This window comes from Sinobacterium norvegicum, from assembly GCF_923077115.1.
In the GTDB taxonomy this organism is placed as follows: domain Bacteria; phylum Pseudomonadota; class Gammaproteobacteria; order Pseudomonadales; family Sinobacteriaceae; genus Sinobacterium; species Sinobacterium norvegicum.
The window spans coordinates 1-57,671 of record NZ_CAKLPX010000005.1 but is presented as its reverse complement, the minus strand read 5'-3'; the positions used below and the strand labels follow the sequence as shown (position 1 = coordinate 57,671).

Annotated in this window: 51 protein-coding genes, 1 rRNA gene and 1 other RNA gene (1 of these 53 running past the window's edge); 15 read left to right on the top strand and 38 right to left on the bottom strand. The window is 49.7% G+C overall.

Translation table 11 applies throughout. The features are described 5' to 3' along the window. The 7 genes from ileS to L9P87_RS16565 form a co-directional block, all read right to left on the bottom strand. A protein-coding gene (ileS, locus tag L9P87_RS16595) for an isoleucine--tRNA ligase (RefSeq protein ID WP_237445878.1) crosses the window boundary here: on the bottom strand, positions 1-1,448 show its 5' portion. It extends 1,351 nt beyond the left edge of the window; only the first 1,448 of its 2,799 coding nucleotides appear in the window; its start codon is at positions 1,446-1,448; the stop codon falls past the left edge of the window. 76 nt (positions 1,449-1,524) lie between these two features. Further along, the gene (gene ribF, locus L9P87_RS16590) at positions 1,525-2,463 is read right to left on the bottom strand and encodes a bifunctional riboflavin kinase/FAD synthetase (RefSeq protein WP_354001907.1); all 939 of its coding nucleotides are present in this window, start codon (positions 2,461-2,463) and stop codon (positions 1,525-1,527) included. Positions 2,464-2,561: 98 nt separating this feature from the next. Continuing rightward, positions 2,562-4,073 (bottom strand): murein biosynthesis integral membrane protein MurJ, encoded by a 1,512-nt coding sequence (murJ, locus tag L9P87_RS16585; RefSeq protein ID WP_237445899.1) that lies wholly within the window; start codon positions 4,071-4,073, stop codon positions 2,562-2,564. Between the two features lie 102 nt (positions 4,074-4,175). Continuing rightward, positions 4,176-4,718 carry an RNA 2',3'-cyclic phosphodiesterase gene (gene thpR / locus L9P87_RS16580; RefSeq protein ID WP_237445877.1) on the bottom strand — a complete coding sequence of 181 codons (543 nt, stop codon included), beginning with the start codon at positions 4,716-4,718 and terminating at the stop codon, positions 4,176-4,178. Continuing rightward, positions 4,718-5,368 (bottom strand): NUDIX domain-containing protein, encoded by a 651-nt coding sequence (locus L9P87_RS16575; RefSeq protein WP_237445876.1) that lies wholly within the window; start codon positions 5,366-5,368, stop codon positions 4,718-4,720. The genes thpR and L9P87_RS16575 overlap by 1 nt, the downstream gene beginning before the upstream one ends. Further along, positions 5,368-6,819, bottom strand: a complete 1,452-nt coding sequence (sbcB, locus tag L9P87_RS16570; RefSeq protein WP_237445875.1) for an exodeoxyribonuclease I — start codon at positions 6,817-6,819, stop codon at positions 5,368-5,370. Before sbcB ends, L9P87_RS16575 begins: the two co-directional genes overlap by 1 nt. Positions 6,820-6,948: 129 nt before the next feature. Further along, on the bottom strand, positions 6,949-8,463 hold the full coding sequence (locus tag L9P87_RS16565; RefSeq protein WP_237445874.1) for a fumarate hydratase: 1,515 nt from the start codon (positions 8,461-8,463) through the stop codon (positions 6,949-6,951). A gap of 298 nt (positions 8,464-8,761) precedes the next feature. Here L9P87_RS16565 and L9P87_RS16560 point away from each other — a divergent pair, with 298 nt between their 5' ends. Continuing rightward, positions 8,762-9,529, top strand: coding sequence for a hypothetical protein (locus tag L9P87_RS16560; protein WP_237445873.1), 768 nt, complete (start codon positions 8,762-8,764; stop codon positions 9,527-9,529). A gap of 83 nt (positions 9,530-9,612) precedes the next feature. Here L9P87_RS16560 and L9P87_RS16555 read toward each other — a convergent pair whose 3' ends face one another. Further along, positions 9,613-10,455, bottom strand: a complete 843-nt coding sequence (locus L9P87_RS16555; RefSeq protein ID WP_237445872.1) for a hypothetical protein — start codon at positions 10,453-10,455, stop codon at positions 9,613-9,615. Positions 10,456-10,657: 202 nt separating this feature from the next. Here L9P87_RS16555 and sodB point away from each other — a divergent pair, with 202 nt between their 5' ends. Further along, positions 10,658-11,239 (top strand): superoxide dismutase [Fe], encoded by a 582-nt coding sequence (sodB, locus tag L9P87_RS16550; RefSeq protein ID WP_237445871.1) that lies wholly within the window; start codon positions 10,658-10,660, stop codon positions 11,237-11,239. 81 nt (positions 11,240-11,320) lie between these two features. On the opposite strand, the gene L9P87_RS16545 is transcribed toward sodB, so the two are convergent. Both L9P87_RS16545 and L9P87_RS16540 read right to left on the bottom strand, forming a co-directional pair. Further along, a complete protein-coding gene (locus tag L9P87_RS16545; RefSeq protein ID WP_237445870.1) occupies positions 11,321-11,830 on the bottom strand; it encodes a nuclear transport factor 2 family protein in 510 nt (169 codons plus the stop codon). Between the two features lie 9 nt (positions 11,831-11,839). Beyond that, entirely contained in the window at positions 11,840-12,772 is a 933-nt protein-coding gene (locus tag L9P87_RS16540) for an NAD-dependent epimerase/dehydratase family protein (RefSeq protein WP_237445869.1), read from the bottom strand. A 255-nt stretch (positions 12,773-13,027) separates the two neighbouring features. Here L9P87_RS16540 and pyk point away from each other — a divergent pair, with 255 nt between their 5' ends. Both pyk and L9P87_RS16530 read left to right on the top strand, forming a co-directional pair. After that, positions 13,028-14,500, top strand: coding sequence for a pyruvate kinase (pyk, locus tag L9P87_RS16535; protein ID WP_237445868.1), 1,473 nt, complete (start codon positions 13,028-13,030; stop codon positions 14,498-14,500). 215 nt (positions 14,501-14,715) lie between these two features. Beyond that, entirely contained in the window at positions 14,716-15,465 is a 750-nt protein-coding gene (locus L9P87_RS16530) for a GIY-YIG nuclease family protein (RefSeq protein WP_237445867.1), read from the top strand. Positions 15,466-15,490: 25 nt separating this feature from the next. Here L9P87_RS16530 and L9P87_RS17880 read toward each other — a convergent pair whose 3' ends face one another. Beyond that, positions 15,491-15,901 carry a pilin gene (locus L9P87_RS17880; protein ID WP_290368535.1) on the bottom strand — a complete coding sequence of 137 codons (411 nt, stop codon included), beginning with the start codon at positions 15,899-15,901 and terminating at the stop codon, positions 15,491-15,493. Between the two features lie 430 nt (positions 15,902-16,331). Between L9P87_RS17880 and L9P87_RS16520 the strand changes: the two genes are divergently transcribed. Together L9P87_RS16520 and L9P87_RS16515 are read left to right on the top strand one after the other, a co-directional pair. Beyond that, on the top strand, positions 16,332-18,272 hold the full coding sequence (locus tag L9P87_RS16520) for an LTA synthase family protein (protein WP_237445866.1): 1,941 nt from the start codon (positions 16,332-16,334) through the stop codon (positions 18,270-18,272). Beyond that, complete coding sequence (locus tag L9P87_RS16515; RefSeq protein WP_237445865.1) at positions 18,259-19,833, top strand: sulfatase-like hydrolase/transferase; 1,575 nt, start codon at positions 18,259-18,261, stop codon at positions 19,831-19,833. The genes L9P87_RS16520 and L9P87_RS16515 overlap by 14 nt, the downstream gene beginning before the upstream one ends. A gap of 205 nt (positions 19,834-20,038) precedes the next feature. Here the strand turns inward: L9P87_RS16515 and L9P87_RS16510 are convergent, their stop codons facing one another. From L9P87_RS16510 to L9P87_RS16490, 4 genes are all read right to left on the bottom strand, one after another. Then, on the bottom strand, positions 20,039-20,347 hold the full coding sequence (locus L9P87_RS16510; protein WP_237445864.1) for a hypothetical protein: 309 nt from the start codon (positions 20,345-20,347) through the stop codon (positions 20,039-20,041). Positions 20,348-20,683: 336 nt separating this feature from the next. Next, positions 20,684-21,100 carry a pilin gene (locus tag L9P87_RS16505; RefSeq protein WP_354001906.1) on the bottom strand — a complete coding sequence of 139 codons (417 nt, stop codon included), beginning with the start codon at positions 21,098-21,100 and terminating at the stop codon, positions 20,684-20,686. A 68-nt stretch (positions 21,101-21,168) separates the two neighbouring features. Next, positions 21,169-23,130 carry a sulfatase-like hydrolase/transferase gene (locus L9P87_RS16495; protein WP_237445863.1) on the bottom strand — a complete coding sequence of 654 codons (1,962 nt, stop codon included), beginning with the start codon at positions 23,128-23,130 and terminating at the stop codon, positions 21,169-21,171. Positions 23,131-23,208: 78 nt separating this feature from the next. After that, the gene (locus tag L9P87_RS16490) at positions 23,209-23,604 is read right to left on the bottom strand and encodes a pilin (RefSeq protein WP_290368534.1); all 396 of its coding nucleotides are present in this window, start codon (positions 23,602-23,604) and stop codon (positions 23,209-23,211) included. Between the two features lie 417 nt (positions 23,605-24,021). On the opposite strand from L9P87_RS16490, the gene pilB reads away from it, so the two are divergent. The 5 genes from pilB (at position 24,022) to L9P87_RS16460 (ending at position 28,800) form a co-directional block, all read left to right on the top strand. Next, a complete protein-coding gene (gene pilB, locus L9P87_RS16480; RefSeq protein WP_237445862.1) occupies positions 24,022-25,761 on the top strand; it encodes a type IV-A pilus assembly ATPase PilB in 1,740 nt (579 codons plus the stop codon). Positions 25,762-25,763: 2 nt separating this feature from the next. Beyond that, complete coding sequence (locus tag L9P87_RS16475) at positions 25,764-26,987, top strand: type II secretion system F family protein (RefSeq protein WP_237445861.1); 1,224 nt, start codon at positions 25,764-25,766, stop codon at positions 26,985-26,987. A gap of 35 nt (positions 26,988-27,022) precedes the next feature. Further along, on the top strand, positions 27,023-27,910 hold the full coding sequence (locus tag L9P87_RS16470; protein ID WP_237445860.1) for a prepilin peptidase: 888 nt from the start codon (positions 27,023-27,025) through the stop codon (positions 27,908-27,910). An 85-nt stretch (positions 27,911-27,995) separates the two neighbouring features. Continuing rightward, complete coding sequence (coaE, locus tag L9P87_RS16465; protein ID WP_237445859.1) at positions 27,996-28,595, top strand: dephospho-CoA kinase; 600 nt, start codon at positions 27,996-27,998, stop codon at positions 28,593-28,595. Position 28,596: 1 nt separating this feature from the next. After that, the gene (locus L9P87_RS16460; RefSeq protein ID WP_237445858.1) at positions 28,597-28,800 is read left to right on the top strand and encodes a DNA gyrase inhibitor YacG; all 204 of its coding nucleotides are present in this window, start codon (positions 28,597-28,599) and stop codon (positions 28,798-28,800) included. Positions 28,801-28,803: 3 nt separating this feature from the next. Here L9P87_RS16460 and L9P87_RS16455 read toward each other — a convergent pair whose 3' ends face one another. The 22 genes from L9P87_RS16455 to rsmI all read right to left on the bottom strand — a co-directional run bounded on the left by L9P87_RS16455 (position 28,804) and on the right by rsmI (position 53,870). Continuing rightward, positions 28,804-29,244: a (deoxy)nucleoside triphosphate pyrophosphohydrolase gene (locus L9P87_RS16455; protein ID WP_290368531.1), complete on the bottom strand. Its 441-nt coding sequence runs from the start codon at positions 29,242-29,244 to the stop codon at positions 28,804-28,806. Beyond that, positions 29,245-30,462, bottom strand: coding sequence for a bifunctional glutamate N-acetyltransferase/amino-acid acetyltransferase ArgJ (gene argJ / locus L9P87_RS16450; protein WP_237445857.1), 1,218 nt, complete (start codon positions 30,460-30,462; stop codon positions 29,245-29,247). It abuts the gene before it with no gap. Between the two features lie 99 nt (positions 30,463-30,561). Continuing rightward, the gene (gene secA, locus L9P87_RS16445; RefSeq protein ID WP_290368530.1) at positions 30,562-33,282 is read right to left on the bottom strand and encodes a preprotein translocase subunit SecA; all 2,721 of its coding nucleotides are present in this window, start codon (positions 33,280-33,282) and stop codon (positions 30,562-30,564) included. 240 nt (positions 33,283-33,522) lie between these two features. Beyond that, positions 33,523-34,458 (bottom strand): M23 family metallopeptidase, encoded by a 936-nt coding sequence (locus L9P87_RS16440; protein WP_237445856.1) that lies wholly within the window; start codon positions 34,456-34,458, stop codon positions 33,523-33,525. Positions 34,459-34,572: 114 nt separating this feature from the next. Further along, complete coding sequence (lpxC, locus tag L9P87_RS16435; RefSeq protein ID WP_237445855.1) at positions 34,573-35,487, bottom strand: UDP-3-O-acyl-N-acetylglucosamine deacetylase; 915 nt, start codon at positions 35,485-35,487, stop codon at positions 34,573-34,575. Between the two features lie 113 nt (positions 35,488-35,600). Beyond that, entirely contained in the window at positions 35,601-36,776 is a 1,176-nt protein-coding gene (ftsZ, locus tag L9P87_RS16430) for a cell division protein FtsZ (RefSeq protein ID WP_237445854.1), read from the bottom strand. A 49-nt stretch (positions 36,777-36,825) separates the two neighbouring features. Beyond that, positions 36,826-38,058, bottom strand: a complete 1,233-nt coding sequence (gene ftsA / locus L9P87_RS16425; RefSeq protein ID WP_237445853.1) for a cell division protein FtsA — start codon at positions 38,056-38,058, stop codon at positions 36,826-36,828. Between the two features lie 50 nt (positions 38,059-38,108). Further along, positions 38,109-38,921, bottom strand: a complete 813-nt coding sequence (locus L9P87_RS16420) for a cell division protein FtsQ/DivIB (RefSeq protein WP_237445852.1) — start codon at positions 38,919-38,921, stop codon at positions 38,109-38,111. 5 nt (positions 38,922-38,926) lie between these two features. Next, the gene (locus tag L9P87_RS16415; protein WP_237445851.1) at positions 38,927-39,877 is read right to left on the bottom strand and encodes a D-alanine--D-alanine ligase; all 951 of its coding nucleotides are present in this window, start codon (positions 39,875-39,877) and stop codon (positions 38,927-38,929) included. Next, entirely contained in the window at positions 39,874-41,265 is a 1,392-nt protein-coding gene (murC, locus tag L9P87_RS16410; RefSeq protein WP_237445894.1) for a UDP-N-acetylmuramate--L-alanine ligase, read from the bottom strand. Before murC ends, L9P87_RS16415 begins: the two co-directional genes overlap by 4 nt. Before the next feature lie 28 nt (positions 41,266-41,293). Continuing rightward, positions 41,294-42,382 carry an undecaprenyldiphospho-muramoylpentapeptide beta-N-acetylglucosaminyltransferase gene (gene murG, locus L9P87_RS16405; RefSeq protein WP_237445850.1) on the bottom strand — a complete coding sequence of 363 codons (1,089 nt, stop codon included), beginning with the start codon at positions 42,380-42,382 and terminating at the stop codon, positions 41,294-41,296. Then, complete coding sequence (ftsW, locus tag L9P87_RS16400; protein WP_237445849.1) at positions 42,379-43,629, bottom strand: putative lipid II flippase FtsW; 1,251 nt, start codon at positions 43,627-43,629, stop codon at positions 42,379-42,381. The genes murG and ftsW overlap by 4 nt, the downstream gene beginning before the upstream one ends. Continuing rightward, on the bottom strand, positions 43,626-44,987 hold the full coding sequence (gene murD, locus L9P87_RS16395; RefSeq protein WP_237445848.1) for a UDP-N-acetylmuramoyl-L-alanine--D-glutamate ligase: 1,362 nt from the start codon (positions 44,985-44,987) through the stop codon (positions 43,626-43,628). The genes ftsW and murD overlap by 4 nt, the downstream gene beginning before the upstream one ends. 6 nt (positions 44,988-44,993) lie before the next feature. After that, entirely contained in the window at positions 44,994-46,076 is a 1,083-nt protein-coding gene (gene mraY, locus L9P87_RS16390; protein ID WP_237445847.1) for a phospho-N-acetylmuramoyl-pentapeptide-transferase, read from the bottom strand. 2 nt (positions 46,077-46,078) lie between these two features. Next, on the bottom strand, positions 46,079-47,464 hold the full coding sequence (locus L9P87_RS16385) for a UDP-N-acetylmuramoyl-tripeptide--D-alanyl-D-alanine ligase (RefSeq protein ID WP_237445846.1): 1,386 nt from the start codon (positions 47,462-47,464) through the stop codon (positions 46,079-46,081). Next, positions 47,461-48,930 carry a UDP-N-acetylmuramoyl-L-alanyl-D-glutamate--2,6-diaminopimelate ligase gene (locus L9P87_RS16380; protein WP_237445845.1) on the bottom strand — a complete coding sequence of 490 codons (1,470 nt, stop codon included), beginning with the start codon at positions 48,928-48,930 and terminating at the stop codon, positions 47,461-47,463. The genes L9P87_RS16385 and L9P87_RS16380 overlap by 4 nt, the downstream gene beginning before the upstream one ends. Continuing rightward, positions 48,927-50,648 (bottom strand): peptidoglycan D,D-transpeptidase FtsI family protein, encoded by a 1,722-nt coding sequence (locus L9P87_RS16375; RefSeq protein ID WP_237445844.1) that lies wholly within the window; start codon positions 50,646-50,648, stop codon positions 48,927-48,929. Before L9P87_RS16375 ends, L9P87_RS16380 begins: the two co-directional genes overlap by 4 nt. Beyond that, positions 50,645-50,950, bottom strand: coding sequence for a cell division protein FtsL (gene ftsL / locus L9P87_RS16370; RefSeq protein WP_237445843.1), 306 nt, complete (start codon positions 50,948-50,950; stop codon positions 50,645-50,647). The genes L9P87_RS16375 and ftsL overlap by 4 nt, the downstream gene beginning before the upstream one ends. Before the next feature lie 7 nt (positions 50,951-50,957). Continuing rightward, positions 50,958-51,878: a 16S rRNA (cytosine(1402)-N(4))-methyltransferase RsmH gene (gene rsmH, locus L9P87_RS16365; RefSeq protein ID WP_237445842.1), complete on the bottom strand. Its 921-nt coding sequence runs from the start codon at positions 51,876-51,878 to the stop codon at positions 50,958-50,960. Between the two features lie 9 nt (positions 51,879-51,887). Beyond that, on the bottom strand, positions 51,888-52,343 hold the full coding sequence (mraZ, locus tag L9P87_RS16360; protein ID WP_237445841.1) for a division/cell wall cluster transcriptional repressor MraZ: 456 nt from the start codon (positions 52,341-52,343) through the stop codon (positions 51,888-51,890). Between the two features lie 275 nt (positions 52,344-52,618). Continuing rightward, an RNA gene (rnpB, locus tag L9P87_RS16355) (RNase P RNA component class A) lies at positions 52,619-52,976 on the bottom strand. Between the two features lie 54 nt (positions 52,977-53,030). After that, entirely contained in the window at positions 53,031-53,870 is an 840-nt protein-coding gene (gene rsmI / locus L9P87_RS16350) for a 16S rRNA (cytidine(1402)-2'-O)-methyltransferase (RefSeq protein ID WP_237445840.1), read from the bottom strand. Positions 53,871-53,946: 76 nt separating this feature from the next. Between rsmI and L9P87_RS16345 the strand changes: the two genes are divergently transcribed. Genes L9P87_RS16345 through L9P87_RS16330 form a run of 4 tightly spaced genes read left to right on the top strand, consistent with a single transcriptional unit; the run spans position 53,947 to position 57,356 of the window. Then, positions 53,947-55,773 (top strand): penicillin-binding protein activator, encoded by a 1,827-nt coding sequence (locus tag L9P87_RS16345; protein WP_237445839.1) that lies wholly within the window; start codon positions 53,947-53,949, stop codon positions 55,771-55,773. A gap of 24 nt (positions 55,774-55,797) precedes the next feature. Beyond that, positions 55,798-56,163 carry a YraN family protein gene (locus L9P87_RS16340; protein ID WP_237445838.1) on the top strand — a complete coding sequence of 122 codons (366 nt, stop codon included), beginning with the start codon at positions 55,798-55,800 and terminating at the stop codon, positions 56,161-56,163. Between the two features lie 17 nt (positions 56,164-56,180). Then, positions 56,181-56,780, top strand: a complete 600-nt coding sequence (locus L9P87_RS16335; RefSeq protein ID WP_237445837.1) for a D-sedoheptulose-7-phosphate isomerase — start codon at positions 56,181-56,183, stop codon at positions 56,778-56,780. 3 nt (positions 56,781-56,783) lie between these two features. Next, positions 56,784-57,356: a BON domain-containing protein gene (locus tag L9P87_RS16330; protein WP_237445836.1), complete on the top strand. Its 573-nt coding sequence runs from the start codon at positions 56,784-56,786 to the stop codon at positions 57,354-57,356. Positions 57,357-57,569: 213 nt separating this feature from the next. Here the strand turns inward: L9P87_RS16330 and rrf are convergent. Then, a 5S ribosomal RNA gene (gene rrf / locus L9P87_RS16325) occupies positions 57,570-57,671 on the bottom strand; the annotation flags it as partial.

The window sequence follows — 57,671 nt, the reverse complement described above, 5'->3', positions numbered from 1 at the left end:
AGCTCAGCGGTTTGCTTGTTGATAAACAAGGCAATGGGCACACCCCAGGTGCGCTGGCGGGAAATACACCAGTCTGGGCGGTCATTAATCATGCTGTCGATACGTGCCCGGCCCCACTCGGGCAACCACTCGGTCTTTTCTACCTCAGCTAATGCCTGATCGAGCAGACCATTCTGACGCATACCAACAAACCACTGCGGTGTGGCGCGGAAGATAATCGGGCTCTTATGACGCCAGCAATGTGGATAACTGTGTTCGAACTTGCTGTGTGACAACAACTTACCGCGGCCTTCCAGCTCTTCGATAACACTGCTGTTAGCCTTAAACACGTGCTGGCCGGCAAAGATCTCGGTGTCCGGTAGATAAACACCGTTGGCGCCAACGGGGTTATAAACCTCGATGCCGTTTTGCTGACAGACCACGAAATCTTCCTGGCCGTGTGCCGGTGCTGTATGGACGCAGCCGGTACCTGCATCGGTGGTGACGTGATCACCAAGTAATACAGGCACCTGCTTGTCATAGAACGGGTGCTGCAATAATTGCTTTGCAAGAACGCCGCCCTTGGCGCGCCCCACAATGTCTGTGCTGTCGAAGCCACAGCGCGAAGCGACAGACTCAACCAGGGCTTCGGCCAAGACTAAGTAGCGGTCATCGGCCTTAACCAATGCATAGTCAACCTCACCACCCAGGCTGACCGCTAGGTTGGCTGGCAGAGTCCAAGGTGTGGTCGTCCAGATAACAATTTCGATATCGGCACTGATATCGCTGCCAAAGGCCCTGGCAACCGCCGCTTGATCAACAGCGGTAAAAGCCACGTCGATAGAAGGCGAGACCTTGTCTTTATACTCAACTTCGGCCTCAGCCAGAGCAGAGGTACAGTCAAGGCACCAGTGTACTGGCTTGAAGCCTTTACTCAGGTGGCCGTTGGTGGCGATCTTACCTAACGAGCGAACAATATCCGCCTCGAAATTGAAGTCCATGGTGAGGTATGGCTTCTCCCAATCCCCCAAGACGCCAAGTCGCTTAAAATCTGTGCGCTGGCCATCGACCTGCTTGGCGGCATATTCGCGGCACTTCTGACGGAAGGTGGCGGCATCAACTTTGACGCCGGCCTTGCCGACTTTTTTCTCGACGTTAAGCTCTATTGGCAAACCATGACAGTCCCAACCAGGCACATAAGGTGCGTCATAGCCGCTCAGTGTCTTAGACTTGATGATAATGTCTTTGAGTATCTTATTAACCGCGTGGCCAATGTGAATATTGCCGTTGGCGTACGGAGGGCCATCGTGCAAAATAAACTGTTCACGACCGGCCATACGCTGACGAATTTTTTGATAGAGCTGGGTAGATTGCCACTGCTCTAACATTTTAGGTTCGCGGTTAGCCAAGCTTGCCTTCATCGGAAACTTGGTTTGTGGCAGATTCAGTGTCGCTTTATATTCACTCATCGATATTCACACTTTGCTGATACTAATTAACGTAAAATCTAACGGCGGATTATCCCGCCGCTATACCTGTTGCAGTTTAAGACTGCAAACCAAAATACTGACGGCCGACGTCGATATCGGCCTTGATGTTCTTTTCTAATTCGGCCAGAGAATCAAATTTCTTCTCTTCACGAATCTTCTTGCGGAAGACAACGCTGATCATCTTGCCGTATAAGTTGCCACTGAAGTCCAATAAATGGGCCTCCAAAATAGCCTTAATACCGTCATCGACGGTTGGTCTGGTGCCAACATTCACCACTGCCGGCACTGGCCCGTCGGCAACACCAAGTACCTCGGCGGCATAAACACCGGAAAGCGGCGCCCGCAACCGATGCAACTGCAAATTAGCCGTCGGAGCACCGAGGGTACGCCCCAACTGCCGACCATAAACAACCTTACCTGTAATCGAAAACGGTCGACCATATAACTCATCAACCAGGGCAAAATCACTGTCGGCAAGGGCTTGTCTGATGCGGGTACTGCTGACACGCTCATCCTGCACCTGCAAGGTCGATGTATTCACCACCTCATAACCGTAGACCTCACCCGCTGCTTTGAGCACCTCAAAATCGCCCTCACGATCATGACCAAAACGTAAATCGTCACCGACGACCAGGTATTGAATACCCAGGCCATCGACAAATACCTGTTTGATAAAGTCCTGCGCCGACATCAGCCTAAAGCTGTCGTTAAAACTGATTCGCAGCACAAAATCCACCCCCAGCTGACTCAGGGCTTGGAATTTTTCACGGAAGCTCATCAGCCGTGATGGCGCCTCTAACGGGGCAAAATACTCGCGCGGCAAGGGTTCGAAAACCACAACGACCGTCGGTAAACCAAGTTCTTTGCCTTTATCCAATAATTGCCTAAGCACCGCCTGATGACCATGGTGAACGCCATCGAAAGCGCCTATTGTCGCCACGCAACCGCGGTGGCGGGGACGCAAATTATGAAGACCGCGAATTAATTCCATCATCAGGCTCGTATTCAATAAGGGGCGGAATTATACCCCACTAAGCGCGCCGCCTCTATAGCTAGCATTGAACTCGCTGACCACACAGACAAAAGCGCCGATTAGGCCGCTCGGTAATGGCGTACTTTCGCCCCTGACAGCGCCAATACCACAAGGTAGACCGCCGCTCCCAAGGCACAGAGCAGCAACACAGAGCCAGCTCTCTGGTACCAAGCCAGAGTCGCCATATCACCGATAACAGGCAACAATGCGTAGAGCGCCACTGCCATTGCGATACTGGCAGCGACGCTGCGCATAACACTATGCCAAAAGAGGCTGCTCCACTGATAGACCTGATCAGCTAATAACCCACGCCACAGCCACATCACATTGAGCATAGCCGCCACTGACGTCGCCAGCGCCAAGCCGACGTGTCCTATCTGCCAGTAATAATACAGCGGCGCAACAAAAAGGATGTTAAGCACCATATTGGCGACCATGGCCTTGATACCAATTTTCACCGGCGTCTTGGTGTCCTTGCGGGCGTAATAGCCTGGCGCCAGCACCTTGATCAACATAAACGCCGACAACCCCAACGCATAGGCACGAAGACTATAACTCGACATCGTCACATCGTCGGCGGTTAAGGCGCCGTATTGAAACAGGGCAATCAAGATCGGTTCGGCCAGCACCATTAAGGCTGCCGTGGCTGGCAGGGCAATAAACAGCACGGTACGGGTTGCCCAACTCAGCGTATTGGCAAAGGCCTGCTGGCCTTTATCGGCATGGATACGTGACAGCGAGGGCAAAATCACCGTTGCCACAGCGATACCAAACACCCCCAACGGCAACTCAGTAAGTCGGTCGGAGTAATACAACCAGGAGACACTCCCCGTTGGCAATAACGAGGCCAGCACCGTATCGAGCAATAAATTGATCTGACTGACAGAGACTCCGAACAATGCCGGAATCATCAGCGTCATGATTTGGCGAACGCCCTCGTCCTTGGTGTCCCATATGGGCCGAGGCAACAGCTTTAAGCGCAACAGAAACGGCAGCTGAAATAATAGCTGTACCAAACCCGCCACCAACACTCCCCAGGCCAGGGCAAAAGCCGGCTGTTCCATCGAGGGAGCATAGAAGATGGCTGCTGCGATTAACGACAGATTCAACAGTACTGGGGTAATCGCTGGCACCGCAAAGCGGCCGTAACTGTTAAGAATAGAGCCGGCAAGGCCGGTCATCGAGATGAGAAACAAATACGGAAAGGTGATACGAATGAGTTCAACCGTTAGCTGATACTTCTGCTCGTCGACGGTAAAACCGGGGGCAAAAACGGCGGCGATCACCGGTGCCGCAAAAATACCCACCGCCGTCAGCACCAGTAAGATACCGCCGAGCACACCGCTGACTCGATCAATCAGCGCCCTGACGGCGCTGTGACCATGTTGGGTTTGATACTCTGACAACACCGGTACAAAGGCCTGGGAAAAAGCACCCTCGGCAAAGAGTCTGCGTAAAAAATTGGGAATTTTAAAAGCGACAAAAAAAGCATCTGCGCCGTTGCCAGCACCAATAAACAGAGCAAAACAGACATCCCGGGCCAGGCCTAATACGCGCGATAGCATGGTCATCACGCCAACCACGGCGCTCGAACGCAGCAATCCGCTGTTTTTCGCCACGGTCTTCTTTTCTACCTGCTGATCACTCAAGCCCTGTTCCTTTAATAAACGGTTTCACACCGATAGATAACTAAAATGCAGCGGCTCATAGTTGATATGGCAACCACCGTCAGGCAGATTAACATGTTCGCTGCGATAGAGTACAAGCTGGCTCACACCAAGAGAAAAACCATCGAGGTACTCATCGGGCAACGGCAAGTCACCGGCCCTGCCACGCAGCAGGGTGATATGAGGCCTGAAAGCTCGCCCGTCATTGCATTCAGCGATGAGACCGGAGGCCGTTAATAACGCTGTCAGTTGCTGGCGTAATCCCATCAATGGGTCACAGGACAGCGGTTCAAACGCCAGAATTTTTGGTGTGAACGCCGCCAGACTGTTGGCGTCAAAGTCGATATTGAAACAGCACTCACTTTCTAACCGTTTCATTATTTCGATAACCGGCTCGGCACTGTGCTGCTCGCCTAAAAAGGCCAATGTAAGATGCAGCTGGTGCTGCGGTATCCAGCGTCCAACCGCCTCGTCGCCGTACTGCTGATGTGCCTGCAGCAACTGAGCAGCCAAATCGGGCCGCAGTGGAATGGCAATAAATAGCCGCATCAACCCCAGGCCTGCTGTAGTCGCTCGGCATTCAGCTGCAGCCATTGCAGGGCAATAATAGTGCTGGCGTTATTTAATCGGCCCTGGGCCAACAGCGTCATTGCCTGCTGACGCGGGACTATGTGTAGCCGAATATCTTCATTCTCACTGTCCAAGCCGTGCAGACCACCCATAGAGGCGGCATCGATACGGCCACAGAATAATTCGATGTACTCGCTACAGGCACCGGGGCTGGGGAAGTAGCCGGCGATATGCTCTACCGCTAACACCTCGGCACCGGCCTCCTCTTCTGACTCACGGCAGGCGACATCCTGCGCTGTCTCGCCGGGTTCGATAATACCGGCGACGATTTCCAACAGCCAGGGTGTTGATGGCTCACCGCTGGGCAGCGTTGCCGCCAGCGCACCGACACGAAACTGCTCGACCAAGGCAACGCTGTCACTCTGCGGGTCAAACAGTAATATCGCCGCGGCATTGCCCCGCTCAAACAGTTCACGATCAAAGCTGTCACTCCAACCGCCGGCAAATAGTCGGTGCCTGATGCGATGACTGACGAAATCAAAAAAGCCTGAGTGCAGTGTTTCGCTACCCACTATTTCTGCATCGCCGCAGCCCAGCTGGCCAATCAGTTCGGTGTTATCCACAGCCATTAACCCCCCCCTATAACGTTGGCATATTCATACAGCGCCTGCAGAATTTTCATCTCGGCCTCATTTTCGTTACCGCTGGCCAGCTGTTCTATCGACAGCATATAGTCATCGAAGGTATAGGAGCCACCGCCGTTGGGGTCCATCAGCCGCATCTCTCTGAACTCCTGCCACTGCTGATGCTCGGGCATGGTCAGTGTCTGTGGATAGTTTCGGGCACGAAAACGCAGCAGCATTTCCTGCAATCGTGGGTCATCGAAACTAAAACGCGCCTCGGCCAGCGCGATGGCCGGCATCGACCGAATCTGGCGCATGGTGTTCTTGTCATCGCTGCTAAAAAAGCCACCGCTGTACAACATGAAATCTGGGTCCGTCACGGCAGCGAACTCTCTGGGCTGGCTGTAAACAGACAACAGCTTGGCCTTGATGGCCGCAATATCCAGCGAGCGTAAAAGCTTAAAGTTCTGCCGGTAGGCGTTAATATCGTGGCCGAGTCGCTCAGCCATTGCCGCATCCTCGGTAAACATCTTCGCTGGGCCAATCATCGGGCTCTTATTCAAATGAATACTCTTCAACGCCGGCCGCTCTATCCCTGCCGGCAAATCCCGCGCGGGGGTATACAGCCACTGCTGAATCTCCTCGGCGGACATATCCATCAGCAATTGCGGGTGTTGCAATAGGTCGAAGCAGACCACCTCGTTTTTATTACTCGGGTGAGTCATCAGCGGCACAACCAAAGAGATATTGCCACGCAAACCGCCAAACATCCCCGAGACATTAAACAGCGGCGTCAATGTATTGACGTCGACCAGCTTGGCAACCTCGTGCTTATTACGCAGTTTAAAGGCGTAGTCGAACAGCTTGGGCTGCTTGTCTTTGATGAGTTTGGCCATGGCAATGGTGGCATAGACATCGCTTAACGCATCGTGGGCATTCTCATGGCTGATACCATTGGCGGCGGTTAACTCCTCCAGACGAAAACTGGCCAGGCCATCTTCTTTGCTGGGCCAAACAATACCCTCAGGGCGCAGCGCATAGGTCATTCTCACCACGTCGATCAGATCCCAGCGACTGTTGCCGTTTTGGTATTCACGACTATAGGCGTCGATGAAATTTCGATAGAAGCTGTGCCGGGTGACCTCATCGTCAAAACGAATACTGTTATAGCCGACACTGCAGGTATTGGGCACCGACATTTCAGCCTCGATCAAACCCATAAATTCAGACTCACAAGCGCCCTTGGCCAAACAGAGCTGCGGCGTCACTCCGGTAATCAAACAAGCCTCTGGGCTGGGCAAAAAGTCATCGGCCGGCTTGCAGTACCACATCATCGGCTTGCCAATAATATTTAAGTCCATGTCGGTACGAATAGCGGCAAACTGGCTGGGACGGTCCTTGGCGGGATTGATGCCAAAGGTCTCGTAGTCGTGCCAAAGAAAGGTGGGGGTACTCATAAATTACCGCTTCCATTGCTTAGAAGAAGAATTGCCAGATAAAAAAACAAAAAAGCCGCAGTGACTATATCACAGCGGCCTCTTTTGCGATGACGAATAAAACAGAAGTTTTACTCGTTAAACACCTGCTTACTTCACTTCTAAGATCTGCTCTTCAATCTTTTGCTTCCAGATTCTTGGGCCAGATTCGTGCGCATTATCGCCGCGGCTATCGACGGCGACAGTCACTGGCATATCGACCACATCGAATTCGTAAATGGCTTCCATTCCCAGCTCGGGGAAACCGACAACCTCGGCATGTTTCACCGCCTTCGATACCAGGTAGGCTGCACCGCCGACGGCCATCAGATAGCTCGACTTGTTGTCTTTGATCGCCTCGATAGCCGTTGGGCCACGCTCAGCCTTACCAATCATGCCCATCAAGCCGGTCTGTTCGATAATTTGACGGGTGAACTTGTCCATCCGCGTTGCCGTTGTTGGGCCAGCGGGGCCAACAGCCTCGTCACGCACCGGGTCGACGGGGCCGACGTAGTAGATAAAGCGGCCTTTAAGGTCGACCGGCAACTCTTCGCCGTTATCGAGCATCTCGACCATTTTCTTGTGGGCGGCATCGCGGCCAGTTAGCATCTTACCGTTAAGCAGCAAGGTATCGCCGCTGTTCCAGCTTTCCATTTCCGCCTGGGTAATATCCTGCAGATTGACGCGCTTGGCATCGCCACCTTCGCGGCTGATCTCAGGCCACTCGTCGAGGCTGGGTGGGGTTTGCAAAGCAGCGCCCGAGCCGTCTAAAACAAAGTGCGCGTGGCGAGTCGCGGCACAGTTAGGAATCATACACACCGGCAGTGAGGCAGCGTGAGTCGGCGCGTCCATGATTTTAATGTCGAGCACTGTGGTTAGGCCGCCCAAGCCCTGAGCACCGATGCCCAACTGGTTGACCGCATCCATGATTTCAAGACGCAGCTCTTCCACACGGTTTTGCGGGCCACGCTCACGCAACTCATGAATATCGATAGGGTCCATCAGCGACTCTTTCGCCATGACCGCGGCTTTCTCTGCGGTACCGCCAATGCCTATGCCCAACATACCCGGTGGACACCAGCCAGCTCCCATGGTCGGCACGGTCTTCTTCACCCAATCGACGATGGAGTCCGATGGGTTCAACATCACCATCTTAGACTTGTTCTCGGAGCCGCCACCCTTGGCCGCCACCTGAATATCAACGGTATTACCCTCGACAATCTCGTAGTGAATAACCGCTGGCGTGTTGTCCTTGGTATTTTTACGCGCGCCGGCCGGGTCGGCCAGAATAGAGGCGCGCAGAACGTTATCCGGGTGCGTATAGGCGCGACGAACACCCTCGTTAATCATATCGGTAACAGACAGTGTCGAATCCCACTGCACATCCATACCGACCTTACAGAAAACGGTGACAATACCGGTGTCCTGACAAATCGGGCGCTTGCCCTCGGCACACATGCGCGAATTGATCAGAATTTGAGCCATCGCATCCTTGGCCGCTGGCGACTCTTCGCGCAGATAAGCCTCGTGCACACCCTGAATAAAATCGAGTGGATGGTAATAAGAGATGTACTGCAGCGCATCTGCGACGCTGTCGATCAAGTCATCTTGACGAATAATAGTCATGCGAAGAACTCCTTAGCCAGAACCATAACAGTGTCTACTCACTGCTAATTATTATCAATTACCCCCCGCCAGGACACCTCAAACAGGACGATCACATACACGGGAAGAACTTTTGCGCGGCATTGTACACCAATATCGTCAGCTCGGCTGCATTCGTCAGCGCTTAACAAACACATTGGCACGACAACGAAAAGTTCATTGTGCGCATATCAGCTATGCTCAAAAAGCATTGGTCGGCTATATTAAGCTTACTTAATATGAAGTTAAGCTATTTATACCCAACTACCCGAGGTTATCCATGACAGCCCACCCCCGTCGCATCGCCGCCGTATTGGCCACCGCCGCCACCTTGCTGACCACCCATGCCAGTGCCAGCGACTGGTCTTACCAGGCCGAAATCTATCTACAGGGTACCAATATCAAGGGTGATACCACCATCGGACTCCCTTTCAATAACCGCACTACTGAAGTAGACCTCGACAGCGGTGATATTTTCAGTAACCTCGACATGGGCGGCATGTTTCGCTTCGAGGCGCTGAATAACAGTACCAACTGGGGTGTGATGGTCGACTATGCGTTTATGGATTTGGGGCCTGATGCATCCGGACCCTTAGGGGAGGATATTGATGCCAGTATTCGCCAGGGTGTATTAGAGGCGCTGGCCTTCAAACGTTTCCAGCTAGAGGGCAGCAGCATCGATTACTTCGGCGGTATTCGCTGGTGGGATAATGATATCGACCTCAAATTCAATGGCCCAGCTAATACCAAGATTAGCGTCGAAGAGGACTGGGTCGATGCCGTGGTCGGTGCCCGCTGGTTGAAACCGTTAAATGAGCGCTGGACGTTGATGGCCAAGGGCGACGTCGGAGGCTTTGGTCTGTCATCGAATTTCACCTCCAATCTAGCCGTCGGTGCCCACTACAAGATGACCGACAGCCTCAGCCTCGATTTACAATACAAGGCGGTTTACGTGGACTATGAGACTGGCAGCCAAGGCGAATCCGGTTATTTTGCCTACGACACCTGGACCCACGGCCCCATTATTGGCCTGATCTATAATTTCTAACTCCGCCACTGAAAGCAACGCAATAAAAAGCCGAGGCTATTAACCTCGGCTTTTTTGTCTCTGCCTGTAGCGCTCATTCAGCACTATCCGCCTGTTTTTTGCTCCAGTGCAGCCAAGCGCTGATTGACCTGCTTGCGATAGCCATTGAACGAGGCCACCCATTCATCGTGATCTTTCAATCGCTTATCAACAGAGGCATTAGTGCTCTTCAGCTTGTTATCGGCATCCACCAACTGACGCATCTGTTGCTGCTGCTCATCGAGGGCCTGCTGCAACGAATCGACAGCCAAACTCACGGCCAACGATTGATCGGCAACATTATTAAGCTTGGCCTGATTCTGATTAGCCGTATCGACAGTCTTCTTCAGGTTGGCCAGCTTGGTTTTTAACTCACCCTGCAGCGTCTTAACTTGCTTCGCCTGGGTGCTCAATTGACCACTGCTTGCCTTGCTTGTCTTCACCAAACTGTTGCGAGCCGCCCACAGTTTGTCGATTTCTTTAAAGTTAACATCGAGCTGCTTGCCCATTTCACTGATCTTTATGCGCATCATATCGGTGGACTCGCTCATCGATTCATCGGTCGATAACAGCTTGTTTTCCAATGACACCAAACGCGCATCCGCCTGGTTTAAATCTTTAATCGTCAATTGAATTTGCTGATAGAGAAAAACCGCCCCCGCGCTGCTCAATAAAGCCAGCAATAGCGCCAAAATGGCCGCCGTCATCCAAAAGCCACCGCCGGATTCGCCGCTGGCCGCCACGGTTTGTTGGGGCCGTGAAGGCGCTGCAGTCTTTGTCGATGCCGCTGTTTTTGCCTGAGCAGGCTTTCGCGCTCTTACCTTCGCCGCGGCAGTGACTCTTACATCATCACTGTCTGGCACCATGCTGGGTATATCGAGTAAGTCGTCATTTTCCTTCTTCGGCATTGCGATTCCTTAAACCTTCAATAAAGCTAATATACCCGCCAAATTACCAGTATTCAGCGCTCAACGCCATATTGTTCGTCAGCCAACCTCGATGAATCGTCAAAACTAACGATTGATTAAAAAACGTACCATTGGCAGCCTGCTAAACTTCTGCTAGCTTATTCACTGTCTGGCGAAACCACATAATTAAGGATGAATACTCATGGCTTTTGAACTACCGGCTCTACCCTATGCAATCGATGCACTTCAGCCCTATATCTCTCAAGAGACCCTGGAGTATCATTACGGTAAACACCACAACACCTATGTGCAGAAACTCAATGGTTTGGTGCCCGGCACTGAGTTTGAGGGCAAAAGCCTGGAAGACGTCGTCAAAACTGCCAGCGGCGGGGTTTTTAACAATGCCGCGCAAATATGGAACCACACCTTTTACTGGAACAGCCTCAGCCCCAATGGCGGCGGCGAGCCGGCAGGCGCCGTGGCTGACGCCATCAATGCCAGCTTTGGCTCCTTTACTGAGTTTAAAGAGGCGTTTACCAACTCCGCCATCAACAACTTTGGCTCCAGCTGGACCTGGCTGGTCAAAAACAGCGATGGCAGCCTGGCCATCGTCAATACCAGCAATGCTGCAACCCCATTAACCGACAGCAGTGTCACCCCGGTATTAACCCTCGATTTATGGGAACATGCCTATTACATCGATTACCGTAACGCCCGCCCTAATTATATCGAAGCCTTCTGGGCCCTGGTCAACTGGGATTTTGTCAACGCCAACATGGGCTGATCGCTAACCGGCAGACAATAAAAAAACCGAGCACTTGGCTCGGTTTTTTTATTTTTGCAAGGACGCTCTCACCACTGACGATTAAACAGCTGGCTGTAATTGTGGGTTACCGGCAAAAACAACCTGGGCGACACCGTCGCTTAATTGGCTGGCCACCGTCGAGTCGACGCTGAAGTGGCTCTTGGCAATATACCATTGACCATCAATACGTCGATAACCATCACGGTAACAGCCACCCAATTGCGTCAGGCTGTTTTCCTGGGTATTCACCAGGTAGTAGAACAAGCCCCACTCGGCCTCGGCGGTATCCTCATCGATTATTGTAATCTGCGGGTTCTGCGCATGGTGCATCTCGACCATATAATCGTGATTACCCACCTGATCAAACAGTGCCACCAGCTGATCGCGATGACTGAAACGCCCCACAGCCCCGTAATCGATATCGACACTCTGCTCGACAAAACAGTCCCGGATTTGCTCAACCTGTTTCTGATCGCAGGCCGCCAAATACCTGGCCTTTAGCTGCTTAATCGCCTCAATGGCTTCGAGCTTGGCAATGCGCTGCTCTAACGATGATGGTTGCGCTGACATAAAACGGCCCTAACGGTATTCTGCTTTTAAAAGGTCTGGCGCCAGCTGACGAATCATACTCAGCACGCCCTGCTTCCAGTCTACCCGAGTCTCGCCGAGTAAACTGTGCATTTTAGTGGTATCGATGGCCAGCGTGCCAAAGGCCGTTGCCGACTCATTGAATGTCGGCTCGAAGCCTGTCAGCTCTGTCAGGTATTCACACCACTGTTCAATAGATGTCGAGTCGCTGCCGCCAAAATTAACCGTCACAGCCTCAACACTGGCGGCGTCAAACAGTGCCGGGATTTTCTCGATATAGTCGCAGCTGTGTAGCAGGTTATAGGCGTTAGGGCGATCAGGGTGTACATCGATAGCCATGCCCTGCTGCATCATTAGCAGGTGGAAGAAGGGCCAGCCACCGTTGTCGCCATAGGGCACACTCAAACGAGCAATAATCACCGGCACATTAAATTCTTTGGCGGCAAAGCGGGCAACGGATTCGGCGGCAATCTTACTGATCGAATAGGTCGGGAACATTGCGCGATGATTGTCACCCAGTGGCGAATCCTCACTGCGTAATTCACCACCGGCATACTCATAGACAGCCGTCGATGAGAAATGTACAAAGGCTTTAACACCGCGACAGGCCGAGATTAACCGCCCCACACCCTCTGCGTTAGCTTGTAAGTCATAGTCAAACTTTCCGGTCTTAACCACCGCATAGTTCAACACATAATCTAAATCGTTAGGGATTAACGACTTTAAATCATCACTGGCGAAATCGGCCTTAATACACTCAACACCCTTCGCCTCTAGGGCAGCCAACTGTTTTTTATCACTGAATCGGGCAATAGCAATGACCTGATTGTGTTCAAGCAATGCATCGATAACAGGTCCTGCTACCTGGCTGGTCGGCCCCGCCACTAATATTTTTTGCCCTTTAAATGCAACTATCGGCTTCATAACATTACCTTTTTAATCCATGCTCAAACGAGTCAATAAAGACTGATGACGATATAACTGTTGAATAAGATTGTAGCCAGCAAGCCGGTAAAACAGACCACCTAACTGGGTGAGCCCTGGGTTTGCTATTAAATCGACAGATTTGAACTATGCTTTAGCAAACTAACCGGCTGATTTCACACTTATAATTGCGTGTCATAAAACCGTCACTGAATGGCGGTTACACTGACCCAAAATCGACGACAAAAGATGACTATGCAGCAGAAAAAAACTGACAACAAAATGCCCGCCGCCCCCTTACGCAGAACCAAGATTCTCGCCACCCTGGGGCCTGCCACCGATGACGATCATAAGATACGCCAGCTGATAAGCGCTGGCGCTAATATATTCCGCCTCAACTTCTCCCATGGCGATGCCGACGACCATCGCTTGCGTGCCAAACTGATTCGTCAATACGCCGATGAACTCGATGCCACCGTCGCCATCCTGGGGGATTTGCAGGGGCCCAAAATACGCATCGCCCGCTTCGAGCAAGACAGCATCGTACTAAAAGAAGGCGACCTGTTTACCCTCGATACACAATACGACAAGACCGCAGGCAACCAACAGATTGTCGGTGTTGACTACCCACCACTGGCGGCGCAGGTTGGTCCCGCCGACCACCTCTTACTAGACGATGGTCGCGTTGTGTTAATCGTCGATTCGGTTGAGGGCAGTGCGGTCAAATGCCATGTCAGCATCGGCGGCAAGCTCTCCAACAACAAAGGCTTAAACCGTCTGGGTGGCGGCCTTGCCGCAGACGCTCTAACCCCTAAAGACAAACAGGATATCAAGCTTGCCGCCGAACTGCGCTGCGACTACGTCGCAGTCTCCTTCCCGGGGTCCGCCGATGACCTAGAACAGGCGCGACAATTATTGCACAATGAGGGTTGTGTTGCTGGCATCGTCGCCAAGATCGAACGGGCCGAGACCGTACACGACCTCGACCTACTAGAAAGCATGATTATTGCCAGCGATGCGGTCATGGTGGCCCGCGGCGACCTCGGAGTCGAAATAGGCGATGCCGAATTAATCGGCGTACAAAAACATATGATTCTGCGCGCCCGCCAACTCAATCGCTGCGTCATCACCGCCACCCAGATGATGGAGTCAATGATAGAAAACCCGATGCCCACCCGGGCCGAGGTGTTTGATGTGGCCAACGCCATTATCGATGGTACCGATGCAGTCATGCTGTCGGCAGAAACCGCCGCCGGCAAGCACCCGGTGGCAGCTGTTGAAGCCATGGCCAGAACCTGCATCGGTGCCGAAAAACAAGTCAGCGCCAACGACATCAATTTCCAGGGCGTGCTTAGCTTCGATCGAATCGATCAGTCCATTGCCATGGCCGCTATTTATGCTGCCAACCATACCAAGTCTGTTAGCGCGATAGTGTGCCTAACCGAATCGGGGTCGACGCCGCTGTGGATGTCGCGCTACACCTCAGAGCTACCTATCTATGCGCTGTCGCCCAACCACGGTAGCTGTGGCAGAATGTGTATGATGAGCGGTGTCCATCCGCACGAATTTCGCCATCACGAAGCCGACGGTGACATCGAAACCTGCGCCATCAAAGAGCTGGTCAACATCGGTAAGATTAACAGCGGCGACAAAGTCATCATCACCCACGGTGATGTCGTCGGCCAACATGGCGGCACTAACACACTACGTATCATTACGGCTAGTTAAATAGCTTAATTTGCCAATATATGGCTAAGCGTTTGATCTGTATTTTAACCTGTTGATATTCTGATCACAGAATCCAGCAGGTTAAATTCGACCTGAAAAAATAGTTAAAATTCAAGCCTTATAATTCAATTCATTTTCCCTATAATACGCCTCCTTTCAACGGCAGCAGTTTACCGCTGTCATCCACCGCTTAAAGTTGTTCAGTGGAGAACAAAGTGATCGTATTTACCATTACCAATAATGAAAGCCATGAAGTTTATGTTGGCACTGCCAGAAACACTGCAGAGGAAAAATGGTCACAATACCTCGCCTCCACCTCCGCCGGGCTAGACTTCCCACTGTATAACGATATTCGCGACTACGGCAGCGACGCCTTCACCATCAGCGAGTGGGCCTTTGCCGACTCCCTGGAGGAGCTTACCGCCCTCAACCGTGAAGCCATGCAAACCTTTGATGGCATCAGCCTACGTGGCCACAAAACCGTCAACTCAAGCGTTGTGTTAGCACCGCAAAACATCGACAAGGCAGTCTCTGTCAGCGGCATGGTAAGAAACCGCACCACCGTCGAGAAAAAGGTTCACTCGACTGCCGCCAAGACCGTCTTCGCGATGAAGATGAACGGCGTCGGCAACGATGTTGAAAGTGGTGCTGACAGCACCAGCACGGTTATCGTCGACGACAAGACCAGCGAGATGATAGGCAAGGTGTTAGGCAAGCCGAAGGCTGGCGCTAAAAAAGCCGCCAGTAAGAAAAAACCAGCCGCCCCGGCCAAGATTGCCAGCGGCAGAACCGGCAACAGCGTCAAAGAAAAAAGAATTAAAGAAGCCATCGCGGCGGAGAAAGAAGCCCGTGAGAAAGCAGCCAAAAGCAAGGTGGCCGCCGAGGCCGATGAAATGGCCGCCATTTTATCGCGCTTAGAAAGCCGCGAGGCAGGCTCAGCTGCCTATAAGAATCGTCGTCGCTAAGACCTAAGCGCGACACAAGCCATGATCAACAGGATGATGGCTTGTAATCCACATCACCGCTCCAGCTGCAGCTCCATACCCCTGCATCTGACCTTCTCATGGTAATATTCTGTCCACCTAGCATATTATAATCAGCCTCATACAAACCGATGACAGTGCCCGCCCCCGCAGCAAAGCTGACGTTAATCGTCACATTTGGCAAAACCGCGCCTACGGCCGAATCAAGGCTTATATCACTCTCTTGCGGTGTATTATTACCTCCTAGAATTATCCCCTCAATTGGTATAGCATAATTCCGCACAGACCCGTAAAGGCTTTGTACATCAGCCCTGAAGACATATTTTTGGTAACTCGGGATAGCTACAGCAGCCAGAATACCAATGACTGCAACCACTACTAATAGCTCAATGAGAGTAAAACCGTTGCTTTTGTTCAAGAAGGTAGCCTATATTATTTATATGTATACAGACGGTAAAGCAGGAATGGGGCCAATTGAATAATTAACAGGCATCTGCCTTATAGTTTTGGTTGCTACTCTAGGCACAAGACCACTTACCCGCAGCTAATCATGCCATCATCAGCGTATCATAACATAGCACGCCATGGCCTTAGGGTTAGGGTTACGCCTTCGCTATCATCGAGTTGAACAGCCATCGTCATATTGTCCAAGACGCCATTATTGCCGCTAAAAACTGACTTTAATAGAGTAACGCCACTAGCGATTTTTATCTGCGCTCACCAAAAAACCTAAAAACAAAATCGAACTCTTACCATTTAAAACATATTTATGTGATAACATATTTCCTCTACTGCCTAGCAGAATAATAGTTAAACTCCAATAAATAAAAACCGGCTGCAATACACACGTGAATAAAAAATTATCTCGAAACCTTCCTTGGTGGTCTGAGGCAGCCGTACTCGCCTACTTCACCTGTTTTGTCGTTTATTTGGAAGTCAGCTTTTTCATTCAAGTCATACCCAGCACCGAGCCGATGCCATACTTCCGCTGGCTTTTTCTTTGGCCATTAGGTGTTATCTCTGCCTCATTATTATTTCCATTTAAATTTCGCTGGGTGACGATAACAGCATTCGCCCTGCTATCTGCACTGATTACCATTGGCGATTATGCCTACTGGAGCTTTTTTGGGACAGTTAGCTCTCTGTCAATGCTGTCTTCAGTAAGCCAACTTGGAGACGTCAAACACAGCCTATTTAACCTCATTACATTCAGCAGTCTCACTCCATTACTTTTTGTCATACCTATCGCCGCCTTCACCATAATAGGTAGTACCAGCAAGTTCAGGATCCATCCTAAATTTGTCGAAAGATTGCGACTTAACATGCGAGCAATATGGCTCGTCGCCTTCCTTGCGTTTTTCACTTTAACGGCCTACAGCGCTAACAACACGCCCATTTATGAAAACACTCATCATATTGGCAGAGAGAAATGGGTATTACCAGAGCATCACTGGGGATCTAAGTTTTCAAACTTCTCATATGCAACTACTTTCGGGCTCTTCAATTACCACCTAGTTAACGCAATAGAAGTGACGACTGATGCATGGAGGAAACCCGAGCTAGCTACAAACATAAAAAATCAGATAGAAGAGCACCTAGAGGAAAAACAAAAACTAAACTCTACACACACTGAACTCTATGGCATCGCCAAAAATAGAAATATTGTTTTTGTCCAGCTCGAAAGCCTACAGAACTTTCTCATAGATTACGAATATAACGGGCATGAAGTCACCCCGTTTTTGAATACATTGAGGACCAAATCTCTTTACTGGGATTATATATTTGACGTCACCCATCTAGGCAGAACATCGGATGCAGAGTTTGCCATTATGACAGGTCTACTTCCCGATACACGAAAGCCCGCACAGCTCGGGATCGTTTCATCTTCATTCACAACCCTACCAAAAACACTTGCAGAAATTGGTTATTCGTCATATTCCTACCATGGATACAAGAAACAGTTTTGGAATCGAGCCGTCGCACACCCCGCCTACGGCATAGAGAAAATGTATTTCAAGGAAAGCTACCCTACCAGTAGCAAACTAGGCCTGGGCGCCTCGGATAATGCCGTTTACTCTTTTGTAGCCGAGAATATTGCCAACAAAAATCAACCTAGTTTCAATTTTATTATTTCCCTATCCAGCCACCACCCCTACATCTATATCCCGAGCGAGTTTCGCCAACCCTACACAGACCTGAATAAAAATGAATTCGGGCTGACTGCTGACTATTTAGCCTCTGCCTCATATGCTGATGATGCACTGAAGAATTTTTTTGAAAAAATGAAGCAGGAACAACAACTCAACAACACAGTCTTCGTCATCTATGGCGATCATGATCGGGGTGGGCTTGGCACCAGGAATCCACCACCAGGCCTTGATCAAAAAATCTTCTCTGCCGAGCAGGATAAAGTTATATTTATGATCTACATCCCTGGCGAAGAGGCCCTGATCCAAAGCGCTGCCAGCAACTACAGAAATACCCATGGAGGACTACATGACCTGCCTCCAACAATACTGCACCTATTAGGAACTCCTCCAGTTTACGGTATGATTGGGACCAATTTACTCATCGGCAATGATCAGCGTGCTGCACTTTCCTGGCCTGGAGATGCTTATACCTACATCCACAACGGACAGATAATCAGCCCCAGCTTTGAAAAAATCACTATCGAAGATATCGATACGACTGAGAATAAAGAGCTGCCAATACAAGATGTTCTTCTGGATCAACTAATCTCAAGAAAAATTATCGACCATATTAACGAGCTGCCATATGAAAAAAAATAAATTATTATTAGAAATCACTCCGCCGCTACTTTTGTCTATTTACCCTGTACTTTTTCTATACTCAATGTACAAGAACAGCGCCGAAGGAAACATTGTTATTCTCGCTGGAGCAACATCTTTGTGCATAGGCGGGCTTATCCTAGCCATCTGCTATACCTTTTACCGCTACTATTCGAAAAAAAGTTCAGCGGCAACAGTAATGGCCGTCACAACAATATTAATTATCATCAGCTACGGCCATATTTTTCATGAACTTTACAAGTGGAACCTAAGCCAACAAATAACCGCCGGGAGCATAAACATCGACGACGCGGGGATGAAAGATTCGATCCACGCCTCACTCATATCCTTCTCAATCTTCGCCCTATTGTTAACCGCCTATTTTATCAAAAAGTCTTCAGCTAAAAACTTACTACGCACTAATTATATTCTTATCATTTTTTCATTATCTCTCACCCTAACACCGCTCATGAAAATCCTCACCACGCCCTCTATTCCCGATGATCAGGATAGCCTGGTAGGTATTAACAACGCCAATACTCTCAATGGCGGCGCCGACATCTATTATATAATTCTCGACGGATACGCTAGAGCCGACACGCTTGAAAAACACTACAACTTCGATAACTCAGATTTTTTAGATTCACTCGAGAATCTAGGCTTCAACACTATCGCCAATGCACGATCCAACTATTCTTGGACATTCCTCTCATTAGCCAGCAGCCTTAACATGGAATACCTACATAACATGAAGGTAAAAGTGCTTCAACAAGGCAAAGATAAATCTCCTTTTATCCCTCACATTAGAAACAGCCTCGTATCACAAGAGCTAAAAAAACAAGGCTACCAATTCGTGCATATCGACTCCACATCAGGACCCACCCTTACAAACCCTTACGCCAACATTGAATACAACTGCAACACATCCGCTATTCAGAACGATTTCATTCGAGTATTAATTGAAGGCTCTGCATTTCAGATATTTAATAGCTGGGCGAGCCAAAGCCTAGCCCAATGTCACCTAAACAACTTTGACACCCTTGCCAGCATCCCCCAAAAAGTCAGCGGCAAGAAATTTGTCTTCTCACATATCGTAATGCCCCACCATCCTTATCTTTTCGATAAAGACGGAAACATATTAAGAGAGGCCAATCTATCGGACCAGTTTGAATTTCAAAAAAGACTTTGGAGCGACAGAGAAGGCTACAAAGAACAGCTCCAATTCGTTAACAAAAAGATCGCAGAAGTTATCGCTAGCATTCTCCAGAACAGCCAAAAAACACCGATTATTATTTTGCAGTCGGATCATGGCCCTCAGTTAATCAATCAACGAGGCGAGCGAGACCGCGACTATTATGACGGCCGATCCGCCATATTAATGTCAATCCTTGCGCCGAACAATGAGGAGATTAACTTCACCAGCCCAGTCAACCTATTTCGCTACATTCTCAACCCGAATGAGCAGAAACCCACTTCAATGCTTGAAGAGAGTTATTATGACTCAAACTACTCAACACCTTATATTTTACAAAAAATCAACTTCAATGAGGAGGGGATCTAGGTATCTCCTCCTATATCATTCACCACTGGCGATAAGGAATTGAATATGCCAAGCTGTCCAATCAACAGCCCTTATCTAGGTTCGAAGCCATTTGGCTAGAACTCAACAGCAACAGAAAGATGAACCGACCGGGGTAAATATCGAAGTTGCTGAATCAGTACCAAACTTCTATTACACACAACAAACACCAGCCAACTAGATAGGGCTAATTAATATCCACCTCTTCCGGCTTACTGACCACCTGCTCCCGCCCAAAAAAACGCTTTACCGCCCTCTTCAAACTGTACCAATATGTCTTAATGGCGAAAAGCGCGCTCAATATACCAGCAATCAGCACCTGTATAACCATGCTACCCGTACCAGGATCTAAATACGCACTTGCTGGCGCGCTAAATATAATAAAACAAATTCCAACACCCAATATTGACTTATTCATTACAATCTCCGTGCATAAATTCTTAATTCGATTTTCTTCACTGACAGGTTTAAACCATCCTGCACTATCAATATGCATGGATTATACCAGAATAAGCAGCCAGCCTATTTATTCTCTTTGATTCCAATTTAGATACCTAAGAATGCGGAGCATGGCTAAAACCTCAGAACCTCATATTTCAACATTTGTGCTATATCTTAAACTAAAGCAAGAATCCCACCACTGCTTATGCGGTAATTACGAAGCCATCGAGCACGAGGAGAATGTCACACTAAACGGGGCAGGTATTAGCAAGAAAGGAAATCTAGCATCACACCATAAGCCAGACTCACTTTACGCAATTACAAGGCATCCATTTCGGACACCGATACCGGTGCCGCTAAATCTAAAGCGCAACTCCTGGCGTCCATACCCTTAATTCCCACAACCCTGGGGGGCGTAATCTTCCGCCCCACTCCAGAAACACAGCCAACCCCCTTCGACGGTTCTTCCTAGCGCCAACACCTCACCGGTAAGCAGGCCCGACTTATCCCCATACTTCCCTTCGATAGTACCACTACTCTCATTGAAAGCCATGGTTACAGTCACCCCGTCGACCAATGCCTCAGCGGTCTCGTCCAGAACTACATCAGCGGCTACTGGAGAGATATTTCCAGCTAAAATTTCGTCTTCTATCGGGGTGATAAAGTTTATCATCGCACTGTGCAAACCTTGAACTTCACTCCTATACACATACCCCTGATATACAGGGAAACTAACTGCGGAAAGTATGCCAACAATAGCAACAACAAAAAGAAGCTCGACTAGCGTAAATCCATTGAAACTATCCATAACGGCATCCTGCCAATAAAAGGTCTGTAAAGTATAGACTCCCAACAGACCCTTGGCGCAAACTTGGGTTATTTGGCGTCCGTCAACACCTTATGGCATCGAGCACTGGCACCTATCTCAGCTTGATACTCACGACACAGCGCCGGAACAAGAAACTCATAGGCCGCCTGATCCTCGCTATCCGGCAGATTATTATACAAATCAATATACGCCTCTCCAGTTTTGGTCACGGTTAACACCCGGTCTCTTGTTATAGCGCTGCGGCTCTTGCTGGCGATCAAGTTCGGTATTAGCGCCGGATCAAAAACCACCTTGCCATTGGGCAGCGGCCAATAGGCACTCAACCCCTCTTTTAACACCTCCAACTGATCCGGTGTGTCCACCTGCACCGACATCAGCGTAAATCCAGACTCAGTAAACACCACACGATCTGGCGCAATATTATCGCCAAGCAATGATAAACCAGAGAATTCGAAATCAGTCGTCTCCCCACCCAACTGCTCAACAAGTGTTGGCGCGATGTCGATAACCGAAGCGACCCGATCATCATCCGTACGCGAGGTAACAGAAACTCCGTTTTTAAACACGGAATAGGCCATCAGAACCTTGTACTGAGTCAAGTCACCACTGTAGGTTCCATGCCCATATTCGAACGACTCGCCCTCATCCATCCGGGGGAAGCCCTCACCGTGATCTGAGATAAAGTAAACAATTGCATTATCCAGCATTCCACCTTGCTTCAAGTCATCCATAAACACCGCCAACTGCTCATCAGTACGCTCTAACGTTTTGACATAGTATGGAAATACTCGCTCAACCTTATCATCAGGGTAGAGCCGATATATCTTTCTGTCATTACCGTTATGCTCAGAATCAGCCCAGGAAAACGGGTGATGAGGCAGAGTGAAATGCATGGCCAAGAACTGTGGCTTTGATCTATCTCTGGCGACAATAAAATCATTTAATAAAGAATTATAGCGCTCAGGTCGATAGGTGCCATAAACTGCACGATTGACATGAGTATAGGGAAATAAATACTTGCCAAAGGGCGTTAGCTGGACCACGCTTTCAAGCGGGTTTTCGCCGAGAGTGCCGATAATAAAATCGGCAAAACCGTTTTTTGGACCCAACTCCTGATCAAAACCAAAGTCGACACCGATATTACTAAAACGGCGTTCATCTATCGCATAGGTAGTTTGGTAACCAAGGCTTTTTATATAATTCAGGAATTGGTCATAACCCGGCTCCAAGTCGGCAAAATCTTGTAAATTCACTCGAATACCATGCTGCGGCGGTGTCTGCCCAGTCAGTATCGACGTCCAGGCCACCATGGTTCGCGCCAGCGTGGTATAGGCATTGGTCAAGTTATGACTATCATCTAAATAGGAGCGCAGTTCCGGCATATGAGCCTCACCCCACTGCTGATTATTAATCAGCTTCGATTGCAAGGAATCGACCCCAATAATAATAATATTGGGCTGGCTCAGCTCTGCCTGCGTATCTGTCACCGGTTGACGAGAATAATCCAGACCAATCAAAGACAAGGCCAGCGCTGGAACCAAGACCAAAAAGCGTCTGGGCCTGGCGAGCAATTGATGACACAGCACCAGAAGATAGCCTGCCAGCAAGATAAGACTCAGAGTCAGTAAGACATAATAACCCGCGAGCCCAACACCATAAATTGAGTTGGGGTAGTAAAGCGTATTAACAAAAAGAATGGCGCACCAGTGCAGGAGCAACCACAGGACAAAACCCGCACGACTTTCAATCTGTTCTTTGAGCGGTGTATCCAGCAGCCTACTCCAACTGTACTGACAGGCAGCGGATAGCATCAGCAAAACCACAGTGGTGCTGAATAGGTATTGAAACAGTTGATATTTAAAATCGGTGGTAAATATTGACGCTGCAGACACATGGGTTGGCGTAGTCGACCCCATAGTCGCAAACTCGATAAACCCGATCATCGACGAGATCATTATCAATAAATGAACAACAACAAACACCAAAAAACACTGCAAGTACCGCTTCAAAGCAAGCCCCCGTAGGAAAACATAAAATAACAAACGAAAAAAAAGCCCGTAAACGGGCTTTCTCGACAACCGCTATAATTAGCAGCCTTTAGGAGAGTATTCAGAGATACCTGAAGAGCTACACGCCCAAGCACCTGAAGAAGCTGTGCGCGTTAAAGTCACGCTACCACCGCTTAACGAACCGTTGGTAAAGTTATCAGCAACAATTGTTGCACCAGTACCCATGCTCAGAGTCAAATCAACACCGTTTAGGGCGCCTGAATTCCAACCTTCTGGATCATCAGAAGTGTCGCCACGAAGAATTGCTGCCTCAATTGGGCTAATAAACTGAGCCATAGTAGCATGCGCCTTGGCTACTTCAGAACGAGCCACATAGGCCTGGTACTGAGGCAGGGCAACAGCGGCGAGAATACCCATGATCGCTACCACGACCAATAGTTCGATTAAGGTAAAACCTGATTGTTGTTTCTTCATTGTAACTCTCCAAAATTCTAGAAAAGGATTTTTCTTATAGGTGACTGTAAGATAGCAACAGCTGTGCCAACACCTCAAAGCCGGCACTATTGTTCATAGTGGAAGCATATTAGTCAACAACTTAGCTAAAAACACTGGCAGCAACTCACACAAAAACACACAAAGTGACAATTATTGTCACCTTGTGTGTCTCGCCATAGTCTCTTCACCGTATCCGTTGCCCATACCGGGAATCCGTAACGCCGTTAACATTTGCAACAATTGCCCCCTGCCAGCTCTTCCACTCACAGGCAGATAAATATATGCTACAACTTATACTTGGCATAAATGCTTTCGCTATTTTTCAACGGGTTAAGCCTCAGGCTGCCTTTTTATTCGCGTCAGCCATATTACTTATAATAAAGTGCAGCACTATTCATGACGAAACCGACGTCCACATCGACGGTAGCCCCGCTCAGCGGCCTTGCTCGCCGACTGGTAAAAGATGAGCTGATTAACGAGGCTGACGCCCAGCAGGCGTGGAGCACAGCGCATCAACAGAAAACCCCCTTTGTCAGTCATTTGGTGAGCAGCGGCCTGATTGACGCCGCAGCCATCGCTCAGTCCGCCAGCGAAGAGTTTGGTAACCCGCTGTTCGATTTAAGCAGCCTTAACCCTGAGGCCATACCCGCCGATTTAGTGGCTATTGCGTTGGTGCAGAAACACCATGCCATTCCGCTGTTTAAACGAGGTAACCGCCTGTTTATCGGCGTGTCCGACCCCACCAATTTCCGCGCCCAGGATGAGATTCAGTTCCACACCGGTTTAAGCACCGACTCTGTCCTGGTCAATGAGGCCTTGCTGGCCGACTACATCAAGGCCTTGGTCGATAACGACGGCGACAGCGCCGTCGACTTTGGCGACTTGGATGACGGCTTAGAAGACCTCGACGTTGGCCCCGACACCTCCGGCAAGGGCGCAGAAGAAGATGATAGCAGCGCCATCGACGACACCCCCATTGTTAAGTTTATTAACAAGATGCTACTCGATGCCATTAAAATGGGGGCCTCCGACCTACACTTCGAACCCTACGAAAAAGCCTACCGCGTCCGTTTCAGAACCGACGGCGTATTGAAAGAAATGTCGCGGCCACCGCTGGCCCTGGCCGCCAAGCTGACTGCCCGCTTAAAAGTCATGTCCGAGATGGATATCTCTGAACGCCGCATCCCGCAGGATGGCCGCATTAAGCTGAAGCTGTCTAAAAAGCGCGCCATCGACTTCCGGGTCAATACCCTGCCGACACTGTGGGGCGAGAAAGTGGTGCTACGGATACTCGATCCCACCAGCGCCCAGATGGGCATCGAGGCGCTCGGCTACGAGGACGACCAGAAGGAAATGTATCTGCAGGCCTTGCACCAGCCCCAGGGCATGATTCTGGTGACGGGGCCTACTGGTTCGGGTAAGACCGTCTCCCTCTATACCGGCTTGAATATCCTCAACACCGAGGAACGTAACATCTCCACCGCCGAGGACCCGGTAGAAATCAACCTCGAGGGCATTAACCAGGTTCACGTCAACCCCAAGGTGGGCCTGGGCTTCTCCGAGGCGCTGCGTTCATTTCTGCGTCAGGACCCGGACATTATCATGGTTGGTGAGATTCGTGACTTGGAGACCGCCGAGATCGGCATTAAAGCGGCGCAAACAGGTCACATGGTGATGTCGACGCTGCACACCAACAGCGCCGCCGAGACAATTACACGATTACTCAACATGGGGGTGCCGGCCTTCAACCTCGCCACCACCGTCAGCCTGATCATCGCTCAGCGGCTAGCCCGTCGTCTGTGTAAGGAATGCTCAACAGAGTTGACAGATGTGCCCCGAGAAACCTTAATCAAAGAGGGCTTTAAAGAAGAGGAGCTGGACAGCCTGACCTTAAGACAGCACAAGCCCGATGGCTGCAGCAAATGCAATAACGGCTATAAGGGCCGTGTCGGTATTTATGAAGTGGTTCGCATTACCGATAGCATTGCCCGCATTATTATGGAAGAGGGTAACGCCATCGATATTGATGATCAATGTCGCAAAGAAGGCTTTAATAATTTAAGACGCTCTGCACTGCTGAAAGCAGCACAGGGCTTGACCAGCTTGGAAGAAGTGAACCGAGTAACCAAGGATTAAACATGGCAACAGCAGCAAAAGCAGTCAAAGGCTCCACCTATACCTACGAGGGCAAAGACAGCCAGGGGCGCAAGACCACCGGCGAGATCAACACCGCCTCTGTTGCCCTGGCCAAGGCGCAGCTGCGCAAGAAAGGTATCAATACCACCAAAATAAAGAAGAAAGCCAAGCCCCTCTTCGTCAGCAAGAAACCGATTAAGTCCTCCGACATCACTGTTTTCACCCGCCAGCTCGCCACCATGATGAAGGCCGGTGTGCCGCTGATGCAATCCTTTGAGATTGTTGCCGAGGGCTTGGACAACCCCAGCATGGCCGAACTGGTGTTAGAAATTCGTGACGATGTCGCCGGCGGTACCAGCCTGGCCGACAGCATTCGCCGCCACCCCAGTCATTTCGACAGCCTCTTTTGCAGCCTGATTGAGGCAGGTGAGCAATCTGGTTCACTGGAGACCATGCTCGATCGCGTCGCCCTGTACAAAGAAAAAAGCGAGCTGGTTAGAAAGAAAATCAAGAAGGCGATGACCTACCCGATGGCAGTTATTGCCGTCGCCGTGATTGTCACCGGCATATTGTTGATTTATGTAGTGCCCCAGTTTGCCGCCACGTTCAACGCCTTTGGCGCAGAGCTCCCCGCCATTACGCTGTTTGTGGTCGCCGCCTCAGAATTCATGCAAACCTGGACGCTGGCAATGATAATTGGCGTTGTCCTATTCGTCGTTGCCTTTAATCAGGCCAGGGCTCGTTCCAAACCCTTCTCTGATGGTGTTGACCGCGTACTGTTAAAAGCACCACTGATCAGCAATATTATTTACCAGTCGGTGATGGCACGCTTTAGTCGAACCCTATCGACCACCTTTGCCGCCGGTGTCCCCCTGGTTGAATCATTGGATTCTGTTGCCGGCGCCGCCGGTAACGATGTTTACTACCGCGCCATCAATAAAATTCGTGACGACGTCACATCGGGCAACTCGCTTAACGGTTCAATTAAGGCTACCGATTTATTCCCCAACCTGCTGATTCAGATGGTAGCCATCGGCGAGGAGTCAGGCGCCTTAGATGACATGCTGGCAAAAGTGGCCGACCACTATGAGGCAGAGGTTGATGACGCGGTGGACAATCTGACGTCATTAATGGAGCCACTGATTATGGCCGTGCTCGGTGTCGTCGTCGGTGTTTTACTACTGGCCATGTACATGCCAATATTCACAATTGGCTCTGCCATCTAAATAAATTACATCATCATTCATAATAAACAGGTTTTATGCAGTACCTAGACTATTTTAATCAACACCCTGCGACATCCATCGCGATTGTCGCAGCCATCAGCCTGCTGATTGGTAGCTTTCTCAATGTGGTTATTTACCGCCTGCCGCTGATGATGATGCGGGACTGGCGGCAAGAAATTGAGGAATTTGACCCCGACGATCTCCCCAAGCTGCCGCCGCAGGATCAGCGCTTTAATTTGGCTGTGCCGGATTCCACCTGTCCCGGTTGTGGCCATAAGATTCGCGCCTGGGAGAATATCCCGCTGATCAGTTACGCTGTTCAACGTGGCAGGTGCAGCAGCTGCAAGACGGCGATCTCGCCGCGCTACCCCATCGTCGAATTTGTCACGGCCATGCTGTCGGTGTTTGTCATCCAGCACTTTGGCTTGACCGCTGCAGGCTTGCTGGCGCTGTTCTTTACCTGGTCGCTGATCTCGCTGACGCTGATCGATGCCGATCACAAACTGTTACCCGACAGCATTACCTTGCCCCTGATGTGGGCGGGCTTAATTGCCAATTACTTTTTAGTGTTCGATGGCGTCAGCTTTAGCGACAGTTTCTGGGGCGCTATTGTTGGCTATATGAGCCTGTGGAGTATTTACTGGCTGTTTAAACTGCTGACAGGAAAGGAAGGCATGGGCTATGGCGACTTCAAGCTACTGGCCGCCCTCGGTGCCTGGATGGGCTGGCAGGCGCTGCCGCTGATTATCATTCTGTCTGCCGGTGTCGGCGCAGTAGTGGGTATCACGCTGATGGTTGTTGCCAAGCGCGACAGCCAAGCCACGTTACCCTTCGGCCCTTACTTAGCCGCAGCCGGTTTTATTGCCATGATCTGGGGCGATATCATCACTCAAACCTATCTGCAATTTGCCGGCATGAATTAAGGCCGTGCTCCTCTCTTCAATCTAGCCAGAGAACGCCATCCATCGTATGATGGCGTTTTTATTTTGTCTTTAGAGTAATCGTGATATGTATATCGTAGGCTTGGCTGGTGGTATTGGCAGCGGCAAGACCGCTGTCTCAGACCGTTTCGAAAAACTCAACATCGATGTTATCGATGCCGATGTCGCCTCCCGTACTGTGGTTGAGCCCGGCAAGCCGGCACTACGCGATATTGCAGCGAAATTTGGCGACGATATTCTACTTGCTGACGGCAGTCTTGACCGCGCCAAACTGCGTAGCGAAGTGTTCTCCAACCCCGCGTCGAAGCAGTGGCTGGAACAACTGATACACCCACTGATTGCCACCGAGATTTTTACCCAATTAGAAGAGGCAAAATCCAGCTACTGCCTGTTTGTGTCACCACTGCTGTTTGAGTCGGGCCAAAATGAAATCTGCAACCGAGTACTGCTGGTTGATGTGCCAGTGGAAACGCAAATTTCACGCACCATGAGCCGAGATAACAATAGCCGCGAGCAGGTTGAGGCTATATTAAGCCAGCAGGCCAGCCGTGAAACACGGCTAGAAAAAAGCGATGATATTCTTTTAAATGATCAGGGCTTTGAGCAATTAGATAGAGAGATTGCCCGCCTACATCAACTGTATTTAAGCCTGGCAAAGGAACAGTAGTATGACCGAGAAACAACCGATTATCGCCTGCCCAAGCTGCAAAAAATCAACACTTTACAGCAAGGACAACCCTGATCGCCCTTTCTGCAGTAAACGCTGTAAGGATGCGGACTTTATCGATTGGAGCAACGAGCAGCGCACTATTGCCGGCAATTCTGTCTATGATGACTTGCTGTCTGGCGACCTCGACCAGCTTGCAGAATAACGACTAACGGTTATATTTAGCCAGCAAGGCATCGACGATGGGCGCATTAGCCTCTGGTAATTGGTATTCCGCAAGGTCAGCCAGAGCAACCCATCGTATCAGCTGCCCCTCACTGCCCTGTCCGTCTTCACCCAGCATCAAAGTAATACCGCTATCGAAGTCTGTGACCACACGGGTATGCAGCGCGACGGATTTCTCTGGGTAATCGAAATGCTGTACCAACAGCGCTGAAGAAGATGTCACCTGTAAACCTAACTCCTCACGCAACTCTCGGCACAGCGCCTGTTCGACACTCTCATCGCCATCCACTTTGCCCCCTGGAAACTCCCAGAAGCCCGCCAAATGCTTGCCTGCTGGCCGTATAGCCAAGAGGCAATGCTCACCATCTGCATGCATAATCACACCGACGGCCACAGCCACTACCTTCTTTTCAGTCAACGACACCTAGGTTCTATATTCCGCATTGATACGCACATACTCATGAGACAAATCGGTCGTCCACACCTTGGTACTGGCCTCACCGCGATTGAGCTCAACCCGAATAGTGATTTCTTCCTGATCCATTACCGCCTGTCCCGCTTCCTCAGTGTAACTGGCAGCACGACAACCGTTCTCGGCAATCACCACGTTGTTGAGGCTGACCGCCACCTTATCGACATCGAGATTGTCGACACCGGCACGACCAATCGCCGCCAACAGACGCCCCCAGTTCGGGTCCGAGGCAAACAACGCCGTCTTGACCAGTGGAGACTCGGCCACGGTATAGGCCACCTTTAAACACTCGTCTTCTGACTCACCGCCACGCACATCGACAGTGACAAATTTACTGGCACCCTCACCATCACGCACTAACAGTTGCGCCAGCTGGATACACACATCGGTAATAGCATCGGAAAAGAGTGCCAGCAACTCGCTATCACTGCCATCGACAACCAACTCGCCCTCGCCGGTTGCTGTCAGCGTCAACGCGTCATTGGTCGAGGTATCACCATCGATGGTAATGCGGTTAAAGCTTTGGTTGCAGGCCTGAGTCAATATCTGCTGCAACAACGGCTGCGGCACCTTGGCATCGGTGGCGATATAGCCCAGCATGGTTGCCATATTGGGTTTGATCATACCCGCACCCTTGGTAATGCCACTGATGCTGAATTCAATGCCGTTATGATGCAGCTTACTGGTCGCGCCTTTCGGGCGGGTGTCGGTGGTCATGATACCGCTGGCGGCGTCAACCCAGCCATCTTCACTTAATACGGCAATGGCGTCCGGGATGGCGCTGACAATTTTATCCACGGGCAATGGCTCGCCGATCACCCCTGTTGAGAATGGCAACACGGCTGAAGTGTTTGTGCCCGCATGTTCCCCAAGCGCGGCACAGCTGGCCAAAGCATCGGCCATACCCTGCTTGCCGGTACCGGCATTGGCATTGCCCGTATTGACCAGCAAGTAACTGGGTTGATTAGTCGATAAATGTTGCTTGGCCACATGTACTGGCGCCGCACAAAAGGCGTTTTTAGTAAACACACCGGCAGTGACCGCCTGGCTGGACATTGCCATGACCACCAAGTCTTTTCGCCCAGCGGTTTTAATACCGGCGCTGGCCGTGCCTAAGGCAAAGCCTTTAATTGGGAAGAACACCGGTAAATCACCGTTACCTACTGCCATTATTATCACCTTGCATATTTTTTATTATCGCAGCTGCAGCGATAATATTTGATAAAAAAAAAAGCGCCTTCAACGGCGCTTTTGATCAGACCGCTATGATTATAGCTTGCCGTGACACTGCTTGTATTTCTGACCAGAACCACAGGGACAGGGGTCATTACGGCCCACTTTTTGACCCGCTCGCACTGGCGCCTGCTTTTGCGGCTGCTCAGCTTCGGCATCTGCCGGCGGCGCTATGGCGCTGGTAGACTCATGCTGTAAATCCAGCTGTGACTGCTGCTGTTGCTGCTCGCGGCGCTGCTGTTCTAAACGCTCAGCATCTTCATCGCGGATCTGCACCTTTGACATGAATGTCACCACCTCATGTTTGAAGTTTTGCAACATATCCTGGAACAACTCAAAGGACTCACGCTTGTATTCCTGCTTTGGATTCTTCTGAGCATAGGCACGCAAATGGATTGCTGAACGCAGCTGATCCATCGTCGCCAAGTGCTCCTTCCAAAGCGAATCCAACACCTGCAACATAATGTGTTTCTCAAACTGTCGCATCTGTGGCCCAACAATTTCACTCTTTTGCTGATACGCCTGCTCGACAGTTTCGACCAGCTTTTGATGCAGGCTGTCGCCGTGAAGGTCGTCGTCGTCGTCCAGCCACTGCTGAACCGCCAACTCCAAATCGAAATCAGCTTTTAACTGTGATTCTAGGGCCGGTACATCCCACTGCTCTTCAATACTTTGCGGGGGCACATAATTAGTCACCAACTCGCTGACAACGTCTTCGCGGATAGTGGTCAGCATCTCACCGACCTCTTCGGCTTCTAGTAGGTGGTTACGTTGCTCGTAAATAACCTGACGCTGGTCATTGGCCACATCATCAAACTCTAGCAACTGCTTACGCATATCGAAGTTGCGTCCTTCGACCTTACGCTGCGCTTTTTCGATGGCATTGGTCACCATGCGGTGTTCAATTGCCTCACCCTTTTCCATGCCTAACGCCTGCATGAAGTTCTTCACTCGTTCTGAGGCAAAGATCCGCATCAGGTTATCTTCCAGCGACAGATAAAAACGCGACAAACCGGGATCACCCTGACGACCCGCACGGCCACGTAACTGGTTATCAATACGACGAGATTCGTGACGTTCCGTACCGATAATGTGTAAGCCACCCGCATCAAGCACCGCTTGGTGACGCTCTTCCCAGGCCTTGGTTAGCTCGGCAATCTTATCTTCGGTTGGGTTTTTCAGTGCTGCAATCTCAGATTCGAGATTACCGCCCAATACAATATCGGTACCACGGCCAGCCATATTAGTCGCAATGGTCACCGCACCAGGGCGGCCTGCTTGAGCGATAATATCAGCCTCTTTGGCGTGGAACTTGGCGTTCAATACCTGGTGTTCAATCTTACTTTTCACCAGCAATGCGTGAAGCTCTTCCGACGACTCTATCGAGGCGGTACCGACCAGGATCGGCACTTTCTTCGCCTGATACTCGCGAATATCTTCCACCACAGCATTCAATTTCTCTTCTTTACTGAGGTAGATTAAGTCGTTCAAATCCTTACGCAGAACATCTTTGTTGGTGGGTATAACAACCACATCCAAGCCATAAATCTGATTAAATTCAAAGGCCTCAGTATCTGCAGTACCGGTCATACCCGCCAGCTTGTCGTATAGACGGAAATAGTTCTGGAAGGTTGTCGAGGCCAGTGTTTGGCTCTCAGCCTGAACCTCAACACCTTCTTTGGCTTCTATCGCCTGGTGTAGGCCCTCCGATAAACGACGACCGGCCATGGTACGGCCAGTGTGCTCATCGATGAGTACGATCTCGTTGTCCTGAACAATATAATCAACATCGGCCTTAAACAACACGTGAGCTTTGAGCGCAGTATGGACGTGATGCAACAAGGTGAGGTTGGTGCTCGAGTAGAGGCTATCACCCTCCTTCAGCATATTATTAGCGATCAGCCATTGCTCAACCGCCGTATGACCAACCTCCGTTAATTCAATCTGACGCGACTTTTCATCCAGCGTGTAATCACCCTCGACAGGCTCGACACCCTCTTCTTCAATAACGGCTGCGGTTAGCTGCGGAATAAAGGTGTTAATCTTACGATAAAGCTCAGAGTGATCTTCAGAAGGGCCTGAAATAATCAGCGGTGTACGGGCCTCATCGATGAGAATTGAGTCGACCTCGTCGATAATGGCAAAACTACGGCCACGCTGAAAGCGCTCCTCTGCTGAAAACGACATATTGTCGCGTAGATAATCGAAGCCAAATTCGTTGTTGGTGCCATAAATAATATCGCTGGCATAGGCCTGACGCTTGGTGGTCGGATCCTGCTGAGGTACAACAACGCCGACACTCAACCCTAAGAATTCATATAACGGGCGCATCCAGTTTGCATCACGAGCCGCCAAATAGTCGTTAACGGTAACAACGTGGACACCTTCGCCGGCAAGTGCATTTAAATAGACCGGCAGTGTCGCCACCAGGGTTTTACCCTCACCCGTCCGCATCTCTGCTATACGACCCTCATGCAGGGTCAAACCACCGATTAGCTGGGTATCAAAGTGACGCATCCCCATCACCCGCTGACTCGCTTCACGACAGACGGCAAAGGCTTCGGGTAGAATTTGATCGAGACTTTCGCCATCGCTTAATCGCTGTTTGAACTCGCCTGTCTTAGCGCAGAGTTGCGCATCATCTAAGCCAGCCATCGATTCTTCAAAGCCGTTAACCTGAATAACGACCTTGCGCATTCGCTTCAGTTCACGATCGTTTTTAGTACCTAGAATCTTTCTCAACAAGCGAACAATCATAATAACCTTCGTTAAACCTGGGGGGTTTTCCCCTCTTAATACAGCACAACCAAAATAGCGGGTAGTATTTTAAAGCGTTACAGTTTTACCCATACATCAACGTTTCGCAAGAGCTTAAATCACCAACTGTCAATTATGCTGGTTATTTAATCAAGCCAGCATATTTACTGGACAAAAACGGCATTTTTACAACAAAAAAAAGCCCCTGGGGTGGTCCCAAGGGCTCGGTATTTAAACTGGCTAGCGACTGGCGCGATAAATATAGCGAGAGGGGTCGACTTTGACGTCGTTTCTCAACACCTCAAAGTGCACATGCGGTCCGGTTGAGCGACCAGTTGAGCCCATCAAGGTAATAGGGTCACCCTTCTTAACCACATCCCCCACTTTGACAAGGTGTGTGGCATTATGGGCATAGCGAGTCTTGTAACCGTTACTGTGAGTCAGTTCGACCATATTTCCGTAACCACTCATACGCCCTTCAAATGTCACCACACCGGCAGCAACAGCAATGACCTTAGAGCCTTCCTCACCAGCAAAATCGACACCATTGTGCATCGCTATGCGTCCGTTAAAAGGGTCTGTACGACGACCGAAAGGCGAGGACAGCCAGCCTTTTTTAATCGGACGACCCGATAAAAAGCTTTCGCTGCTCTGCTCACGGTTCACCATGATGTCATTAATTATTTTGAGCTGACGCTCCCGATCATTCAGCTCTGCGTTGAGCTGGTTAATTAAATCCATAAAGGCTGGCGGCTGATAATTAAGCGTGGCATCGCCATCAGCCGAGCTTGGGCCACCAACAGCCGGCTTACGACTAAAGTCAAACTCGCCTTTTGCAAGCTTTGCAGCCTCAGCCACACGTTGACCCAAGGCATCGATACGCACCAAACGGCTTTGAATATCGGCAATCTGCAAGGTTAAAGCCGACAAATCGCGCTCAGCCTGCTGCTGTATATCGGCAATATCGCCGCGTTGACGATCAAGTCTTACCGACCATGTTTGATTAGCCTGCTGCTGAAATCCGTCCTGCGAATTCAACGAGTAGAGCTTGTAACTGAAAAAACTGACCGCCACGATCAATGACAGCAGCAAGGCTGCCGCGCCATACCGTGTCAGTTTATTCAAGTGAAAAGAGTGGGTACGGTCTCCACGATCACTTACGACAATTATCTTCATAAATCGAACTAATCTACTTGGAGTACTTCAGCCGCCATCCCTATCGAGCTTTTTTCTCATGAATAAATACGAAACAAGGGGCCTAAAGCCCCCTGTATCATGATTTGCTAATGCTTACGACGCAACAGCCGCCGCATTAATATATGAAATTGGCGACTCTGCACCATCTTCAAAAGTCACCACTTCCCATGCATCTTGCTCTGCAATCAATTGATGCAACAGCGCATTATTCAACGCATGGCCTGACTTAAACGCCTTAAACTCACCGATTAGGCTGTTACCCAACAGGTATAAATCGCCGATGGCATCAAGGATTTTATGCTTGACGAACTCATCTTCATAGCGAAGACCGCCTTCATTGAGGATACGGTATTCATCAACAACAATAGCATTATCAACACTACCACCCTGGGCCAAGCCCTTGGAGCGTAAATATTCTATCTCATGCATAAAACCAAAGGTGCGCGCACGGCTGACTTCTTTCACAAACGAGGTGCTGGAGAAATCAACTTCGGCATCGACTTTACGTCCTTTAAACACCGGGTGATCAAAATCGATTGCGAAGGATACTTTGAAGCCATCAAAAGGGAGGAAGCTGGCTACCTTATCTCCATCGGTCACGGTAATCGGGCGTTTAATACGGATAAACTTCTTCACCGCATTCTGTTCTTCGATACCAGCGGACTGGATCAAAAAGACAAAAGGACCTGCACTGCCGTCCATAATCGGCACTTCAGGTGCGGTTAATTCAATATAGGCATTATCGATGCCGAGACCTGCCATTGCAGACAACAAATGCTCTACGGTAGACACACGTACATCACCATTTACCAAGGTGGTAGACAGCGTTGTATCGCCGACATTGTCGGCTTTGGCATGAATTTCAACCACGGGATCAAGATCCACACGACGGAAAATAATGCCCGTATTAGCAGGGGCTGGCTTGAGGTTCAGATATACTTTCTGACCTGTATGAAGACCAACACCTGTTGCTCTTATCGCATTTCGAAGCGTACGTTGCTTAATCATCGACTCTTTAACCTTATGAATGCCCGCAAGAAACTGCACATGCATTGCGGGGGGCGGCGATTATACCAGAATAAAATCCTGATACCAAATCGCCACGGTTTACCCCATTAGGACTAATCGGCCTGTCGACGAAGAAAGGCTGGAATATCAAGATATTCCATGTCTTTGTCGGCGCCAGCAGTGCTCGGCTCAGGAACAGCTGCAGCCTTAGGGCTGAGTGCATCTGTTGTTCGCTTACGCATTACCGTTGGTCGGTCCAGCTCATTGTAGTTCGGCAGCCCATTAGACTTTCGTGTGTTGTCCACCACAGGCTTGACCGGCACTTCCTGCAGATCATCGCCGAGGCCTGTTGCAACAACAGTCACACGGATCTCGTCAGACATCTCCGCGTCAATAACCGTACCGACAACAACAGTCGCATTATCAGAGGCAAAGTCTTCAACCGTGTCGCCGACATCGGTAAATTCACCCAGCGACAGATCCAAGCCTGCGGTAATGTTTACCAAGATACCGCGTGCACCCTGCAGATTCACATCTTCCAGCAGCGGACTGCGAATTGCTGCCTCAGCCGCTTCCTGCGCACGATTGTCGCCGGTTGCAGTGCCCGTGCCCATCATCGCCATACCCATTTCAGACATGACAGTCTTCACGTCGGCGAAATCGACATTGATCATACCCGGGCGGATAATCAAATCGGCAATACCTTGAACCGCACCTAACAGAACATCATTGGCGGCCTTAAAGGCATCGAGCAACGATGTGGTCTTTCCCAACACCGACAGTAGTTTCTCGTTCGGGATGGTAATCAATGAGTCAACATGCTCGCCCAGCTCTTTCAGGCCTTCGTCAGCAATCTTCATTCGTTTGCGGCCTTCGAATGGGAACGGCTTGGTCACTACAGCAACGGTCAAAATCCCCATTTCACGAGCTACTTCAGCGACAACCGGCGCCGCCCCAGTACCCGTACCACCACCCATACCGGCGGTAATAAAGACCATATCAGCGCCATCTAACACTTCTGCAATGCGCTCACGATCATCCATCGCAGCCTGACGACCAACAGCAGGGTTTGCACCGGCACCAAGTCCTTTGGTGACAGCGCCGCCTAACTGCAGGACAGTCTTCGTGGCCACATCAGCTAATGCCTGTGCATCCGTGTTAGCGCAGATAAAATCGACGCCATCAACATTATTGGTAATCATGTGTTTGACAGCGTTACCACCGCCTCCACCGACACCAATGACTTTAATTACCGCACTCTGCGGTACGTTATCTACCATCTCGAACATAATGTTCTCCCTTTTATATCTGCACTGTTGCTGGTGCTGTTACAACGCTTTAAAAATTTCCATGGAACCACTGTTTGGCACGCTCGACAAAGCTCAGCGATTGCCTTTCTTTTTGTACGATGCCGCTTTCACCCTGCTGATCCACCGCATACTGCAGCAAACCAACCCCTGTCGCATACACAGGGTTTCTTACTATATCTTTTAAACCACTGATATTGGTCGGATACCCCAAACGAACCGGCGCATGAAATATCTCTTCCGCCAATTCAATAGCGCCCTCTATCTTCGAGGTGCCACCCGTCAATACGATACCAGCGGGAATCATGTCCTCAAAGCCGCTGCGGCGAATTTCAGCCTGAACCAGCGTAAATAGCTCATCGTAGCGAGGCTCAACCACCTCGGCCAATGCCTGGCGCGATAGATTCCTCGGCGGACGATCTCCCACACTGGGCACTTTAATTGTTTCATCGGCGCCGGCAAGTTGCGTTAAAGCGCAGGCATATTTTATTTTAATTTCTTCAGCATGCTGTGTCGGGGTCCGCAATGCCATCGCAATATCGTTAGTGACTTGGTCACCGGCAATAGGAATAACGCCAGTGTGCTTGATTGAACCCTCGGTAAAGATCGCAATATCACTGGTTCCCCCGCCGATATCAACAATACAAACGCCCAGTTCTTTCTCATCATCGGTCAATACTGAGTAGCTAGAGGCCAGTTGCTCTAAAATAATATCGTCAACCTCTAGTCCACAGCGGCGAATACACTTTTCAATGTTTTGAGCGGCGTTAACAGCACAGGTCACCAAGTGCACTTTAGCTTCTAGACGAACACCAGACATTCCCAGAGGCTCTTTAATGCCCTCTTGATTATCAATGGCATACTCCTGCGGCAATATATGTAGAACTTTTTGATCAGCCGGCACTGCCACCGCTTGTGCCGCATCGATGACACGGTCGATATCCAGGGGATACACTTCACGATCTCGTATCGCAACGATGCCGTGCGAATTTAAACTATTAATATGGCTGCCGGCAATACCGGCATAGACAGAGTGTATTTGGCAGCCCGCCATCAACTCGGCTTCTTCTATAGCACGCTGTATGGATTGGACCGTCGACTCGATATTTACCACAACACCCTTTTTTAAACCGCGGGACTGATGTGATCCCAGACCGACAATTTCAACGCCGCCGTCTGCACCAATCTCACCCACAATAGCAACAACCTTATTGGTTCCAATATCAAGGCCTACTATCATTTTTCCCTGTTGAGGGTTAGTCATCCCGGTTTCTCCCAAGCCCAAATGGCTTGCTATTGCATCTATAATTTAAATCAGCCATTAGCATTTTTCATTTTATTATTCTTCCAGCCCACTGCAAAGCCATTTGCGTGCCGAAAATCGACATAGTCTATAGACTGTGGCTGTGATTTCAATTCTGAATATAAGGTCACAAAGCGTCTAAGGCGCTCAACCATCAATTCATTACCCAAGATCAAACGAACATCATTATCCAGTACTAACGTCCAATTATAGCGCTCATCTACTGCCAGGCGCGTTATTTTAGGCTCAATATTACCTAGCAATAGCGTTAGTTCCAAATATAATTCCATTACTCTGACTTGCATACCGTCTGGGCCAGCCAATTCTGGCAGTAATAATGGTTTTATCATTCTCTCTGGCGTAAACATATTGCCTTTTTGAGTCAGCAATTGACTCTCACCCCAGCGTGCTATAACAGTCTTTTCCAGCAAAGTGACCGATATTTTATTGGGCCACTGCCGCTTAATGACTGCTGTATCCACCCACGGAAGAGAGGTGAGATCGAGCTGTAACTGAGCAAGCGCTATACCATAAAAATCTTGCTCCATATAAGGCAGTATGACGGCACGTATATCATTCTCGCTGACCTGTTCTAACGGCGCATCAACAATAACCGCTTCTATTTCAACCACCTCGTCTCCATGCCAGGAGAAATCTACAGCTGGCATATTGACGATGGCATAGTAACCGCCCATCACACTACACAATGCAAGAGCGGATAATGCCAGCATCTTAAAAGGCAGCACAATGCGCAATGGTTGCTTCTCTACGGTACGAGAAGCCCCCTTTTGCACCTGCTTTTTTCCCGCTACCTTTTTAGCCATTGTGCTCAGCCATCCTCGCTGTTGAGTGAATCCAGCAAAATTGTTAGGACTAAACTTTCAAAATCTAAGCCCGTTTGCTTCGCTGCCATTGGCACCAAACTGTGACTGGTCATACCCGGAACAGTATTTACCTCTAACAAGTATACTCTGCCCTGATGATCTTGCATGAAATCTACCCGTCCCCAACCACGGCAGCCAACGCTGTCAAATGCTTGAACAGCTAAATCAGCCAGCAATACACGTTCGTCGTCGCTCAGCGGCGCTGGACATATATACTGCGTATCATCAGATATATATTTAGCATCATAATCGTAGAAACTATGCTCGGTTTTGAGCTCTATCGCCGGCAAGGCTGCACCGTCTAGTACCGCCACGGTAAACTCTCGACCTTCTATCCAGCGCTCCGCCATCACAATGGCGCCTTCACCCCCAGCCAAAGCATAAGCAGCTTCCAGTTCTTCGACAGACCCGGCTATCGACATACCGATACTCGACCCTTCCAGCGCCGGCTTAACCATTACCTTGCCGCCGAGATCTTGCATGATCTGCTTAAAGTCACTGCTGCTATCCAGTAACGAAAAGTCTGCAGTTGGAAGCTGAAGTCCTCGCCACAGATGCTTACAACGCAGCTTATCCATACCTAACGCTGAGGCTAAGACACCGCTGCCGGTATAACTTATTGCCAATGTTTCCAGCGCCCCTTGGATTGTTCCATCCTCACCGCCGATACCGTGCAAGGCAATAAAGCTGTGGGCAACACCCTGCTTATTCAGCCGTTCAACCCAAGGCTCTTGGGTATCAACGGCAATACAATCGATATCGCAATTTTTTAATGCCTGCAGTACTGCTGCGCCACTTTGTAGCGAAACATCACGCTCTCTTGCCTTACCACCGTAAAGTACAGCGACAGGGCTGGTTAACTTTTGTTTTAACTCGGCAATCAGTTGATTAATCACTTGATCAACTCCTTCGCCGCCAATTGCTTAGCCAACAGACCAACATTACCAGCGCCTTGAGTAAGCACAATGTCGCCAGCCTTGACAATGGTAGGCAGTAACTCCGCTGCTTTTTCAATATCTTCGACATAAATTGGTTCAATTGAACCGCGCAATCTTAAACTGCGGCATAAGCTTTTACTGTCAGCACCGACTATCGGCTCCTCACCGGCAGAATAAACCTCCAGCAACACCAACTCATCATTGCCCGATAAAACCTCAACAAAATCTTCGTATAAATCCCGTGTTCGAGAATATCTGTGTGGCTGGTATAACATGAGAAGGCGACGATCTGGCCAACCTGCACGGACAGCACTGATCGTTGCCGCAACCTCTGTTGGGTGATGGCCATAGTCATCGACCAGCATGGCTGTGCCCTCGCCCACCTGGTAATTACCATAAACCTGAAAACGGCGACCCACACCCTGAAACTTCAGTAGCCCGGCAATAATAGCGGCGTCATCAACCCCCTCATCCGTGGCCACAGCAACAGCAGCCGCGGCATTCAAAACGTTATGATGGCCCGGCATATTAACCACAAGATCTAAGCTTTTTTTGCCATCGGGACGGGTAATGCTAAAGCTTGAAGATAATTTATCCTGCTGAATATTGCTGACACGATAATCGGCATATTCACTGACGCCGTAGGTCAATGCCGGTCGGGCAATACCCGGTAATAACTCTGCGACAATAGGGTCATCCACACACAATACCGCCAAACCATAAAACGGCAGATTGTTGATGAAGTCGATAAAGGTCTGCTTCAACTTGTTAAAGTCGCCATCGTAAGTCGACATATGATCGGCTTCGATATTGGTAACCACCGACACCATTGGCTGCAAATGCAAAAAGGAAGCATCAGACTCATCCGCCTCAGCGATGAGATAGCGGCTCTCGCCGAGCTGCGCATTAGTGCCAGCACTGTTCAGCAGGCCGCCGATAACAAAGGTCGGATCGAGTGAAGCCTCGGCAAAAATGGATGAAATCAGGCTGGTCGTCGTGGTCTTGCCGTGCGTGCCAGCAACGGCAATACCATGACGATATCGCATCAATTCAGCCAGCATCAACGCCCGTTGTACAATCGGTACTCGGAATAATTTTGCCGCTATAACCTCAGGGTTATCCTGTGCAACCGCCGTAGAGACCACCACCACATTGGCGCCCGATATATTGCTATCTTGATGGCCAATAAAAACGGCAACGCCCTTATCTCGTAGACGGCGTGTAACCTCTGACTCACGAATATCAGAGCCCGAAATTTTATAGCCTTGATTCAATAATACTTCCGCAATACCACACATCCCCGCTCCGCCGATACCGACAAAGTGAATCTGTTTAATGCGTCTCATCTCGGGTACTGCATAGCGTTTTGGTGCTTTATCCACACGCCACCTCCTGACAAATATCTGCTACACGACTGGCTGACAGCGGTACAGCCTTAGCACGGCTTTGCTCCGCCATATCTAACAACCTAACTTTGTCGCCCAATAAACTGTTAATTTGTTCTGCTAACGACTCCGCCGTTAACAATTTCTGCGGGCTTACTATCGCGCCACCTTTTTCCGCCAACCATTCGGCATTTTTTGTTTGATGATCATCAATGGCATGCGGCAGTGGTACCAGTATTGAAGCAACACCAACACAGGCAAGCTCAGACACAGTCAGTGCTCCGGCACGACAAATCACTAAATCCGCCTCAGAATATGCCGCCAACATGTCGTCAATAAAAGGCTCGACCCTCGCATCAACACCAACCGCACTATAACGCTTAATAGTAGAATGTTGCTTGCCATCACCCGCCTGATGAAAGACTTCTGGACGCTGCTCTGCTGGCAGCAACGCCAAGGCTGCAGGCACGGTTTCATTCAACGCCAGAGCACCCAAGCTACCACCGACAACCAACAGCTTTAACGCGCTATCGGCGCTCAAACCCTGCTTTCTTTGCGTTGGTGTGGCTACTGTCGCCAGTTGATCCCGAACAGGGTTGCCTACGACCTCACCCTGTTCGCTGCTTTGGAAGGCGCCTCCAAATGCCTGCAAAACCCTGCAGGCAAACCTAGCGGATAATCGGTTAGTTGTACCGGCAACAGCGTTTTGCTCATGAATAACCAACGGTTTACCATTCAGCCAAGCAGCCACTGCTCCTGGTCCGCTGGCATAGCCGCCCATACCCAAGACAACGGCCGGATTTAACCGCTTAACCGTTTTATAAGCCTGAAATATTGATCCAATAAGGGCGAAGGGTGCCTTAATCAGTGTCCCTAAATTTTTACCACGAACACCGGTCACCTTCATATAGGTAATATCAAAACCTGCTGCCGGCACCAGGCGAGATTCAATACCGCGCTCTGTCCCCAACCAGTGGATTTGATAACCCTTATCGACTAACTTCTGCGCCGTCGCCAGCGCAGGGAAAACATGACCACCAGTACCACCCGCCATAATCAGTGCAATAGGTTTACTCATGCGGCCAACCTCCTGCGCGTCCTGGCAGGTGTACCGGCAACCTTTTTCTTTTGCCTCTCTGCCTGATTCTTCGGCGGTGCCGCAACCCTGTCACTGGCCAGCTCCGCTGTTTGCAGCTCATGGCTGATACGTAAAATTGCAGCCAACATCATGACGCAGACAATTAAGCTACTGCCGCCGTAACTGATCAACGGTAGCGTCAGACCTTTGGTCGGCAATAACCCGGTATTGACGCCAATATTAATAAAGACTTGGCCACTGAAAATAATGGCAAAACCATAACAGACATAGGCCCAGAAGAACTGCTCTTTCTTCTCTGCTAAACGCCCCGTTGCCAACATTCTCCAAACCAATAAGGCAAAGCCTAAGACAATACCAATCGCGCCAACCACACCCAACTCTTCAGCTAAAATGGCAAAGACAAAGTCGGTATGAGCCTCGGGTAAATAAAATAGTTTTTGTACGCTGTTTCCCAAGCCGGTACCAAACCACTCGCCACGACCGAAGGCAATCAATGACTGCGTTAGCTGATAACCGCTGTCGTACTGGTCAGCCCAAGGGTCAGTGTAAGCCAAGACACGACGCAGTCGATACTCTGAGGAAACCACTGCCAGCACGGCAGCGCCCATACAGATAATCATGGTCAACAAGAATTGCCAGAGTTTGACGCCGCCCAAGAACATCAACGCCAGCGCCGTCATTGTCATCACCACAACCGCACCAAAGTCAGGTTGCAATAGCAACAAAATAATAAACATGGCTAACACCAACATCGGCTTAACAAAGCCTGAAAACTGACTTTTCACCTCATGCTCTCGACGCACTAAATACCCTGCCAAATACACCACGACTATCGGTTTAATTAGCTCAGACACCTGCAGGGTAATCACACCCAAGCTGATCCAACGTTTACTGCCATTAATCTCACGCCCAACAATTAACACCAGTACAGCCAATACAAAACCAAGTCCAATCAACATCGCACCGGAGTTTTTCCAGCTGCTCGGTGGCAGTGTATAAATACAAAAGCCCGCCACTAAAGCCATAGATAAATAAATACTATGACGGATTACATGGTGAAAGGGGCCTGAATAATTAAGCTCAGCATAATCAATAGAAGCTGATGCCATCATGATCAGGCCGACCGTTGCTAACAACACAGCGGTGGTTAACAACACCCAGTCTACACGCCCATCACTCAATGCTGAGGGAATGGCAAAACTAAGCTGCTTGTCGGCGTAGTTCATCGGCGCCCCTCTAGCTGCATAACAGCCTGTTCAAAAACCTCACCACGGTGTTCAAAGCTATTAAACATGTCGAAACTGGCACAGGCAGGCGACAACAATATCGTATCGCCTACTTGTGCCGTCGCTGTGGCTAAGCTCACCGCAGCCGCCATATCATCCGCAAAGACTATTTTGCTGTTATCGGCAATGAGTGTGGCAATAAGCTCTGCGTCCTCACCGATCAGTATCACTTGACTGACCTTACCATCGATGGCCTTCGCTAAGTCGCTAAAGTCAGCCCCTTTACCGACGCCGCCAGCAATCAAGATTAAATGGCTGCCGTCTTCGGCCAGGCCGTCAATGGCGGCAATGCTGGCACCGACATTAGTCCCCTTAGAGTCATTGAAATATTTAACCCCATCAACCACAGCGATTTGTTGGCATCGGTGCCGCAAACCGGTGAAGCATTTAAGCGAGGCAACAACTGCAGACAGTGAGATACCGGCACACTCTGCCAGCGCCGCTGAGGCCAATGCATTTTCAATATTATGCCGCCCAGGCAATGACAACTCTTCAACAGCCATCAATGATTTTAGCCCCTTGGCCAGAAACTCTTTGCCTTGCTGCAAACGAATACCGTAGTCATGCAAATCAGGCTGGCTCAGGCCAAAACTTATTAGTTTCATCTGCTGCGAAGCTAATGGCTGTGTTAACACATCCGCCCTGTTGTAAACAGCAGACTCAGCCTTCCTATAAATACGCTGCTTACTTTGTTGGTAAGCCATCATGCCGCTATAACGATCGAGATGGTCTTCGCTTACATTCAATACCGTGGCAACGTTAGCGGTCAGTTTTTCTGTTCGCTCTAACTGGAAACTAGACAACTCGATAATGTAGAGCTCTGCGTCGCCATGGTCGAGCAACAAATCGAGAGCGGGAGTACCGAGATTACCGCCGACAGCCACATTTTTCCCGTCGCGCTCGGCCATATCACCAACCCAGGTAGTGACTGTACTCTTGGCGTTAGAGCCGGTGATAGCGACGAAAGGCACATCGACATATTGACAAAACAGGCTGATATCACCTATTAACTCAGCCCCCTGCTCCCCGGCAAATGCAATTGCAGGTTCTTCTAGACTAACCCCTGGACTGACGACTAATTGCTGATAACACGCCAATTTTTCACCGCTTAGCTCACCACAATGAACATTGACGCCGGGGTAACGCTGCTTAAAGCTATCGGCACCGGCGGCCATCTCACGGCTATCGAAGACATCAAATTTGATGCTTTTTGTCGTCAAAAATCGAGCAGCAGAGACTCCGCTTTTCCCCAGCCCGATAATTGCAATATTTCTGTCGCTAGCTATTAATTGACTCATTATTCTCTATCGCAGTTTTAGGGTTGCCAAACCAAATAGCACTAAAATGACGGTAATAATCCAGAAGCGAACAATGACTCTCGGTTCCGGCCAGCCTTTCAATTCAAAATGATGATGTATCGGTGCCATTCTAAAAACCCGCTTACCGGTCATTTTAAAAGAGGCAACCTGTATGATGACAGACAGCGTTTCCATGACGAAAATGCCACCCATAATGAACAACACGATTTCATGACGGACGATGACAGCAACAATACCTAAGGCCGCACCCAAGGCAAGAGAGCCAACATCGCCCATAAATATCTGTGCTGGATAAGTGTTAAACCAAAGAAAGCCTAAGCCTGCTCCGACAATCGCACCGCAGAAAACCACCAATTCTCCAGCACCGGGTATATAAGCAATGTGTAGGTACTCAGAAAAATTGCTGTGACCAGCCAAGTAAGCAATGACACCAAGAGCACCGCCGACAAGTACTGTCGGTAGAATCGCCAAGCCATCTAGACCGTCGGTTAAATTCACCGCATTACTGGTGCCAACGATGACAAAATAGGTCAATACAATGAACAGAGGCCCCATCGACCAGGCAACATTTTTGAAAAACGGTACAAATAATTGTGTCTCCTGCGGTAGCACGGCAACGCCGTACAAAAAGATTGCGGCACCCAGACCACCGACAGACTGCCAAAAATACTTCCAGCGAGCGGGTAATCCACGCGAGTTTTTTTCAATCACTTTACGGTAGTCATCTACCCAACCAACGGCACCAAAAATTGCCGTCACAACGATAACAACCCATATATATTTGTTGGCCAGGTCGGCCCATAATAACGTGCTAACTAAAATACCGATTAATATTAATGCCCCCCCCATGGTTGGAGTGCCAGATTTTGATAAATGACTTTGAGGCCCATCGTTTCTGACCGATTGACCGATCTGGTGCTCGTTAAGCTTGCGGATCAGCCAGGGGCCAATCATCAAAGCAATAGCCAACGATGTTAAAACACTCAATATTCCGCGCATTGTAAGGTATTGGAATACCTGAAATGCATTAATGTACTCTTGTAACCACTCAGCAAGCCATAACAACATTGTTATGCGTCCCCTAGAATATTATTATTTTTGACTATTGCTGCGACAACAACATCCATCTTTGCGCTTCTTGAACCTTTGACTAACACGGTGTCCCCATACTGAATCTCTTCACTTAAACTGTTGATAAGAGCTGACTGTTCCTCAAAAAATAGGCCTCGTTGACCAAACGCCTCGACAGCTGTTCGACATAGCTCACCGCAAGCATAAAATAGATCAACACCCTGTTCTTTGGCGTATTGACCTATTTGGCGGTGATAAGCCAACTCATCCTTACCGAGCTCACCCATCTGCCCCATGACAAAGATTTTTCTATCCTCCGCCGAGCATAAAACATCAATCGCCGCCCTCATTGCATCGGGGTTGGCATTGTAACTATCATCGATAATACTGGATTGCTTCATACCTGTTACTGCCTGCATACGGCCAGCCACAGCATTGAAACTGTTCAGACCCAACACAATAGACTCGGCGGATATATCGGCTGCATTTGCAATCGCGGCTGCGGCCAGCGCATTTGAAACGTTATGCACCCCAGCCACTTTTAACGATACTGCGTAGTGATTTGCCGCAATATGCAGTTTAAAGTGACAGCTGTTGATGCTGGCGATAATATCATCGGCAAAAACATCGGCGTTTTTATTGTCAGCGGAGTAGCCAACAACATTAACGCCTAGATGCTTTGCCTCAGCCAACCATTGCGATGAATAAGGCGTATCGATATTAATCGCGCTGGTTTTGTTTTCAGTGAGAGCACTCACTATTTCAAATTTTGTTTTCGCAACGTGATCGCAGTCACCAAATCCTTCGAGGTGTACAGCCTTAGCATTGAGTAAAATACTAAAATCCGGCTCTGCGAATTGCATCAGGTAAGCAATATCGCCCGGCTTGGCAGCCCCCATCTCAACGACGACCACCTGATGCTCTGATTCTATATCGAGCAGGGTTAACGGCAGACCAATCTCATTATTAAAATTACCCTTCGTCGCCAGAATTTGACTGGGAAGATATGCCTGCTTAAGTATCGACGAAAGCATTTCCTTGGTTGTCGTCTTGCCCGCACTACCGGTGATTGCTATGACAGTAGCGGTGCTTTTGCGCCTATTTTCACGGGCAATCACACCCAAGGCATATCGTGTATCGTCGACGATCAATTGCGGTATATTGAAGGCGACAGCGCGATTGACGACAACGGCCACAGCACCATTCTCAATCGCCTGGGCAATGAACTGATGACTATCAAAGTGCTCCCCTACCAAGGCAACAAAAATACCATCAGTGCTATCGCTGCGACTATCGAGAATGACTTTCTCAAACGCCACATCATGGCCAATTAACTGCCAATGATTGTCCGCCGCAAGCTGGCTGAGGGTGGTGGCTGAAATCATATTTCACCCCGCATCGCCAGTGCTGCAGTGACCTTTTCAAAGTCATCGAAATCGTGTTTAACACCCATTATATCTTGATAGGTTTCATGCCCTTTGCCGGCAATTAGCACGCAATCACCCGGCTTAGCCTGTGATACTGCCAGCTCAATAGCGCGCTGACGTTCGACCTCGACAGTCACCGATTTATCGACTTTAATACCGGCAACAACATCGGCAACGATTTCTGCTGGCGTCTCTGTTCTTGGATTATCACTGGTGATAACCAGCCTGTCAGCAAAACGCTGAGCTGCCCGGGCCATCAATGGCCTCTTACCTTTATCGCGGTCACCGCCACAGCCAAACACCACCCACAGAGACTGCTGACAGTGTTTTTTCACGCTTTTCAATACTTGCTCTAAGGCATCGGGGGTATGGGCATAATCAATCATCACAGTAATATTATGCGCACCTGTTACAACCTCTAACCGGCCTCGAGCAGGCTTTAACTGGCCAATATGCGGTACAATATCGGTCAGGCTATAGCCGTCGGCCAGCACAGCCGCAATCGCAGCCAATAAATTACTGACGTTAAACTCACCGATCAACGGCGAGGTAAACTCGCACTCTTGATTGTCATAGCAGAGCACACCACTGACACCGGCTAACGAATAACTTAAAGCGCGCACATATAGCGTCGCGGTAGAATCCAATAGAGAATAACTGAGCAAGCGGACATCATTATTTAGCTTGGCCACTATTGCTTGGCCAAACGCATCATCGATATTCACCACAGCATTTTTTAACGACAACAAGCCGAACAAGCGACGCTTAGCCTCACCGTATGCCTCCATCGAAATATGATAATCCAAATGATCTCGGCTTAAATTAGTGAAAACAGCCGTATCTATTTCAACGCCATCAATTCGCCCCTGATCAAGGGCATGGGAAGATATTTCCATCGCCAGAGCTGTAGCTCCTCGCGCAACCAGATCGGCCCCAATGGCTTGTAGCGACACAGTATCGGGCGTCGTGTGTGTAGACGGTTCAGTCACTGCTCCAACGCCCCAGCCAGTTGTTCCCAACACGGCACAATGATTACCGAGCGCATGCAATAACTGCATGACTAACTGACTACACGATGTTTTACCATTGGTGCCGGTAACACCAACAACAGACAGCGATTGAAAAGGGCTGCGATAAAAGCGCTGCGCTATTTCAGCCAATCGCTCAGCTAGATTGGGTACCTTAATCATCGGGATGGTTATGTCAGTGCCGGCTTCAAAAGCTGAGTCTTCAACCAATACAGCCACAGCACCAGCACGCTGCGCACTATCAATATACTGGCGACCATCGACGGTACGCCCTGCTAATGCCACAAATAAAAACCCAGGCTCAACATGCCGGCTATCCAGCGTCATGCCGGTTACAGCCATATCGCTATAAACCAGCGCCTGAGGCATAAAGTCAGATAGCTTTCTCATCATCATATCCGCCCCGCCATCAGCTGTGCGGGCTTGTAATCACCAATCTGATCTGGCGATGAGCCTAACAGGCCCAATGTGTTCTCAACCACATCGGCAAATACTGGCGCACTTACCTGGCCACCGTAATGCTGGCCAGCCTTGGGATCATTCACGACCACAACGACAATAATCCGCGGATCGCTGACAGGAGCTAAGCCGGCAAAGACTGCTGTGTATTCGTTTTCGCTATAGCCGCCGCGAGCCGCCTTGTGCGCGGTACCGGATTTTCCGGCTACACTATACCCCTTAACCGCCGCCCGCGTTCCAGTGCCACCCTTCTCAGTGACTGATTGCATCATGGTTAAAATATCATCAGCCACCTTGGGCGACGTCACTGCAACCCCCTCAACACCGGTATCTCTTCGCAATAAACTGACCGGCTTTTTCACTCCGTGGTTGGCAAAGACTGTATAAGATTGCGCCAGCTGCAAAGGCGTTACCGACAAGCCATAGCCGAAGGAAAAAGTCGCTCTCTCGATGTCACTCCAGCGGCGGTGATTCGGTAAGACACCGACACCCTCACCGGGGAACCCCGTACCCGTTGCCTGCCCAAGCCCGGCCTTGTAGAAAACGTTACGAACCACTTCGGGCTCCAGTTGGAGGGCAATCTTGGTTGTTCCAACTTGACTGGACTTCTTGATGATTTTAGAAACATCAATCGTGCCATAGTTAACAGGATCCAATAACGTCTTCTTGCCGACGCGAATATGCCCGGGGCTGGTATTGATCATCGTATCAGGCGTGAATTTTCCACTCTCTAGCGCCGCGACAATCGTCAACGGTTTTACCGTTGAGCCCGGTTCGAAGACATCGGTAACAACACGGTTACGCAACGCCGCAGGGTCTAAGCGATTTCGGTTATTAGGGTTAAAAGAGGGCTGATTGGCTGCCGCCAATAACTCACCGGTACGACTGTCTAACACCACCACCGAGCCAGACGAGGCATGATGTAATTTAATAGCTTTTTTTAATGCTTTATAGGCAACATACTGCACCCGAAGATCGATACTGAGATAGAGGTTTTCACCGGGTTTGGCCGGCTGAATTTGATCCAGTTCTCGAATCAGGCTGCCATGCAAATCCTTTAATATACGCTTCTTACCTGGCACACCGTTCAAATGGCCGTCGTAAGTTAACTCGAGGCCTTCCTGACCCTTATCATCAATATTTGTAAAACCAACAATATGAGCTGCGACCTCACCTGCTGGGTAATAGCGCTTGTATTCTTGCTGAAAATATACACCCGGAACCTTTAACGCCTTTACCCTATCAGCATCGACCGGGGTCAAATGTCTGCGCAAATATATAAAGCGTCGTTTAGCCATCCGCTTTACACGGGCCTGAAAGACTGATTGATCGATACCAATAACCGTCGACAACATTGGCAGGCTATCGAGATGCTGGCTTAATATTGTTGGGTCAGCCCAAACGGAGACCACCGGCGTACTGATTGCGAGTGGCTCACCATTGCGATCGGCAATCATACCCCGATGAGCCACAATCTGCTCTGTTCGCACTGCCCTGCGGTCACCCTGTTCTAACAAAAACTCTCGGCCGCGCTCACTCTCTAACACCTGCAAACCCAGCAACCGCGCGATGAGCAAAACAGCAAGACACAACAACCCAGCCCATACCACATGGAAACGCCACGATGCTGTACTGTTGTTGCTAGGATCCGTCACTGTTTCACCAACACCGTCTCTTCAATTGATGGTTGTTTCATCGACAGCTGTTTTCTTGCTATCGACTCTATTCTTGCATAGGCACCTAAACTGCTATTTTCCAGCAGCAACCGCCCCCATTCCGCCTCAATAGCCACTGCCTCACGCTGCACAACCTGCAACTCACCGAATAACTGACGATTCCAATGAGTGCTGTAAACAACGGCCAGCGCAGAGGCAACATTGACCAGCAACAAAACCATCAACAACGGCACTGAAAAACGGCGACTATTAAGCAATGCTGTTGACGGCGTTGTTGTCATGACCAACTTACTTCAGCTTTACTGCGACACGCATAATTGCGCTTCGCGAGCGAATATTAACCTCAACCTCTGCCTTGCTTGCCTTAACTGCCTTACCTACGGCCTTAATTGGCGGCTCCATTTGTGCCTGAGTCACAGGAATATGCCTTGGCAATACCGGGCCTTTTTGCAGGTCTCGGATAAAACGTTTAACCATGCGATCTTCGAGCGAATGAAAGCTAATCACCACTAAACGTCCGCCAATGGCCAAAACATCGAGCGCCTGCTCTAATATATCCTTCAAGTCACCCAGTTCGTTGTTGATGTAAATACGAATACCTTGAAATGACTTTGTTGCCGGGTGGCGATGTTTTTCCCAGGCTGGGTGCGCCTCTGAAATAATACCCGCAAGTCGAGCCGTGGTCTTAATAGGCTCCTCCTCACGCTCACGTACAATCGCTCGGGCAATTCTTTTGGCGTATCGCTCTTCACCAAATTCACGTAGTACCAGAGAAATATCATCCATTTCAGCGGCGGCAATCCAATCAGCTGCGCTCTGTCCACGCGTGGTATCCATGCGCATATCTAACGGGCCGTCTTTCATGAAGCTAAAGCCGCGCTCAGCCTGATCCAACTGCGGCGAAGAAACCCCCAAATCGAGTAAAATACCCTGCACTGCGCCACTCAGCTGACGTCGCTCTAATTCGTTTTTCAGCTCAGCAAAAGAGTTGTGCACAATGGAAAAACGACCATCTTCCGCAGCCAAGATATTTGCCGTATCAATAGCTTGAGGATCCTTGTCGAAACCGATAACCGTCGCTGACTCACCCAATTGCGCCAATAAGTGACGAGTATGCCCACCGCGACCAAATGTACCGTCGACGTAACACCCCTCCTTATCAACAAGCAGCGCTTCCACGGCTTCGTTTAACAATACTGTTTCGTGCATCAATCAACCTCAAAGTGACAAAGACAGCATTTCATCGGGTATAGACTCATCATCTTGAGCCTGCTGCAACCATGTTTCAGTTTCGGTAAGCCAGAGTTCTTCATTCCACAACTCTAATTTTTTACCCTGACCAACCAATACTAATTTTTTCTTCAAGCCGGCATAGTCTCTCAGCGACTGCGGCATTAATACTCGGCCACTACCATCGAGCTCCAAGTCACTGGCATGACCAATCAACAGGCGCTGAAACCGCTTAACCTGAGGATTGAGTGACGGTAACTCTTGAATATCTTGTTCGATTTTCTCCCAAACGGGCAGCGGATAAATACTCAAACTTTGGGACTGAATATCAATGGTGGCAACCAGCTGACCCTCACAACTTTGCTGCAGGCGATCGCGATACTTAGCCGGCATGGCCAAGCGCCCCTTTGCATCCATTGTGATGTGCGTCACCCCTCTAAACATCAACCTAACTCAGCTCCCATTTTGACAAATTCCCACTTTTACCCACAATTCTCCACTTAACCACACTATAGGGATTATGCCGAGGAATTGTCAAGAAATGGCGGCGATAAATAGGGCTACAGCGTAGAATTTGCAGGGTTCGACACTGAACAAGGGATTTAAATATGAAATTTGGAGCATGAAAACAGCTTGTTACTACTCTAAGCTAGAACACACCTTCATCTATATAGCTGAATAGAATATAGACCGGCGTGCTATCAGCACAAAACGTATAAAAATGGAGCCAGCCGTAAGCCGGGTTTTGTCTTGGACAGTCATTCCTCTAGGCCTGCAATCGCTCACAGGCTCAAGCAACCTACCCGCTTCCAGTACGGGCCGTACCTCAGGAAGCCTATTTGGTCTTGCTCCGGGTGGAGTTTACCTTGCCGCAAACTGTTACCAGCTGCGCGGTGCGCTCTTACCGCACCCTTTCACCCTTACCGTTATACCCGAAGGTATACTTAGGCGGTCTTCTCTCTGCTGCACTTGTCGTGGGCTCACGCCCCCCAGGTGTTACCTGGCACCCTGCCCTTTAGAGCCCGGACTTTCCTCCCCCAAGCCCTAAGGCTTGGCAGCGACTGCCTGGCTGACTCCGGCGCGAATCATAGCGGTATTACCAGGCCGGTGCAACCTAACTATCCACGCGTTTTACTGATTGGCAATAAGCCACTTATACAGTTTGTTTTTCTTCTCTCCAGTAACCTTTGCGGCCAGCACAGCACCCTGTTTATCACCCACCTCAGCCGCCAGTATTTTCAACACCCTCAGCGTCTCTGCGTCCAGCGCCTCTCCCTGCTCTCGCTTTGGCGCACCACGCACCAATAGCACTATCTCCCCCTTCTGTTGATTCCGGTCAGACTCAACCCATGCCACCATTTCTGCCACAGGCAGGGCTTTTATTGTCTCAAAGGTTTTGGTGAGCTCTCGCGCAAGAACAACCTCCCTATCGCCCCCGAAGACCTCGGCAATGCTCGATAACGACGCAACTATGCGATGTGGACTCTCATAATATATGAGCGTTGCAGTCTCATCGACGACCCGCTGTAAACGCTGACGACGTCCAGATTCTTTGGCCGGCAAAAAACCCTCAAAAATAAAGCGGTCTGATGGCAGACCGCTGGCACACAACGCTGCCACCATGGCGCAAGCGCCCGGGACGGGGACGACCTTAAAGCCAGCATCACGCACCTGCGTCACAACACGATAGCCCGGATCTGAAATCAGCGGCGTACCGGCATCACTAATCAAGGCAATTTGCTCACCCTGTCGCAATTTCTCAATTAACTTTTCCGCCACATACTCTTCATTGTGATCATGGCAAGCTATCATCGGCGTAGTTATGCTAAAGTGCTGCATTAAACGACTGCTATGACGGGTGTCTTCGGCGGCAATCACATCGACTGATTGCAGTATCTTGAGCGCCCGAGGTACCATATCATCAAGATTGCCGATAGGGGTTGCTACAATGTATAAAACAGCCTCAGACATAGTGTTTCCTATATAACAGTATCAATAGTGCGCGACACTAACTGTCCCGCCTTAAATTCACATGATATTAAAACTTATGACGACTAATTACTCTCGTTTTCTTCGCTACTCAGTTATTTGTTTCATCCTAGCAGGTTGTAGCAGCCAACCCGGCGACACTGCAGACAACCAGTTGATCAGCAATCAATTAGAGCAGTTGCTTGCCGACAGCCGCAGTAGCGACCCACTTATTGCCGTGCCCGCCAGCCTGAGTGCGGCTGAGTTGCTCGCAGCAGAACAACCGAATACTGCTCGCCAACTGCTCAGTGGTATTTCTGTTGCCAACCTGAGCAATCCACTCAAGAGCCGTTACATGTTAGTCGACAACCAACTGCTCTTTAATGATGGGGACTACGATGCCGTTATTGAAAACTTAAGCCAACAGACCGACTCATCTTTACTGCAAGCTGCCGATAGCAAGACCCGCCTCGCGATTCTCGAACTACTCGCCAACAGCTATGCCCTGCAAGGCGATCATTTAGCCAGCGCTAATGTCAGAATCAGCTTATCTAAGGAGTTTGTTGATGCCGAAGAACGCCAGCTCAACAATGATGCGATTTGGCGTGCTCTGACACAGATTCCAAATGATGAACTGCCTGGCGCAACTTCAGATAGCAGCGAACTATCAGGCTGGGTCGCATTAACTCAAATAGCACAGTCCACCTCCGGCGACATCAGCGAACAAGTGCTTTTACTCAACCAATGGCGCAACACATGGGGTGAACATCCCGCAGCCAACAACCTTCCCGGCGGCCTAGGCATGCTCGAAGAAATCGAGCGCAACCGGCCAAAACATATCGCACTACTACTCCCTCTATCGGGAAAACTTGCCAAGGCAGGGGAAAGCCTACGCGATGGCTTCCTCGCCGCCCATTACCAAAGTCAGCAAGCGATCAGGAATGAATTCAAAGCCGTGGTGAGAGTTTATGACAGTAGCCAGAGCGATATTGATATCCAGGCGCTGTATAACCAAGCTGTCAACAATGGTGCAGAATTGGTTATCGGCCCACTGCAAAAGTCTACAGTCAACAACCTGGCCGAGTCCGAGAACCTTACCACTCCTGTCTTGGCGCTCAATTACAGCAGTAACCAGCCAGTTTCAGATAACTTCTACCAGCTCTCTATTTCAACCCACGATGAAATAGCGTTAATTACGGAGCAAGCCAAACTTGGCGGCGCAGAGCGAGTACTGCTTACCTACCCTGAGACAAGCTGGGGGCAGCGTATCGCCGACGAATACAGCCAGGTTTGGTCGGCACTTGATGGCGAGATTGTTGCTACCGCCCCCTATACCGATGAACGCTCAATGTCTCCAAGCTTGAAGAACAGTCTGAACATCAATATCAGCGAACAACGGGCCCGCACCATTGCGCGCATTGTCAGTGACAGCTTTGAAGCCGACGCCCGCCGACGCCAAGATATCGACGCAGTCTTTGTCGTGGCTCAAAGCCAGCAAGCTCGCTCAATCCGACCACTTCTAGCCTTTTATTATGCTCAGGACCTTCCTGTGTATGCCTCATCACATATCTACAGCGGCAGAATCAACCCCAGTGCCGACAAAGATCTAAACACTATTTATTTTAGCGAGCTTCCATGGATGCTAACCTCGTCACCGCTGAACCAGGCAGTTCGAGACTATATAGGTAAGGGCGGCAACTACAGCAAATCACTTTACGCCCTCGGTATTGACGCCTACGCCACGTCCTCACGACTCCCTCAATTAAAAGGTCAATCAAGTAGTCGAATTTACGGTTCCACCGGCACACTCAAAATGGATGAGCACAATAAAATTACGCGACGTCCGGCATGGGCAACCTTTAAAAATGGGCGCGCAGTCCCGCTACCCACTATTGACAAGCACTAAACGCAACTATTCACGGATGAATAAATGCAACAAAATAGAGACCCCTACGAAGCGCTGGCAGAACACTATCTGCTGGCACGAGGCCTCACCTTGCTCGACAGGAACTACGCCTGCCGCAGCGGTGAAATCGATCTTATTATGCAGCATCAGCAGACGGTGGTATTTATCGAAGTTCGATTTCGAAAAACATCGACCTTCGGCAGCGGCCTTGAGAGCGTGAGCAGTAAAAAACAAATAAAACTGATAAAAACAGCCAATAATTACCTGCTAAAACATAAACACACTAACAATATCAGCTACCGCTTTGATATAGTGAGTATGAGTAAAGACAATGACTGCCAAGCTATCACATATGACTGGGTGCAAAATGCCATTGAACAACACTACTAATATAGATAACTTATCAAATGCCTGACATCCGCAATCACATTACCGAACAGTTTGCCGAAAACATCGAAACTATCTCCATGTCGATGGATCCTCTCGCCGACGCCATTGCCGATGCGGGCGAAATGATTGTTCATTCCTTGCTCCACGACCGCAAAATACTCTGCTGCGGCAATGGCGCTGGCGCAGCCTTGGCGCAGCTCTTTACCAGCAATCTGCTTAACCGTTTTGCCCATGAGCGTCCCAGTCTGCCAGCCTTAAACCTCAATGCTGATGGCGCTGTGCTCTCAGGTATAGCGGACGACAACAGCTACAATGAAGTCTTTTCGAAACAAATTAAAGCGTTGGCACAGCCAGGCGACATCCTGTTGGTATTCGCCACTAATAATCATGCGACAAATTTAATCCAATCTATTCGCGCGGCTCATGACCGCGAGCTCTGTGTTGTCTGCATTACCGGAGACGATGAAGGCGGCGTTGCAGCCCTACTCGACCAGGACGATGTCGAACTTCGCATACCCAGCGATAATCTACCGCGAATCATTGAGGCTCAGTTGCTCATTCTGCATTGTATCTGCGAATTAATTGATGGTTTCTTATTTGGTTGTGAGGAAGAGTAATCCATGAAGCACACGGTTCTATCGTTAAGTCTAGCCGCATTGTTAATAAGTTCGGGCTGCTCATCAATCATCGGTGCCAGCACCGACGGGCAAATTGAAGAAAACTCCGGTACACGCTCGTGGGGCGCGTTGATTGATGATCAAAGTCTTGAAACCACAGCCACGGTTAACATAAAAAAATCTCACCCCGATTTAGAAGAAGCTCACACCACCGTCACCAGCTATAACGGCATCGTGCTGCTGACCGGTCAAGTGCCTAACGATGCAGCTAAACAGGCTGCCGGAAAAACAGTTAAAAAACTGCAAAAGACACGCAGGGTGTATAACGAAATCACTATTGCCGGGCCCATCTCTCTACCAGCCCGCAGCAATGACAGCTGGATAACCACCAAAGCTAAAAGTAAGCTACTGGCCAGCGAGGGCGTCCCCTCGAACAGAATTAAAATTGTTACTGAGAACGGTATTATATATATGATGGGGTTGCTGACACGAGAAGAAGCACGCATCTCAGTCAACGCCATCTCTAATACATACGGGGCTCAGAAGATCGTACAAGTATTTGAGTATATCGACTAACTCCATTCTCAGGCTCGCCTCTTGCCAGCAAAGAAAAGAGGCGAATCTCCCCTTCTTCACCCCTTCAAGACCTGATATCCAGCTACAGCCAAGCCCCCAGTCCTGCCTAATATTTGTCCGTCTGCATTGACCAATGCTTTAGTCCTGCTCCTAACGAAACCCCAGCCATAAAAAAACCCCGTAAGCGGTAGCTTACGGGGTCTTAGAATAAAAGCCTGACGATGACCTACTCTCACATGGGGAAACCCCACACTACCATCGGCGAGGAATCGTTTCACTACTGAGTTCGGGATGGGATCAGGTGGTTCCAATTCT

Bases quoted from the DNA above. Each gene is read 5' to 3' on its own strand.
- L9P87_RS16340 (WP_237445838.1), top strand. From the start codon at position 55,798: ATGCAACAAAATAGAGACCCCTACGAAGCGCTGGCAGAACACTATCTG.
- ftsW (WP_237445849.1), bottom strand. From the start codon at position 43,629: ATGAACTACGCCGACAAGCAGCTTAGTTTTGCCATTCCCTCAGCATTG.
- thpR (WP_237445877.1), bottom strand. From the start codon at position 4,718: ATGCGGCTATTTATTGCCATTCCACTGCGGCCCGATTTGGCTGCTCAG.
- murD (WP_237445848.1), bottom strand. From the start codon at position 44,987: ATGAGTCAATTAATAGCTAGCGACAGAAATATTGCAATTATCGGGCTG.
- secA (WP_290368530.1), bottom strand. From the start codon at position 33,282: ATGATTGTTCGCTTGTTGAGAAAGATTCTAGGTACTAAAAACGATCGT.
- L9P87_RS16555 (WP_237445872.1), bottom strand. From the start codon at position 10,455: ATGCCGAAGAAGGAAAATGACGACTTACTCGATATACCCAGCATGGTG.
- murG (WP_237445850.1), bottom strand. From the start codon at position 42,382: ATGAGTAAACCTATTGCACTGATTATGGCGGGTGGTACTGGTGGTCAT.
- L9P87_RS16490 (WP_290368534.1), bottom strand. From the start codon at position 23,604: ATGAAGAAACAACAATCAGGTTTTACCTTAATCGAACTATTGGTCGTG.
- pilB (WP_237445862.1), top strand. From the start codon at position 24,022: ATGACGAAACCGACGTCCACATCGACGGTAGCCCCGCTCAGCGGCCTT.
- lpxC (WP_237445855.1), bottom strand. From the start codon at position 35,487: ATGATTAAGCAACGTACGCTTCGAAATGCGATAAGAGCAACAGGTGTT.
- mraY (WP_237445847.1), bottom strand. From the start codon at position 46,076: ATGTTGTTATGGCTTGCTGAGTGGTTACAAGAGTACATTAATGCATTT.
- ftsZ (WP_237445854.1), bottom strand. From the start codon at position 36,776: ATGTTCGAGATGGTAGATAACGTACCGCAGAGTGCGGTAATTAAAGTC.
- L9P87_RS16575 (WP_237445876.1), bottom strand. From the start codon at position 5,368: ATGGCTGTGGATAACACCGAACTGATTGGCCAGCTGGGCTGCGGCGAT.
- argJ (WP_237445857.1), bottom strand. From the start codon at position 30,462: ATGGCAGTAGGTAACGGTGATTTACCGGTGTTCTTCCCAATTAAAGGC.
- rsmH (WP_237445842.1), bottom strand. From the start codon at position 51,878: ATGCACGAAACAGTATTGTTAAACGAAGCCGTGGAAGCGCTGCTTGTT.
- L9P87_RS16505 (WP_354001906.1), bottom strand. From the start codon at position 21,100: ATGGATAGTTTCAATGGATTTACGCTAGTCGAGCTTCTTTTTGTTGTT.
- L9P87_RS16470 (WP_237445860.1), top strand. From the start codon at position 27,023: ATGCAGTACCTAGACTATTTTAATCAACACCCTGCGACATCCATCGCG.
- ftsA (WP_237445853.1), bottom strand. From the start codon at position 38,058: ATGACTAACCCTCAACAGGGAAAAATGATAGTAGGCCTTGATATTGGA.
- L9P87_RS16540 (WP_237445869.1), bottom strand. From the start codon at position 12,772: ATGAAGCCGATAGTTGCATTTAAAGGGCAAAAAATATTAGTGGCGGGG.
- L9P87_RS16560 (WP_237445873.1), top strand. From the start codon at position 8,762: ATGACAGCCCACCCCCGTCGCATCGCCGCCGTATTGGCCACCGCCGCC.
- sbcB (WP_237445875.1), bottom strand. From the start codon at position 6,819: ATGAGTACCCCCACCTTTCTTTGGCACGACTACGAGACCTTTGGCATC.
- L9P87_RS16440 (WP_237445856.1), bottom strand. From the start codon at position 34,458: ATGAAGATAATTGTCGTAAGTGATCGTGGAGACCGTACCCACTCTTTT.
- L9P87_RS16510 (WP_237445864.1), bottom strand. From the start codon at position 20,347: ATGCATATTGATAGTGCAGGATGGTTTAAACCTGTCAGTGAAGAAAAT.
- ftsL (WP_237445843.1), bottom strand. From the start codon at position 50,950: ATGACAACAACGCCGTCAACAGCATTGCTTAATAGTCGCCGTTTTTCA.
- murC (WP_237445894.1), bottom strand. From the start codon at position 41,265: ATGAGACGCATTAAACAGATTCACTTTGTCGGTATCGGCGGAGCGGGG.
- L9P87_RS16475 (WP_237445861.1), top strand. From the start codon at position 25,764: ATGGCAACAGCAGCAAAAGCAGTCAAAGGCTCCACCTATACCTACGAG.
- L9P87_RS16345 (WP_237445839.1), top strand. From the start codon at position 53,947: ATGACGACTAATTACTCTCGTTTTCTTCGCTACTCAGTTATTTGTTTC.
- sodB (WP_237445871.1), top strand. From the start codon at position 10,658: ATGGCTTTTGAACTACCGGCTCTACCCTATGCAATCGATGCACTTCAG.
- L9P87_RS16460 (WP_237445858.1), top strand. From the start codon at position 28,597: ATGACCGAGAAACAACCGATTATCGCCTGCCCAAGCTGCAAAAAATCA.
- L9P87_RS16420 (WP_237445852.1), bottom strand. From the start codon at position 38,921: ATGGCTAAAAAGGTAGCGGGAAAAAAGCAGGTGCAAAAGGGGGCTTCT.
- rsmI (WP_237445840.1), bottom strand. From the start codon at position 53,870: ATGTCTGAGGCTGTTTTATACATTGTAGCAACCCCTATCGGCAATCTT.
- L9P87_RS16335 (WP_237445837.1), top strand. From the start codon at position 56,181: ATGCCTGACATCCGCAATCACATTACCGAACAGTTTGCCGAAAACATC.
- pyk (WP_237445868.1), top strand. From the start codon at position 13,028: ATGCAGCAGAAAAAAACTGACAACAAAATGCCCGCCGCCCCCTTACGC.
- murJ (WP_237445899.1), bottom strand. From the start codon at position 4,073: ATGACCATGCTATCGCGCGTATTAGGCCTGGCCCGGGATGTCTGTTTT.
- coaE (WP_237445859.1), top strand. From the start codon at position 27,996: ATGTATATCGTAGGCTTGGCTGGTGGTATTGGCAGCGGCAAGACCGCT.
- L9P87_RS16565 (WP_237445874.1), bottom strand. From the start codon at position 8,463: ATGACTATTATTCGTCAAGATGACTTGATCGACAGCGTCGCAGATGCG.
- L9P87_RS16380 (WP_237445845.1), bottom strand. From the start codon at position 48,930: ATGATGATGAGAAAGCTATCTGACTTTATGCCTCAGGCGCTGGTTTAT.
- L9P87_RS16385 (WP_237445846.1), bottom strand. From the start codon at position 47,464: ATGATTTCAGCCACCACCCTCAGCCAGCTTGCGGCGGACAATCATTGG.
- L9P87_RS16515 (WP_237445865.1), top strand. From the start codon at position 18,259: ATGAAAAAAAATAAATTATTATTAGAAATCACTCCGCCGCTACTTTTG.
- ribF (WP_354001907.1), bottom strand. From the start codon at position 2,463: ATGATGGAATTAATTCGCGGTCTTCATAATTTGCGTCCCCGCCACCGC.
- L9P87_RS16545 (WP_237445870.1), bottom strand. From the start codon at position 11,830: ATGTCAGCGCAACCATCATCGTTAGAGCAGCGCATTGCCAAGCTCGAA.
- L9P87_RS16330 (WP_237445836.1), top strand. From the start codon at position 56,784: ATGAAGCACACGGTTCTATCGTTAAGTCTAGCCGCATTGTTAATAAGT.
- mraZ (WP_237445841.1), bottom strand. From the start codon at position 52,343: ATGTTTAGAGGGGTGACGCACATCACAATGGATGCAAAGGGGCGCTTG.